Source organism: Ruegeria sp. BHSC223 (assembly GCF_059613025.1).
Map to the genome: position 1 here is coordinate 1 of NZ_JBXWRR010000022.1, position 47,987 is coordinate 47,987.

The following is a 47,987-nucleotide window of genomic DNA, read 5'->3' on the forward strand; positions in this document are numbered from 1 at the left end:
ACCGTCGGCGCCGGCGTCGTGTCGAAGATCATCGAGTAATCGGTGATCCCGAGACACGCCATCAGGAATGTGTCGAAGATCATCGAGTAATCGGTGATCCCGAGACACGCCATCAGGAATGTGTCGAAGATCATCGAGTAATCGGTGATCCCGAGATGCGCCTGGTTGCTCCAGGAGATTTTCCCCCGGAAAATCTGCCAAGTGTAACAAGGGCGACAAACAGAAAAGGCCGCTCCCCCGGAGCGGCCTTTTTCATGTCCTCAAACGATCCGATAACCGAGATTATTCGACGAATAATCTCGCAGGCCGCCACGCAGTGCGCCGTTTTCGATCGCGGTGAACTGGGTCACAGACAGAATCATTACGCTGGGTCAATCTGTCTGTGTCAGTCAAGACAGGGAGTGAGACAAATGCCGTTCCTTAGCAAAACCAATCCCGCCAGGATTATTGAAGCCGTTTACCGGTCGATCGCCCTTTGCGCGATGATGCAGAATCGTGTGAACAAGCTGCACTGATCCGTTGCTCCTTCGGCCGGATCGTTCTGGCCGTCGGAAACACGGGCCGAACCAGACAGTTCCAGGGTCACACTATGCTTGGGTCAGGTCGACGGAGACCACGGACTCCGCCCGACCATAAGGTCCGCTTCTTCCGTTATGTCGTTCATATGACGTTCAAGGCTCTGGCGCAGTGTCTCGATCTCTTCTTCCGATGCCTTGCGCGGCACCGGATCGTGCCATTCCCGACACAAGAACACACCGTCGTTGCGCCAGGGGCGCGGTAGCAGCAGCCGGTCCCAACTCCCCATCTCGCGTCCGTGCCGGACAGAATAGGTAATGCAGAACACCCGCTTTCCTGAACTGCGCGCCCAGATCAGCGGGACAGTGGACGAAACCCGTTCCGGCCCGCGCGGGCCGTCCGCTGCAATCCCGATGGAAATTCCGTCCTTCATCTTGCCCAGCACCTCGCGCGAGAGGGCCACATGGCGTTTGTGGCTGGACATGGCGATGGTATCCATGCCGAAGAGCTTCTGCACCCGGCCCACCATGCTGCCTGCACGCGCGGCAGAAGTAATCGAACAGATCCGCCCCTTGTCGAGCGGAAAGAAATAGGGCGATTGCGCCAGTCGCTGGTGCCATAGCACCACGATCACCGGTTCCCCCGCAGCCGCCAATTGATCCAGTTCCTCATAGCCGATCCGCTGCCATTTGGTGTTGCGATGTATCAGGCGGATATAGGATGCGATCCGTCGGGCGACCCAATTCAGCACTGCTTCGCTGTCGGCGATCTTCTTGCGCAGGCTCATGGCGCCTCCTTCGGTTTGGACCGCTTCTGTCATACCCGACGAGAGGCGCGGTGCAACGCCTTTCCCTGCTCTCTTTTTGCGCCTGCTTGGCGAAAAGGGGCTTGAGTCCGCCGCATCGGTGGCATATCTCCATCGCCACGATAGGGGTATAGCTCAGTTGGTAGAGCGACGGTCTCCAAAACCGTAGGTCGCGGGTTCGAACCCTGCTGCCCCTGCCATTTTCCGACTTGATCAGTATTCGGCGACCCAGCGGACCCGGTGTCACGCTGATTTCTCTGCTCGGCCCGTGCGCGCGGTCTGAAGAGGTATGCTGTTACGCTGGAACGTTTGTTCCGGCGTCGGTGGCAACCTTCCGTCGAGAGAATTGGAGTCTTGCGAAATTGCGCATGAATGGTTTCATAAATCGATAAACCGAAGAAATATGAAAGCAAAGTGAGTGACAGTTTTCTGAACCGGGTCTATAACCACGGATACAGGAGGCGCGAGTCATGGACGCGGAAGCACGACAGCACGAGATATTGCAGAAGCTGCGCCAGCAGGAGCGGGTTGGGGTCGACGAACTCACCCAGGATTTCGGGGTCAGCAGTCAGACGGTGCGGGCCGATCTGCGCGATCTGCACGACCGCGGACTGCTCAAGCGAACCCATGGCGGCGCGGTGCGGGTCGAGACGGTGTCGAACCGTGAATACGGTGCGCGCCGGCAGCTGCACCGTGGGCAAAAGGCGGCGATGGGGGCGCTGGCGGCAACGCTGATCCCCGATGACAGCTCGGTCACCCTGAATATCGGAACCTCGACGGAACAGGTCGCCCGCGCATTGACCGGGCATCGCGGGCTGACGGTTTTGTCCAACAATATCAACATCATCAACCTGTTGATCGGCACGCCGTCCAAGGAACTGGTGCTGGTCGGCGGTGCCGTCCGGCAAAGCGATGGCGCCATCGTGGGCGAGGATGCGGTCGAGTTCATCTCGCGCTACAAGGTGGATTTTGCGGTCATCGGCGCCTCGGCGATGGATGCCGACGGCGCGATCCTGGATTTCGACGCCCGCGAAGTGTCGGTGGCCCGCGCCATCCTGCGCAATGCGCGCAGCCGGATTCTGGTCTGTGACGGGTCCAAGTTCGATATCGCCGCCCCGGTGCGGATCTGCGATCTGGCCGAGCTTGATTACGTGGTGACCGACCGGGCACCACCGGCCGAGTTCCTGCGGCGTGCCGAAGCGGCAGAGACCGAAATTCTGATTGCGGAGTATACCGATGACTGAGACCGACAACCGGGTCTATGACCTTTTCGTCATTGGTGGCGGGATCAACGGCTGCGGCATCGCGCGCGATGCGGCGGGGCGGGGGCTGTCGGTGGCCCTGGCCGAGATGAAGGATCTGGCCTGGGCCACCTCATCGGCCTCGACCAAGTTGTTTCATGGCGGGCTGCGCTATCTGGAGTATTTCGAGTTCCGGCTGGTGCGCGAGGCGCTGATCGAGCGCGAGACGCTGCTGCGTGCGATGCCGCATATCAGCTGGCCGATGCGCTTTGTGCTGCCCTATCACCCGGACATGCGGTTCGAGAATGACACGCCCACCTCGCGGCTTTTGTCGACGGTCATGCCCTGGATGAAGGGACGCCGCCCGGCCTGGCTGATCCGGCTGGGCCTGTTCATGTATGACCACCTGGGCGGGCGCAAGATCCTGCCCGGCACCCGGACGCTGGACCTGAGCAGCGACCCGGCTGGGGCGCCCTTGCAAGAGCGGTTTCGCAAGGCCTACGAGTACTCCGACTGCTGGGTCGAGGATGCTCGCCTTGTCGTACTGAACGCACGCGACGCGGCGGCGCGCGGGGCGCGGATCATGACGCGGACACGGGTGGTTTCAGCCGCGCGCGGTGCCGATCAATGGACTGTCACGCTCGAGGATATGGTGACGGGAGAGACCCGCGAACTCTGCGCCCGGGTGTTGGTGAACGCCGGCGGTCCCTGGGTGGGAGAGCTGATCCACGGCGCGCTTCGGCTCAACTCTTCAGAGCGGGTGAGGCTGGTGCGGGGCAGCCATATCGTGACCCGGCGGCTGTTCGATCATGACCGCTGCTATTTCTTTCAGGGCACTGACGGGCGGATCATATTCGCGATCCCCTATGAGGGCGAGTTCACCCTGATCGGTACCACCGATCAGGAGCATACGGATCCGGGCACAAGCCCCACCTGCACCGAGGGTGAGCGGGATTATCTGCTGCGCTTCGCCTCGGACTATTTCAAGCAACAGCTGACGCCCGAGGATGTGGTCTGGACCTATTCCGGGGTACGCCCGCTTTATGATGACGGGGCCAGTTCGGCCACCGCGGCGACGCGCGACTATGTGCTCAAGGTCGATCAGGCGGGCGGGGCGCCGGTGCTGAACGTCTTTGGCGGCAAGATCACCACCTATCGGCGGCTGGCGGAATCGGCTTTGGACAAGATCGCACCTTTCTTTCCGGGCCTCTCCGGAAAATGGACGGCGGGTATTGCCCTGCCGGGTGGCGACTTTCCGGTCGACGGGGTGGCGACGCTGACCGGGGACCTGCTGCGCCAATACCCGTTCCTGACGCAGGCCTGGGCTGCACGTCTGGTGCGGGCCTATGGTACCGAGGCGGCTGAGATGCTGGGCAAGGCCGACAGCGCCGAGGCGCTGGGCGAGGATTTCGGCGCCACCATCACCGCATCCGAGCTGGATTGGGCCATGTCACGGGAATGGGTGCGCAGCGCCGAGGATTTTCTCTGGCGCCGCACCAAGCTGGGTTTGCGGCTCACCCCGGAACAGGTGGCGCGGGTCGAGGCCCATATCGCGGCGCGCGGCTGACCCCGCGCCCGCTTATCCGCGCAGGGTGGCGGGCACCCGCGTCGAGATCGACACGCCGCGAATGAACTCTTCGCATTGGTCAGGCGCGGTGATCGGCAGCATATGGCCGCGCCCGGGCAACAGTTCGCAACGCAGGCCGAATTTCTTCATCGGAACACCATGCTGGGTGGGGAGCAGCACCGCGTCCTCGGCCCCGAACAGGATGGCACCGGGGACATCGAGTTCGCGATAGCGCTGTGCCTGTGCCGCTATGCTGGCATCTGCGCCCACAACGTCCTCTGATGCGGTGACAAAGGCCTGTGGCCTGAGCCCCAGCGCACCACCGGCCCGGTCCAGGAAATCCTCGGGGAAATCCTCGGGGGCAAAGACCTGGGTCAGGGTCTGCTCTGCGGTCCAGTTCGCCATCGGCACTGCGATCGTATCCCCGATCAGGTGGCGCAGCCGGGTATTGCGGATTTCCAGCGGGCGGAACACGGCGGGCGGGCCTGCCATGTGATGGGTGAGCGGACAGATCAGCGCCAGCCCCGCCACCTTTCGCGGGCGGTCCAGTGCCATGGCCAGCGCGATCGCGCCGCCAAGCGAATGACCCACCAGTACCGGATCCTTGACCCCCTTGGCGTCCAGGAACTCTCCGATCATCCGGGCCTGTTCCGGCAGCTTGGCCAGCGAGGCCCCATTTCGGGTGGAATAGCCGCAGCCGGGCCGGTCCAGCGCGATGACGTGATGATCCTGTGCCAGCCGGTCAACCAGCGCATAGGTGAAATGCTGCAACTGTCCGGCCAGCCCGTGGATTAGCACCAGTGTCTGTTTGGCCGGATCGCCTGCCTCGACATAGTGGATAGTGCCGCCGGTCACCGGTTGCACCTCGCCCGCTTGCGGTACCAGCGCCGCGCCCCGCCGCGCCAGCGACCGCGTTCTGAGCCAGCCCAATCCCAGCATCACGCCAATTAGGGCAAAGGGCAGGCAGACGAGCAGAGGCAGGGTGGACATGGCAGCTCCGGGATCAGGTATGCGTCGGGGGCGAGGTTAGATATTGTTCCATCCCGGCGCCAGCCATGCGTTTGCGATATTCGCCAACCGTGCCAGGCCACAGCGTGGTATTGCGGCCGCTGCTGTCCTGATACCACGACGAGCAGCCACCCGCCTGCCAGACCGAGTCCGTCAGCCGCTCCTGCATTTCGGCCTCGAAGGCGGCCTGCGCCTGCGGCTTTGGCGAGATCGCGGCCAGATTCTGGTTCTGCATGGCGTCCAGCAGCCGCCCGATATGTTCGACCTGCGCCTCGATCATCAGCACGACCGAGTTATGGCCCAACCCGGTATGCGGCCCGAGCAGGACGAAGAAGTTGGGGAAGCCGGCGACCGAGGTTCCCAGATGCGCGGACATGCCGCCTGACCACGCCTCGCGAATGGTCAACCCGTCGGTGCCGGTGATGTCCAGCCGTTCGGCGGCGTCGGTGACGTGGAACCCGGTGCCCCAGATCAGAACGTCGGCCTGAACCCGGGTGCCGTCGCTGGCAACCAGCGCGTCGGCCTCGATCCGCGCCACGCCATGGGGGATCACCTCGACATTGTCACGGGCCAGGGTCGGGTACCAGTCGTTGGAACTGAGGATGCGCTTGCAGCCGATGCGATAGGGCGGGGTCAGCCGCGCCTGTTCCTCGGGGTCGGGGATGGCATCGGTCAGTGCCTTTTGCCACATGCGCATGGCGAAATCGACGGCCCTCGGCTTGCCGCGAAACACCGCGTGGCGGAACTCGAACACCGCATAGATCAGCGCGCGGCGGATACGTGGCAGCAGCGGCAGACGAGCATAAAGCCGCCGCACCCAGGGGGCAATTGGCCCATCAGGTCGGGGCAGGACATAGGGTGGTGTGCGCTGAAAGATGCTGACCTGGGCGGCCTTGGGCGCGATTTCGGGCACGAATTGCACCGCCGAGGCGCCGGTGCCCACGACCGCAATCCGTTTGCCCGCCAGATCGACGCCATGATCCCACCGGGCCGAGTGAAAAGCCGGGCCGGGAAAGCTGTCGGCGCCGGGCAGGTCGGGGATGTTCGGCACATGCAGCGCGCCGATGGCCGAGATCAGGAACCGCGCCGACCAATGCTGCCCCTCGTCGGTCTCGACCTGCCAGCGCGCGCCGTCCCAGCGGGCCGCGCGCAGGGTCTGGCCGAAATGGCAGAGGTCATAGAGCGTCTCGTCGCGGGCGACTTTTTGCAGATAGCATTGGATTTCGCCGCCACCCGCATAGGCCGTGGACCAGCCCGGATTCGGGTGACTGGCCAATGAATAGAGATGCGAGGGCACGTCGCAGGCAACACCGGGATAGGTGTTCTCGCGCCAGGTGCCGCCGATATCATCGGCCTTTTCCAGAATGTCGATCCGCGCAAGGCCGCGTTTGCGGGCCTCCATCGCCATGATCAGCCCGGAAAACCCTGCCCCCACGATGAGCATATCCGTTTCGCGTGTCGCCATTCTGTCCGGCCTCCGCTCCTTGCCATGATCAAGTCTAGCGGATCCGCGTCGCAGGGACACAGTCTTGTCGTGGGGTCAATCCGTGGTATTCAGATCGGCCAGTCTGGGCAGGGGCAACGTGTCAAGCAGGGCAAAGACCTGTTCGCGGCAGGCAGGCCCGGTCCAGCCCCTGGGCTGGAAGGCCAGGGGCAAATCCGGGTGGCGCAGCGCCACCCGCCGCCAGCGATGCACCAGCAATGTCCGCAGCGTCGCCACCTGAACCGGTGTCAGAAACGCCGGTATGCCCGCCGCCCGCAACGCGGCACAGTCCTGTTGCAGGCTGTGACAGGCCGCTCCCAGATCTTCGGGAAAGAGCCGGGTCTGAAGCCAGCCGGGAACGGCACGCGCGGTAACTTCGAACCCGGCCAGATCGTCGCAATCGCCCGGCACCGGCCCCGACCCCAGCGCCACGGTGCGGCCTAGCCCGGTATAGGTATCGGTCAGCAACAGGTCGTTGAGCGTGTTCAGGCTGCCGCCATCCTCGGCGATCAGGATATGCCAGGTCTCGGGCAACTCGGGTGCGCGGGTATAGATGCGCGGTGTCACCCGGTCCGATTGCGTGCGGCCAAACTCGGACAGGTAATGGACCGAGCTGCGCCCCTCGCGGCTGCTTTCGATCCAGCCGTCCTTGCGCAGCCGGTGCAGGGCCACGCGCATCGCTTCGGGCTTGATACCCATCGGCTGGGTGATGCGGGTCAGTGCGCTGCCCGAGATCCGGTCGCCCTTGCGCCGGGCCAGATCACCGAACAACGAGACGATGATCGACCAGACCCGCTGGTTTTGCGGGTCGGTCAGCCGGGTAACGGCAGTGTCAAACCAAGAGGTATTTCGTATCATGCAGACAGTCTAAGTCGCCCGGACATAAATGAGAATCGCTTTCTGGCCCCCGCCGCCATGACCGGGGGCCAGTGCATTCAATAGGCGTTCATGGTCAACAGCTCGTATTCCGCGACCATCTCGTCATCCTGGTTGGTCAGTGTCACATGCCAGCGGACCTCGCCGTATTCGTCGGTGCGGCGGGTCTTTTTCTTGACTGTCAGGCGCACCTTGATGCTGTCCCCGGCCGAAACCGGTTTCATGAAGCGCAGACCATCCAGCCCGGTATTGGCCAGCACCGGGCCTTCGTTCGGTTCGACGAACAGACCGGCGGCAAAGCTGAGCAACAGATAGCCATGCGCCACCCGGCCCGGGAAGAACGGATTCCGCTTGGCGGCGGCGTCATCCATATGTGCATAGAATGTGTCGCCGGTGAAATGGGCGAAATGTTCGATATCGTCCATGGTGACGGTACGCGAGGCGGTGTTCAGCGTCTCGCCAATCGACAGCTCGTTGTAGCGGCGGGTAAAGGGATGCGCGGGGCCTGCAACCTCGGTCGCGCCGGGCACCCATTTGCCGCCGATCCGGGCCAGCATCTCGGGCGATCCCTGCACGGCGGTGCGCTGCATGTAATGCTTCACGCCCCGCACGCCGCCCATTTCCTCGCCACCGCCGGCGCGACCCGGGCCGCCATGCACCATATGGGGCAGGGGAGAGCCGTGACCGGTCGATTCCTTCATCGAGTCGCGGTTGTTGATGTAGATGCGCCCGTGAAAGGCGCCTGCGCCCATCACCACATCGCGCGCCACATCGGCGTCATGGGTGATCAGCGAGGTTACCAGCGAGCCGCCGCCGCGATTGGCCAGCGCAACCGCATGATCCATGTCGCGATAACCCATGACGGTCGAGACCGGGCCGAAGGCTTCGGTATCGTGCACGCGCTGGGCGCGGTCGGGATCGGCGCAGTGGAACAGCATCGGCGGCACAAAGGCGCCGTTGGCTAGATCGCCCGACAGGCCGGGGTCCATGGTGAACACCTGCTCGGCCTCTTGCCCGATGATCGCGGCCTTGGCCAGCACATCGGCCTTTTGCCCGCCCGAGACCAGCGCGCCCATCCGGGTCGCCTCGTCGCGCGGGTCGCCGATCACGGTTTTGGACAGGCGCGCGCTCAGCGCCTCGATCACCGCCTCGACACGCGGCTGGGGCGCGATGATGCGGCGGATCGCGGTGCATTTCTGCCCCGCCTTGGTGGTCATCTCGCGCGCGACTTCCTTGATGAAGAGGTCGAATTCGGGCGTGCCGGGTTCCGCATCGGGGCCAAGGATCGAGGCGTTCAGACTGTCCTGTTCGGCCACGAAACGCACCGCGTTTTGCAGGATCACCGGGTTCGAGCGCAGTTTCAGCGCGGTATCGGCGGAGCCGGTGAAACTGACCACATCCTGGCAGTCCAGATGATCCAGCATGTTGCCAAGGCCGCCCGACACCAGTTGCAGGGCGCCCGCGGGCAGAATGTCGGCCTCCAGCATGATGCGCACGGCCAGTTCGGTGACATAGCAGCTGTTGGTCGCGGGCTTCACGATCGAGGGGACACCGGCCAGCAGAGTGGGGGCCAGCTTCTCCAGCATGCCCCAGACAGGGAAGTTGAAGGCGTTGATATGCACCGCGACCCCTTGCAGCGGGGTGCAGACGTGCTGGCCCAGGAAGGTGCCATTGCGGCTCAGCTGTTCCACCTCGCCGTCCAGATAGATCTGGCCGTCCGGCATCTCGCGCCGCCCCTTGGAGGCGAAGACGAACATGGTGCCGATGCCGCCGTCGATGTCGATCAGGTGGTCGGATTGGGTGGCGCCTGTGTCGAAGCTGGCGGCGTAAAGCTCTGCCTTGCGGGCGTTCAGCGCCTGACCCAGCGCCTTGATCATGCGGGCGCGGTCGTGGAACCCCAGCTTGCGCAGGGCGGGGCCGCCCGTGTTGCGGGCATGATCGAGCATCGCCAGAACATCGAGCGCGTCATTGCCCGCGCTGGCGATCGGCGCGCCGGTGATGGCCGAGGCGATGGTGCGGGCGCCGGCGCCGGGCGCAACCCACTGACCGGCGGCAAAGCTGGAAATCTGTTGAAGGGCCATGGCAGTCTCCTGTTCCTGTCGCCCGCCAGTCTAGCCGGTTCCGGGCGCGAATTGTGAGGGATGGTATTCGCGACCGAACGGTCGGTCAATAAAATTCCAACATAGTGGCGCGCGTAAACGAAAACCGCCGGACCTTGCGGCCCGGCGGATCAGGGGTCAGTGGCCCATCGCGCCCATCTGCTGGGGCAGGTAGAGCACCACCACCGGCACCAGCACGATCAGCGCCAGCCGGAAGATGTCGGCGATCCAGAAAGGGGTCACTCCGCGAAAGATCGTGCCGGTCGACACATCGCCCACCACGCCCTTGAGGATGAACACATTGAGGCCCACCGGTGGCGTGATAAGGCTGATCTCGGTCACCACCACCACGACAATGCCGAACCAGATCGGATCATAGCCGAGCGAGGTGACCAGCGGAAAGAAGATCGGCACGGTGAGCAACAGCATCGACAGCGATTCGAACACGCAGCCCAGGATGATGTAGATACCGAGGATCATCAGGATCACCACAAAGGGCGCCACATCATAGGCGGTGACCATGGCGATCAGCGCCTCGGGCAGGCCGGCGAGGTTGATGAAGTTGGAGAACACCTGCGCCCCGATCAGCACCGAAAACAGGGACGCGGCGGTAAAGCTGGTCTCTTTCAGCACCTCGAAGGTGGAGCCAACCGTCAATCCGCCCCGGAAAAGCGCGATCAGAAAGGCGCCTGCTGCACCCATGCCCGCCGCCTCGGTCGGCGAGAAGGTCAGGTTCAGCGGGTGAAAGTCGAAAGCACCATACAGCCCGCCGATCACCAGGAAGAACAGCAAGAGCACCGCCCAGACCGACCCCAGCGCGCGGAACCGCTCGCCCCATCCGGCGCGCTCGCCCGCCGGACCCGCCGCGGGATTGCGCCACACGGTCCAGCGCACGGCGAAGAGGTAGAACAGGATGCCCAGGACACCCGGAATGATCCCCGCCATGAACAGCTTGCCGATCGAGGTTTCGGTCAAGAGGCCATAGATCACCAGAATGACCGAAGGCGGGATCAGAATGCCCAGCGTGCCGCCCGCCGCGATGGAGGCGGTCGACAGCTCGTCAGTATAGCCGTATCGGCGCATTTCCGGCATCGCGACCTTGGACATGGTCGCGGCTGTGGCCAGCGAAGAGCCGCAGATGGCCGAGAAGCCACCACAGGCGGCAACCGTTGCCATGGCGATGCCACCCCGGAAATGACCAAGAAAGGCGTTCGACACCGCATAAAGCTCGCGCGCCATGCCGCCCTTGTTGACGAAAAGCCCCATCAGGATGAACAGCGGCACCACGCTGAGGCCATAATCCTGCGCGGTATCCATCACCTGGCGGCCCACCATGGACATCGCGGCCTTGAGCCCGCGTTCGTCCAGGATCGAGCCGCCGCGCTCGTAGGCAAAGCCCAGCGTGCCGACCAGACCCATGGCAAAGACGATGGGCAGGCGCAGCAGCACCAGTACCAGGACAAGTGCGAAACCGATCAGTGCGGCAGTCATTTCAGGGCCTCCGAAAGCAGGCGGGGAGCAAAGAGATGCAAGAGGCCGGTTACGATCAGCGCCACCGCGCTGATGCCCACCGAAATGGCGATGAACCAGCCCACGATATAGGTCGGGATCGCCAGATACTCGGTCACGTCGCCATAGTCGCGCGAGCGCTCGGCCAGGATCCAGACTCGGCTCATCGGCCAGTACAGCATGATGCCGCTGACCAGATGGATCACCCCGTCGCGGATCCGGTCCAGCCGCAGGCGGTGAAAGATTCCGTCGGTCAGGTCGACGGCGATCTGGCCGTTGTTGACCGAGATGATGGGAAGGACCGAGAACACCAGCACCGCCATCAGGATGCGGGTCAGTTCGGTCGCGGCCTCGATGGGCGCGTTCAGGACGGATCTGAGGATCACGTCGCAGAAGGTCATCACCATCAGGATGAAGAGGGCAAGGCAGGCCACCAGCACAGGCGCAAAGCTGGCGTGGCGGGCAAGCCGGATCAGGGACGCCATGGGTTCCTCCGGCGGGCTGTCTGGGGCGGCGAAAGACGCCGCCCCGGTGAAAAGGCTCAGTTGGCGGCCATTTCCGATTTGATCAGGTCATAAGCGGCCTGGGCGTCAACCCCGGCGGCGGCGACCTCGGCAATCACCTTTTCGCGCACATCGGCGGCGATGGTGGCGAATTTCTCAAGATCGGCGGCCGAGGCTGCATTGATCGCGTTGCCTGCGGTTGCTTCGGTCTCGGTCCGGCCGATGGCATCGATCTCGTCCCAGATCTTGCCGATCTCACGGCTCAGCGGCTCGCCGAACACCTTTTCCTCCAGCGCCTGCTGAACGTCCTCGGGCAGGTCGGCAAAGGTATCTTCGTTCATGATGAAGGCAAACGACCCACGATAGAGGCCACCGGGCATCTCATAGACGTTCTGGGCAACCTCGGTCAGCTTGAAACCCTTGCGCGATTCCATCGGCATCACCACGCCATCGGCGGCCTTGGAGGCGAGCGTTTCATAGACCTTGGGGGCCGGAACCTGGATGCCCGTGGCGCCCAGAGCGGTGCCCACATCGCCGCCGACACCGCCGGGGATGCGCACCTTGAGGCCCGCGATCTGCGCCATGTCGGTGACAGGCGCGGTCGAGTGCAGCTGTGCCGGGCCATGGGTGTGCAGCGCGATCAGCTTGACGCCGCGATGCTCGTCGGCCTTGCTCAGATACTGGTCATAGGCACGCCAATAGGCGACCGAAGCGGCCTCGGCCGAACCCTCATAGCCCGGCAGCTCGATCAGCTTGGTGGTGACAAAGCGGCCCGGCTGGTAGCCGTGGAAGATGATCGACAGATCGGCGGCACCGTCCTGGATCAGGTCCATCTGCGCGGGGGGCGGGGCGATGCCCAGTTTCAGTTCGGCGGTGACCTGACCGTCGGTGGCCTCTTCGACCATTTCGACGAATTTGGGCCACATCATCGCGTTGATGCCGTGGGTCGGGGGCGCCCAGCTGGAGATGGTCAGCGTATAGTCCGCCGCCATCGCGATGGTGCCGCTGACGGCCATCGCCGCCGAGGCCAGAAGGGTGCTGAGTTTGGTCAGTTTCATGGGTTTTACTCCTCCCTGAAAACGTGAGTCGAGAATGCGTTAATGGTCCTTTTTGTAACCATCAACGGCGGTTAGATTTCTGCTGGTGGGTTTCCCCGTGTCGCCAGAATCCACGAGCCGGGGCTTTCTGTGGCGACCAATATCATGATTTCCATGGTTTTTTCCCAACCTTGCGATTGGGCCAGATGCATCGGCCCGCCCCGGTGCCGGGGAAAGCCGTATCCGTGCAGTTGCACCATATCGACATCCTCGGCGCGCTCGGCGATGCCTTCGGAAACGATTCGCGCGCCCTCGTTGGCGAGCACCGCAAGCAGGCGCTGGGCGATCTCTTCGGCGCTGAACGGGCGCCGGGTGATGCCCCGTTTGGCCGAGTAGTCGACGATCAGCGCCTCGACCTCGGGGTCGCGTTCCGGGGAACGCGATCCCTCGGAGTAGCGGTACCAGCCCTTGCCGCTGCGTTGGCCCAGACGGTCCATCTCGCAGAGCGTATCGGCGATGCGCTCATAGCGTTCGGCGGGGTCGCGGGTGGCGGCCTGCCGCTTGCGGTTGGCCCAGGCAATTTGCAGCCCGGTCAGGTCCTGCAACTCGAACGGGCCCATCGGCAGCCCCTCGGCCCGCATCGCGGCGTCCACCTCATGCGGCAGCGCGCCGTCGGCCAGCAGGTATTCCGCCTCGCGCCGATAGGCGGCCAGCATCCGGTTGCCGATGAACCCGTCGCAGATGCCTGACAGGACCGAGACCTTGCGCAGTCGCTTGCCGAGCGCAAAGCCGGCGGCCAGCACCTCGGGCGCGGTATCGGGGGTTTTGACGATTTCGAGCAGCTTCATCACATGCGCCGGGCTGAAGAAATGCAGGCCCAGGCAGCGCGCCAGGTTGGGGATACCGGCAAAGATCAGCTGGGGATCGAGGTAAGAGGTATTGGTGGCCAGAATGGCATCGGGCCGCATCACGGCGGCCAGTTCAGCAAAGACCGCGCGCTTGACGTCCAGATCCTCGAACACCGCTTCGATGGCCAGATCAGCATCAGATGCACCGGCATAGGTGTCGGTGGTGCTGAGCCGCGCCAGCATGTCGGCCTCGGCGCTGGAGCTGATCTTGCCGCGCTTGACGCCCGCCGCGACCAGCCCGGCAACCCGTTCATGTGCCGCCTGTGCCGCCGCCGCGTCGCGTTCGATGACGGTGACGGACAGCCCGCCGCCAAGACAGGCCATGGCGATCCCGGCACCCATCAGCCCGCCGCCGACAATGGCAACGCGGGTCACCTCGCGCGGGGCGACCCCGGCGATGGCATCGGGCCGGGCGACAAGACGCTCGGCAAAGAAGGCATAGCGGAGGGAGCGGCTTTCGTCGGACTGGCGCAATTCCAGATGCAGGGCGCGTTCGCGTGGCTGGCCCTGGTCAAAAGGCAGGGCGGCCCATTGCAACGCGTCGAGGTTGTGCAGCGGCGCGGCGCGGCCCTTGGCAGCCTTGGTCAGGGCGTCTCTGGCATCGGCGAGCGCCTCGCTGTCCAGCGCCTGCACCTGCCGCAGCCGGGTCTTTTCCGGGCGCGGCGGCAGATCACCGACAAAGGCCTGTGCGGCGGCCCGCAAATCGCCCTCGGCAATCTGGTCGAGGCCCCCCAGCGCCAGCACCTGTTCGGCGCCCAGCATCTTGCCGGAACAGGCCAGGTCGATGGCCGCCTGCATGCCGATCAGGCGCGGCGCGCGTTGGGTGCCGCCCGCGCCGGGGATCAGGCCCACATTGACCTCGGGCAGGCCGAATTTGGTGCCCGGCGCGGCGATGCGCCAAGCGCAAGCCAGTGCGATCTCGAACCCGCCGCCCAGAACCGTGCCATGCATCGCCGCGACAAAGGGTGTTTCGCTGTCCTCGATCATCTGCACCACGTCGGGCAGATGCGGTTCCTCGGCGGGACGGTCGAACTCGGTCATGTCGCCACCGGCGACAAAGGTGCGGCCGGCGCAGGTCAGGATCGCGACGCGAGCGCCCTGCACCTCGGCCACCGCACGGGCCAGCCCGGCACGCACCGGGGTCGAGGTCGCGTTGACCGGCGGGCTGTCGATTTCGACCCAGGCGATATCGCCCTCGCGCCTTACCGTAACCACCTCGTTTTCGCCCATCTGCCCGCCTCCACCGGTCGAGAATCAATTGCGAAGAATTTATTGACCAACCGTTCGGTTTATGCAAGATGGTTGTTGAAACATTCGCAAAGCGGGGCGGAGATGAGCGATACGATTCTTGCGCAAGATCATGGGAACTGGGTGGAAATCACGCTGAACCGCCCGGATCGGCTGAACAGCTTCACCGACGAGATGCACCTGGCCCTGCGTGCCGCGCTTGAGGCCGCGCGCGACAATGGCGCCCGTGCGGTACTGCTGACCGGGGCAGGGCGCGGGTTCTGCGCCGGTCAGGACCTGGGCGACCGCGACCCGTCGAAAATGGATGGCCCACCCGATCTGGGCTATACCGTGCGCACCTTCTATGCGCCTTTGGTGCGGCTCATCCGATCGCTCGATTTCCCGGTGATCTGCGCTGTCAACGGCGTGGCCGCGGGCGCGGGCGCCAATATCGCGCTGGCCTGCGACATCGTGCTGGCGGGCGAAAGCGCCAAGTTCATCCAGTCCTTTGCCAAGGTGGGGCTGATCCCCGATACCGGCGGCTCGTGGCACCTGCCGCGCCTCTTGGGCGAGGCGCGCGCCAAGGGGCTGGCGCTGACCGCACAACCCTTGCCCGCGAAACAGGCCGAGGACTGGGGCCTGATCTGGAAGGCGCTGCCCGACGACCAGTTGATGACCGAGGCCCGCGCCATGGCCGAGCAATTCGCCAATGGCCCGACGCTGGGTTTTGGCCTGACCAAGCGCTGCATTCAGGCGGCCTGTGTCGACACGCTTGAAGATCATCTTGAACTCGAGGCGGATGCCATGAAAACCTGTGGTGAAAGCGCCGATTATGCCGAAGGCGTCAGCGCCTTTCTGGAAAAGCGCGCACCAAGGTTTCAGGGTAAGTGAGCATGACACCAAAAGAACGGGCGGAACGGTCGGCTGCGGCCATGTGGTCGGACGACAACGCCTCGAAATGGGCGGGGATGGAGATTGCCCGCGTCGACGAGGGGCTGGCGGTGCTGGAACTGACCGTCGCCGCGCATCACTGCAACGGGCATGGCATCTGTCATGGCGGCGTGACCTTCATGCTGGCCGACAGCGCCTTTGCCTTTGCCTGCAACAGCCGCAACCAGTCGACCGTCGCCCAGCATAACGTGATCAGCTATATCGCGCCGGGCCAATTGGGCGACCGGCTGACCGCCACCGCGACCGAGCTCAGCCTGACCGGGCGCAGCGGGATTTACGACGTGAAAGTGACCAATCAGGACGGCCGCACCATCGCCGAATTCCGGGGCATGTCCCGGGCGATCAAGGGCCACCTGTTCGACGAGGATTAAGGCGAGGAGGACGTCATGAAGGACCTGAGCCCCAAGAAAGAAGACCTGGATCCGATCGAGATTGCCTCGATCGACGAGATTCGCGCATTGCAGCTGGACCGCCTGAAATGGTCCTTGCGCCATGCTTATGACAACGTGCCGATGTACAAGAAGCGGTTCGACGAGGCGGGGGTGCACCCCGACGACCTGCAAACGCTGGCCGATTTGGCCAAGTTCCCGTTCACCTACAAGAACGATCTGCGCGACAACTATCCCTTTGGCCTCTTTGCCGTGCCGCGCGAACAGATCATCCGCCTGCATGCCTCTTCGGGCACCACGGGCAAGCCGACTGTGGTGGGTTATACAAAAGGTGACATCGACAATTGGGCCGATCTGGTAGCCCGCTCCTTGCGCGCGGCTGGCCTGCGCAAGGGCGACATGATCCACAACGCCTATGGTTACGGCCTGTTCACCGGGGGCCTTGGCGCCCATTACGGGATCGAGCGGCTGGGCGCCACCGTGGTGCCGATGTCGGGCGGCCAGACCGAGAAACAGGTGGGCCTGATCACCGATTTCAAACCCACCGGCATCATGGTGACCCCGTCCTATATGCTCAACATCCTTGAGCAGTATCACAAGGTCGGCATGGATCCGCGCGAAAGCTCGCTCCAGGTGGGTGTATTCGGTGCCGAACCCTGGACCGACGCCATGCGGCGCGAGGTCGAGGAGGCGTTCGACATGCACGCCGTCGATATCTATGGCCTCAGCGAGATCATGGGGCCGGGTGTGGCCAATGAATGCGTCGAGACCAAGGACGGCCCGGTGATCTGGGAGGATCACTTCCTGCCCGAGATCATCGACCCGGTCACCGGTGAGGTGCTGCCCGATGGCGAGATGGGCGAGCTGGTCTTTACCACGTTGACCAAGGAGGGCCTGCCGATGATCCGCTATCGTACCCGTGACCTGACCCGGCTGTTGCCGGGCACCGCGCGCTCGATGCGGCGGATGGAAAAGATCACCGGGCGCAGCGACGACATGATCATCCTGCGCGGTGTCAACGTCTTCCCCAGCCAGGTCGAGGAACAGGTGATGGCCACCGGCGGCATTGCCCCGCATTACCAGATCGAGCTTTACAAGGCCGGTCGCATGGATGCGATGCGCGTCTTTGTCGAAGCGCTGCCCAACAAGACCGACGAGCTGAGCAAGACCGCCGCCGCGCGGATGCTGACCAAGCGGATCAAGGACATCGTTGGCGTTTCGACCGAGATTGTTGTAGGCAATCCCGGAGATGTCGAACGCAGCCAGGGCAAGGCAAAGCGCGTCGTCGACAACCGCGACAAGGAGTAGGGTTTGGCCCGGACGATTGCCAAGGACCACGATCAGAAGCGCGCCCAGATATTGAAGTCTGCGGCGCGCGTCTTTGCACGCGAGGGGTTCGACCGCGCCTCGATGACCCAGCTTGCGCGCGAATGCGGGATATCAAAGGCCAATATCTATCATTATTACGACAGCAAGGATGCGATCCTGTTCGACATCCTCGAAACCTATCTGCACGATTTGCGCGACCGCATCTGCGGCATCGAGATCGACGGGCTGAGCGGGCCGCAGCGGCTGCATACGGTGGTGCGAGAGATTTTGCTCGCCTATCAGGGTGTGGATGACGAACACCGGGTGCAGACCAGCGGCATGTCGGCCCTGCCGGTCGAGCAGCAGAAACAGCTGCGCGGGTATCAGCGCGACATGATCGGGTTTCTCAGCGATATCCTGAACGGCATCGCGCCCGAAACCTTTGCCGGCAACCCCGGCAAGCTGCGCGGCGCCACCATGTCGGTCTTCGGCATGCTGAACTGGTATTACATGTGGAATTCCGGCGCCGACACCGCCGCGCGCGAGGACTATGCCCGCATGGTCAGCGACCTGACGCTGCACGGTCTTAAGGGGCTCTGATCCCGGGGAAGAGGCTGCCGGTACCGTTCTTCACATGCGCAAGTGTTGCCGCGTTGGTTTGATGCACTACATGGGGCCTCTCGCTTTGAAAGTCCGCAACTGGGACGAAGTTGTCTTTCGCTGCGTCTTCTCGAATGACTGCTTTTGTGTTCCGGTAGACTTGAATACTTCTCAAAACTGAGCGTCGACCAACCGACGCGGGATGCCAGAAGTACTGGGCGAAAACAAAAGGGCTTTCATGTCACGCATTCCAAAGGACATCACCCCAGTCATTCGCGAAATCGACGAAGAATTGAAAGCGGCAGGCGTGCCTCCGGTGGGGCGTCCAATGAATGCGATTATCAAGTTCGGACATCGTTTCAATATGTCGATGTTGCTCACGAAGCCTCTGCCTGGCGTCCCCGACCACCTGATTGGCAGTTGGAAGTACGCAGAGAAAATTCACGATTGGTATGAGCAGGTCTATGGAGACGGTATCAAACTCGATCCGTCTGCCAATGCAAAGGTCGCGGTGCAGGCTGATGGTGATCTATGGGTACTCAAGCTGCCAATCATCTTTGGGCTTTTCACGCCAGTAGTTGAACGAGAAATTTCTGATGAGGACGACGCTGTTGTTGGTGCTCCTAGATTGAACGCCTGTAAGCAGTTGTCGGGCATTACCCCCGCGCGCCTAAAACACTTCAGCGACAATGATCTCGCCGAGGTCTATGGTATGTTCATGATAGGCATGGACGTTCGACACGCATTCGACCGATTTTCCAAATACAGCCAGTTCTTCCGCGAAGCGCAGAGCGATTGGATGACTGCTGTAATGCACATGACTAGCCAGAACCCGAACCATGGGCAGGCAAGATGGGCATCACTCCAATTTGCTGAGAAATTCATGAAGGGGTTAATTGAGGTGATCGGTGATGTATCGACCATTCCTCAGACTCATAACCTGAAAAAGCTCCACGAAGCGCTGGCGCGTTCCATCATAGGGTTGGATTTGGACAACCTCCTAACTGACATCCAGTGCTCGGCTGCGGTGCGATACGGTGAGGAGGCTTCCACGCGCGAGCAGTCTTACTCAGCGCACAAATCCAGCCTCCTACTCGTTAGAGCGCTCGGCTGCGTGAGGAATGCCAACACTCCGAGTTGAACCCGGTCGGTCTTTTCGAGATCGTAGGAAGCTGACGTTCAAAATACTCGCAGCATTAGATGCTTCGAGCTCGGCCCCGCCATTCGCCCACTCAATAGTCGTGTATCCGTGTCCGAAGCCATGGCGTTGACCTGGAAAGCCAAGGGCGGAACCATTCGGCGCGCTCTGCGGTGCCATTCTCGCAGAGTCAGCGGGCAGCAAACCGGGTGGTCTGAGACCGGCCGACCGGGCCGGTCTCCGCGTGCCATACCGGGGCGCCCGGGGCGCCCCGGTGGCAATTCACGGGCGTTTCAGGCCCAGGCTGTCCAGCAGGTTGGCGGCTTCGGCCTCCCAGCGGGTGCGCATCTCGGCATTGCCGGTGCGGCGCAGGCCCATGGCGCGCAGCGCCTCGGTCCGCCCGGCGCTGCCGGTGCCAAAGCTGGCGGCGACACGCGGCCACCAGTAATCGGCAGAGGCTTGCAGGGCCGCGGCACCGCCGTCTTCGACCAGCTTTGCCGCGCCTTCCAGCGCCAGCTCGCCATGCCGGGTCTCGATCGGGGCGATGGCACGGAACGCCTCGGCCAGCGGCTGATACGAGATCATGGTGAAATCGGCCAACTGCACCACCACGGCGCGGGCCATCAGGAGGTTCATCATCACCGCGTCGGCCCAGCCCTGGATCGGGTAGTTGAACACCGCCAGCCGCATGTCCTGCTCGGTCCGGGCGGCGCCGATATCGGCGTCGCGCTCCAGCCGCGCGGTCCAGGGGTGGTGGTTGGCATAGCGCTGGGTATCGGCCCCGAACTCGCCCATGATCCGCAGCACGCGGTCGGCATTGTCGGTCTTTTCCAGCACGATCTTGGCGGCGGCGATCCGCTCCTTGATCCCCGGACCCTGGTTGATGATGTCAGCAAAGCCCGCCGCACCGGCCAGTTCGCTGTCCACGAAGGTGGCCATCAGCTTCATCAGCTCGGCGCGATAGCGCGCGGGCACGTTGGTTGGATTGGTCAGCATCCCGCCAGCGGCGAGATAGCTGTCGATCGTCATATCTTCGGCCATGTCTCTCTCCTCACTGGTCGTAGTCGACAACGACATTGTCGGTCAGCGGATAGGCCTGACAGCTGAGCACATAGCCCTTCTCGACCTCGTAATCCTCAAGCGCGTGGTTGGCGACCATTTCGACCTCGCCTTCCAGCACCCTACAGCGACATGTTGAACAAACTCCTGCCTTGCAGGCATAAGGCGCATCCAGGCTGTTTTGCAGGGCCGCATCCAGGATCGACAGGTCCTTGGGCATGTCGAAACTCTGGGTCGAACCGTCCAGCGTGACGGCGGCACGCGTCTGGTTGCCCCCCTTGGCCGCCTCGGCCGAGACCGCCTTGCGCTTGGCCCGGCCGGGCTGGGCGCTGGCGAACAGCTCGAACTTGATCTGCGCATCGCTCAGCCCGTGCGCGCGCAACGCGGCGGCGATGCCCAGCATCATCGGCTCAGGTCCGCAGATAAACGCGGTGTCGACATGCTGGATATCGATCCAGTGTTCGAACAGCTGGCCGCATTTCTCTTCGGTCACCAGGCCGGTGAACAGCTCGATCTCCTGCGCATCCGTCTCCAGGATATGCAGCACGTTGAACCGGCCCATGTAGAGGTTCTTCAGATCCTCCAGCTCCTCGCGGAACATGATCGTGTTCACGCCCTTGTTGGCATAGACCAAGGTGAACTCCGACCGGGGCTCGCGCGCCAGCGTGGTCTTGATGATCGACAGCACCGGGGTGATGCCCGAGCCACCGGCAAAGCCCAGATACTGTTTCTCGGCGCCGGGATCGAGCGGGGTGTGAAAGCCCCCCATCGGCGGCATCGCCTGAACTGTGTCGCCCACCTTCAACTCTTCGTTGGCCCAAGTCGAGAAGGCGCCGCCATCGACGCGCTTGATCCCGATCTGGAGCACGCCGTCATCCTTGCCCGAACAGATCGAGTAGGACCGGCGCAGCTCTTCGCCCTCGAATTCGCGGCGAAAGGTCAGGTATTGGCCTTGGGTGAAATCAAACTCGCTGGCCGCGCCGTTGACGGGTTTCAGCGTGACCACGACAGCGTCGCGGATCGTCTTGTGGATGTCGGTGACTTCCAGATCGTGAAAGCGTGCCATCCGGTCCTCCTCAGATACATTTGAAATAGTCGAAGGGTTCCAGGCAGTCGGTACAGCGCCAATGGGCCTTGCACGGGGTCGAGCCGAACTGGCTCACCTTTTCGACCGCCTTGCTGCCGCAGCGCGGACAGCGTTCGGGGCCGCCGGCAGGGCGGGGCGGGGCGATGCCGTATTCCTCCAGCTTCACCTTGCCCTTGTCGCTAAGCCAGTCGGTGGTCCAGGCGGGCGATATCTGGGTCTTGACCCGGATATCCCGGACCCCCCGGTTGCGCAGCGCGGTCTCGATATCCATCGAGATGATCGCGGTTGCGGGGCAGCCCGAATAAGTGGGGGTGACGGTCACGGTCAGTGTCTCCCCCTCCCAGGCGACATCGCGCACGATGCCCAGATCGACAACCGAGATCACGGGGATCTCGGGGTCTGGAACGGTGTCGAGCCAATCCCAGACCTGCTGTTCCGACGGCTGGTCCATGGGCTTACCAGCGTGCGCCGGGATAGGCGCGTTGCAGCCATTGCATGCTGGTCAGGAGATGGCCCAGATGCTCGGTATGCATGCGTCCGTCGCGGCCGCCCTTGTGGGCGAAACCCGATTTCGGGATGCTCAGCGTCGCCTCGGCCATGACCTCGGCCAGGATCGCGTCGTAATCGGCGCGCAGGCTGGCCGGATCGGGGGCAATGCCTGCCGCGACCATCTCGGCATCCACCGCGTCGCCGGTGAACAGCTCGCCCACGTAAGGCCAGAGGTAATCCAGCGCCTCTTGCATGCGCGCGTGGCTTTCCTCGGTGCCGTCGCCCAGGCCGATCACCGTGTCGCGCGACCGCTCGACGTGATAGGTGACCTCTTTCACCGCCTTTTCGGCGACGGCGGCGACGCGCTCGTCCGAAGAGCCCTTGAGCCGCTCAAGCATCAGCTTGTGCCAGCTGTCGAACAGGAACTGGCGCATCAGGGTGCGGCCAAAATCGCCGTTGGGCACCTCGACCAGCAGCGCGTTGCGGAAATCCCAGGCGTCGCGCAGAAAGGCCAGATCGTCGGCGCTCTTGCCGTCGCCCTGTACCTCGCCTGCGAGGGCCAGCCACATCTGCGTCTGGCCGATCAGGTCCAGCGCGGTATTGGCCAGCGCGATATCTTCTTCCAGCACCGGTGCGTGACCGCACCATTCGCTGACCCGGTGGCCAAGGACCAGGGTATTGTCCCCCATCCGCAGCAGGAATTGCAGGAATGCGTCGTCGCGGGTCATTACATGGCCCCCACTTCTTCGGGAATGTCGAAGAAGGTCGGGTGACGATAGACCTTGCTTTCGCTGGGCTCGTAGAGCGGGCCCTTGTCGCTGGGCGAACTGGCGGCGACATGCTGTGCCTCGACCACCCAGATGCTGACGCCTTCGTTGCGGCGGGTATAGACGTCGCGGGCGTTCTTGATCGCCATTGCCGCGTCGGGGGCGTGCAGGCTGCCCACATGGCGGTGGCTCATGCCGTGCTGGCCGCGGATAAAGATTTCCCACAGGGGCCATTCGTTTTTCATCAGTCGATCTCCTCCTGACTGGGCGCGGGGCAAGAACCCGGTGGCAATACCCCGGAGCCGCGCGCTGCGATGCTTTGCGTTTTGTGTCTTCGGTCTTACTCGGCCGCCATCCGGGCGGCCGCTTTCTTGCGGGAATGGGCCAGCAAACCGTCGCGCACCCATTGGCCGTCGTCCCAGGCCTTGCGGCGGGCTGCCAGGCGGTCGGTGTTGCAGGGGCCGTTGCCCTTGATCACGTTGAAGAATTCCGACCAGTCCGGGTCCGAGAAATCGTAATGGCCACGTTCCTCGTTCCACTGGATATTCGGGTCGGGCAGATCGAGGCCCAGATACAGGATCTGCGGCACCGTCTGGTCCACGAATTGCTGGCGAAGCTCGTCGTTGGTCTTGATCTTGATCTTCCAGGCCATCGACTGTTCCGAATGGACCGAGTCCTTGTCCGAGGGGCCGAACATCATCAGCGCCGGGAACCACAGCCGGTTGACCGCGTCCTGTGCCATCTTCTTCTGCTCCGGCGTACCAAACGCCATCGCCATGATCGCGTGATACCCTTGGCGGGCATGAAAGCTCTCTTCCTTGCAGATGCGGATCATCGCGCGGCTGTAGGGGCCGTAAGAGGTGCGCTGCAACGCCACCTGGTTGATGATTGCCGCCCCATCGACCAGCCAGCCGACCGCGCCGATATCGGCCCAGTTGAGGGTCGGGTAGTTGAAGATCGAAGAGTATTTCATCTTGCCCGACAGCAGCATCTCGACCAGTTCATCGCGGCTGACACCCAGGGTCTCGGCGGCAGAGTAGAGGTACAGTCCGTGGCCTGCCTCGTCCTGCACCTTGGCCAGCAGGATCGCCTTGCGTTCCAGCGTCGGCGCACGGGTGATCCAGTTGCCTTCGGGCAGCTGGCCCACGACCTCGGAATGGGCGTGCTGGCCGATCTGGCGGATCAATGTGCGGCGATAATCCTCTGGCATCCAGTCCTTGGGTTCGATCTTGATATCCGCGTCGATCTTGTCCTGGAACGTGCGTTCCTCGTCGGACATCTCATCGCGGGATTTAATGCCATCGCTGGCGGTCTTGATCATCTGCGCATACATTCGGGCTCTCCTCCCTTACACACGTTCCAGGATCAGGGCAGCGCCCTGACCAACTCCGACGCACATGGTGCAGAGCGCATAGCGCCCGCCGGTGCGTTTCAACTGATAGGCCGCGGTCATCACCAGACGCGCGCCCGACATGCCCAGCGGGTGGCCGATGGCGATGGCGCCGCCATTGGGGTTCACATGCGGCGCATCGTCGGCAACCCCCAGCGCCCGCAGAGTCGCCAGACCCTGCGAAGCGAAGGCTTCGTTCAACTCTATCACATCCATCTGCTCGATGGTGAGCCCCGCGCGTGCAAGTACCTTGCGGCTGGCGGGAACCGGGCCGATGCCCATCACGCGCGGCTCGACACCTGCGACAGACATGCCCACCACGCGGGCGATCGGGGTCAGGCCGTTTTTGGCGGCGCTGGCTTCGTTGGTCATCAGGATCGCGGCGGCGCCGTCATTGACACCCGAGGCATTGCCTGCGGTCACGCTCTTGTCGGGGCCGTTCACGCCCTTGAGCTTGCCCAGCTGCTCGGCGCTGGTGCCGGGGCGGGGGTGTTCGTCGGTATCCACCACGATGGCGTCGCCCTTGCGCTGGGGGATGGTCACGGGGGTAATCTCGTCGCCAAAGACGCCAGCCGCATGGGCAGCCGCCCAGCGGGCCTGGCTGCGCGCGGCGAATGCGTCCTGATCGGCGCGCGAGATGTCGTAGTCCTCGGCCACGTTGTCGGCGGTCTGCGGCATCGAGTCGGTGCCGTACATCTGGTGCATCTTCTTGTTGACGAAGCGCCAGCCGATGGTGGTGTCATAGACCGCGTTGGCGCGGGTAAAGGCGCTGGTGGCCTTGGGCATCACGAAGGGCGCCCTGCTCATACTCTCGACACCGCCTGCAATGGCCATGTCATAATCGCCGGCCTTGATGGCGCGGGCGGCCATGCCGACCGCATCCATGCCGCTGGCGCAGAGGCGGTTCACCGTGGTGCCCGGCACATCGACCGGCAGCCCGGCCAGCAGAGCGGCCATACGGGCAACGTTGCGGTTGCTTTCACCGGCCTGGTTGGCATCGCCATAGATCACATCGTCAAGGCTGGCCCAGTCGACCTGCGGGTTGCGCGCGACCAGAGCGGCCAGCGGCACGGCGGCCAGATCGTCAGTGCGGACCTGGCTCAGTGCGCCACCATAGCGTCCGATCGGGGTGCGCTGCGCGTCGCAGATGAATGCGTCCATGGTCATGTTCTCTCCGTCTCCTCCGCCACCATTAGGTGACCGCTTGGTCGGGTAATATGATGGAAAACGATTCGCGGCAAGTTAAATGTAACAGAGACAAGTCATGAATTGAAATTCGGTAACATGTTTGCTGGCGCGAAACCGCGAAACAGGTCGGACCAGAAAATTCGTCGAATTTTCTGGTCAAATTTTCGTTGAAAATTTGGTGCTCTTGTCCGGGGTCAGACGCGGTCGCTCATCACCCATCGGATAATGTCCGCCCGCCGCAAGCCGCGTGCGGCCAACTCCGTATCGGTCAGGGCGGACAGGGCATTGATACGGCGGATCCGGGCGTTTGCCTCGCCGATGCGGACCAGAGCGTCGAAGATGCCTGCCAAGATATCGCCCAGCACGTAGGGCAGGGTCGCAAGCGAGCGGAGGTGGAGGGTCGACTGGGCCATGGCGCGATCCTGATCTTTGGGTCATCCGAATTGCCCAACTGTATAGGCTGCTCGGTCCGGATGTGCCATGTCGCGGAAGGCATAGCTGACGTGCATCGCGCGCAAATCTGCGGCGAAAACCCTTCTTTTCGACGCGGCGCTCAGGCCTTGAAGAGATCGTCCACAGGCACCTGCAATCCCGTTACGATGCCGTTGGTCTGCATTGCCATGCCGATCACGGCCAACATCTCGCTATGTTGCGCAGGCGTCATGCCCTTGGCCCGCGCCGCCGCAGTATGGGAATGCACGCAGTATTCACAGCCATTGGCGGTCGAGACGGCGACATAGATCATTTCCTTGACAAGCGGGTCCAGCGCGCCGGGGCCCATAACCACCTTCAGACGTTCCCATGTGGCGCGCAACAACGCCGGGTCATGCGCCAGGGCCCGCCAGAAATTGTTGACGTAGTCGGTGCCGCGGGTGGCGCGGATGTCGTCGAAGACGGCCAGCGCCTCGGCGCTGGCCTCCTCGTCACTCAGCAGAGGGACAGTTGCCATGGTTCAGACCATGGCAAAGATGCGGGCAGGGCCACCCGAGCCGCCGCGATGATTGGGGGCGCCGACGATCAGGGTGGCGCCGCTGGCGGGTACCTTGTCGAGATTGGCGAGGTTCTCGATCCCATAGCGGTTGGTGGGCAGCCAGGCGTAGTGGGTGGCGAAATCGGCCGAGGGGCCGTGATCGAGCGACAGCGTGTCCACAGCCAAGGCCACGGCACCGGTTTCCTCGATCAGCATCTGCGCCGCCTCGACATGGAAGCCGGGGAAATGCATCTTGCCTTCGCTGTCGGCGTTGCGGAAGCCGGGCCCGCCTGTCTTGCCGCCCCATCCCGAGTGCATCGCCACACAGGCGCCGTCGGGGATCGGGCCATGGGCGCTGATCCAGGCCTTGAGGTCATCGGGGGTGACCTGCGCATCGGCATCCGCTGCCGCCTTTTCATGGATATGCACCACGCAGAGCGGGCAGATCAGGTTGCCAACGGGAATCTCGTCAACCGACTGGCCATCGGCCGAGAAATGCAACGGTGCGTCCACATGGGTGCCGGTATGTTCGTTCAGCGTGAGCGTGAACAGGTTGAAGCCGTGTTCCTTGAAATTGAAGTTCTGCGTGGCCTCAACGCCGGGTGCCCCGAAATAGGTGGGGAAATCGGCGTCATAGACATGAGTCATATCCGTCACTTCGCCGATGCCGGCCGCCATGGCCGGGGGTGCCGCCACGGTGCCAAGCGCCGCCCCTGCGGCAACCGCCGCGCCCGAGCGGAACAGGTCGCGGCGGCTCAGCATCCGGTCTTTCACTGCATTCATTACGCAAATATCACACATATGTGGTCTCCCTGTCTGGTGGTGATCCGGCGTCTGCTGCGCCCTGTAACCAAGGGGCAGCCTAGCACAGTTACTTCGGTTTCGGGTCAAGTCTTTGGTACTGGCCGCGCTGACGGTCACGTTTGTGTGCGCCCCCGCGTTGCACCCTGCGCGCGCCGGTCCTAGGGTTGGCACATCCAAGCAAGGTGAAGACGATGGCGGGACAGACCGAACAGGTTTTGAATGGGGTGCTCGAAGATATCGAGCATGGCCGCCTGGGGCCTGGCGATCTGCTGGAGGAGGCCGCGCTGACCGAGCGGCATGGCGTGTCGCGCACCCCGGTGCGCGAGGCGCTGATCCAGCTGGAAACCCAAGGTCTGATCCGCCGGCTGCCGCGCAAGGGCGCGGTCGTGTTCAAGCCGACCTTGGAAGAGTTCCTGGCCATTCTGGAGGTTCACGCCCGCTTGGAGGGGCAGGCGGCAGGGCTTGCCGCACGGCGCATGAACGCCGCGCAGGCGGCCGAACTGGAGGCGGTGGTGGCCGCCTGCGAGGCCCATGCCCGCGACAAGGGCGACGGGGATCCGTTCGGCTATTACCGGTTGAACCTGAAGTTTCACGAGACCGTCGCGCTGGGCGCGGGCAACCCCTATCTGGTCGAGATGATCAAGACCCATGCCCGCAAGCTGTTGGCCTATTACCGGGCGCGTTACAGCTATCCGGGGTCAATCCCGGCCTCGGCGCGGGAGCACCGCGAAATCGCCACGCTGATCTTTGACCGGCGGCGCGAAGAGGCCGAGGCGGCGATGATCCGCCATGTGCAGTTCGATCAGGTGACGGTGATGGACCTGCTGGCCGCGCTGGGGTGAGCCTGTCCTGGCCGTTGCGGCGGCCGAGGGGGCGGGATTTGAGTATTTTTGACCAGAAAGAAGCAGCAGGGCTGGTGTGCCCTATTCGGGGCGCGCCTGTTCGAAGAAGCGCGCGATGCTTTCGGCAAAGGCGTCCATATCCGAGGGGTGGGCAAGCGAGGCCAGGGCGCGGGCACAGATCTCTTCTCCCAGCTCCTCGGCCATTTCCTCGGTCAGCGCCTCGACGAAATCATGGGTCATCTCTGGGTGATGCTGGGTGGTATAGATATGCTGGCCAAGCACGAAGCCGGTGACCGGGCAATCCGGCCCTTCGGCAATCACGCGTGCGCCCTGTGGCAAGGCGGTCACCTGCTCCATGTGAGATCCATAAAGCCTGACCTCGTCCGGCAGGTCGCGCGTCCAGTCTGGGCGCTCCAGTATCCGGTTGCGGGTCAGCCCATGCACCCAGCCACCGGGATTGCGCCCGATGCTGCCCCCCAAAGCCAGCGCGATGGCCTGATGGCCGAAGCAGGCGCCAAAGACCGGCAGGCGGCGCGCGTGCATGTCCCGGATCAGGTCCAGCAGCCGCGCGATCCAGGGCGCGTCGTCCAATACCGAGGCGGGGCTGCCGGTGATCATCGCCCCGTCGACCCCGTCAAGCGTTTCCGGAAACTGCCCGTCCTTGACCACATAGGCCGTGGTGGTCCAGTCGGGGCGCGCCATCTGGATCAGCTCTGCGAATTTCTGCTCGTCCTTGGGGTGGCGTTGGGCGAAATCGCTTTCGTCCGTATTTGTCATCAGGATCGCCAAGTGCATGATTTTCCCCAAGAGATTTTCGTTTACATATTTAGGACCTCTTATAATATACATATGTTCGCGACATGAGGGAAGGTGAAAAACATGACGGTCTGGACCCCCACCGATGACGGCCATGCCGATCTGACCAGCCATGACGCTTTTGCCGGAGGCGCGCCGCACAACACCTTTGCCCGGCTGCGTCGCGAGGATCCGCTGCACTGGACCGAATATGCCGATGGGCAGGATTTCTGGTCGGTCACCCGCCATGCCGACATTGCCGAGATGAACAAGAACACCGCGGTGTTTTCCTCGGCCCGCGGCATCCGGATGGAGGATCAGAGCTATGAAGAATACCTGGCGCGCCGCACCTTTCAGGAGACCGACCCGCCCGAGCACAGCCAGACCCGGATGAAGCTGATGAAGGCGTTCTCGCGCACCACCATGGCGCAGTATGAGGACGACATCCGGGCGATCTGCGTCGATATCCTGGACGAGGTGCTGGACAAGGGCACGTTCGACGCCACCAAGGAAATCGCGCGCCAGCTGCCGATGCGCATGCTGGGCCGCATCGTCGGCCTGCCCGATGCCGATCTGCCCTGGCTGGTGGAAAAGGGCGACGCGCTGATCGCCAATACCGATCCCGATTTCACCACCCATGTGCTCGACAAGCTCGACACCGACGAATATCGGATGATGCCCTTCAACTCGCCCGCTGGGGCCGAGCTGTACCTCTATGCCAAGGACCTGATGGAGCAGAAGGAGAAGGCCGGCGATACCTCGGGCGTGCTGCACATGATCCTGCAACCGTCCAAGGACGGCTCGGTCATCAGCGATACCGAGTTCCGCAACTTCTTTTGCCTCGTGGTGGCGGCAGGCAACGACACCACGCGCTATTCCATCGCCGCCGGGATCCAGGCCATGTGCCACCAGCCCGAGCTGCTGGAACAGATGCAGGCGGGCGGCGACATCTGGGAGACCGCGCCGGACGAGATCATCCGCTGGGCGACGCCCGCGCTCTATTTCCGGCGTACCGCGCTTCAGGATCACGAGATGCATGGCAAGACGATCCGGGCAGGCGACAAGGTGCTGTACTGGTGGTCCTCGGCCAATCGCGACGAGACGGTGTTCGACGACCCGTTCCGGGTCGATCTCTACCGCAACCCGAACCGGCATCTGAGTTTCGGCCAGGGTGGACCGCATGTCTGCCTGGGCATGTGGCTGGCCCGGCTCGAGGTCAAAGTGCTGTTCCAGGAGCTGGCCAAGCGGTTAAGCTCGATCGAACCGGCTGGGCCGCACAAGTTCCTGCGCTCGAATTTCGTGGGCGGGATCAAGGAACTGCCGGTCAGCGTCCGCCGCGCCTGACCCGGCATCAGAACAGGCTCAACAGGGAGGAGCCCCGACATGAAAGACAGATTGCGCGCGATGTTCTGCGACCATCTCAGCGTGATGCGGGGCAAATACCTGCCCAACTCCAAGATCGCCGACAGTTCCACCCGGTTCTGCCGCTCGACCTTTGGTGTGCATTACGACCGCGACCTGCTGGATGCGCCCGGCGCGATGATGAAGCAGGGCCTGCCGGATATGGAACTGAAATGGGTCCATGACGATATCCGCGACAGCTGGCACACCGGCACCAAGGTGGTTCTGGGCGATCTCTATGACGACCAGGACCAGCCGCTGCCGCTCTGCCCGCGCGGCGCGCTGAAACGGGCGGTGGCCGATTGGCAGGCGCATGGTCTCAGCCCCAAGGTTGGGATCGAACTGGAATGTTTCGCGCTTCAGGCCGACGACAATGGGCGGCTGGTGCCCTATGACGCGCCGGGCGGCGTGGTCTATGGCACCGGTCCCTTTGCCGATCCGCTGCGGTTCAACGACCGGATCTGGGCGATGGCCGAGGAGATGGGTTTCTCCCTCGACATGATCACCGCCGAGTTCGACAGCCCGCAGTTCGAATACACGCTGACCTTTGACGATGCGCTCAAGGCGGTGGACGATATCGTGCTGTTCCGCCTGATGGCGCGCGAGATCGCGCTGGAATACGGCATCGTGCTGACCTTCATGCCGAAACCGATCGCCGAGGCGGGCGGCTCTGGCATGCATATCAACTTCTCCTTCCAGGATGCGACCGGCGCCAATGCGCTGTCCTCCGGCCCGCGCGGCGGGCCCGAGCATATGAACGATCTGGCGCGTGGGTGCCTGGCGGGGCTCTTGCACCACCACAAGGGGCTGGCGGGGCTGATTGCGCCCACCGCCAATTCCTACATGCGGCTGCAACCGGGTTCGCTGTCGGGGTACTGGCAGAACTGGGGCGGCGATCACCGCAACGTCACCACCCGCATCAGCTCCGAAGGCGGCGCCAAGGCGCGGCTGGAACACCGGATGGCCGATGCCTCATCGAACCCCCATACCGCCGTTGCCGCCGTGTTGCAGGCGGCAAGGCTGGGGGTCGAGAACGGTCATGCGCTGCCGCCGATGGAGACCGGCGACGGGTTCGACAGTACCGATGCCAAGGAGGGCACCGCCATCGACCTGGCCGGAGCGGTGCGCGATCTGGAGCGTGACACCGTGCTGGCCCAGGCGGTGGGCGCCGAGCTGGTCGCCAACCATGTGTTCATGAAGGCCAAGGAAGTGCGCAAGACCCGCGATCTCGAAGGCGATGCGCTGCGCGATTTCTATGTCTACTTCATCTGAGGAGCTTGCCATGCGCGTGATCTGGAAACTGGCCGACGGCCGCGAGATTGCGGCCGAGGTCGCCCCTGGCCTGTCGCTGATGGAGGCGGCGCAGGCCAACAACGTTCCCGGCGTGATCGGCGAATGCGGCGGCTGTCTCAGCTGTGCCACCTGCCACGTGGTGGTGGATCCGGACTGGGCCGACCGGACCGGCGCACCCGGTGAGTTCGAGGACGCCATGCTCGACATCACCGCCGCCGAGCGTCAGCCGCGAAGCCGCCTCAGTTGCCAGATCGAGGCGCATCCAGATCTCGACGGGCTGGTTTTGCACGTGCCCGAGGCCTGACAACTGCCGACACCTGTTCAGCGCACGGCTCTGCCCCTTTCACTTTGCTGAAAATACTCCCGCCGGAGGCATCCCAAACCAGCGGCAGACGCCTCATTTTCCAAGGCGAACACCGCATAAGGCTTGCCTTTTCGCCCCTTGAAACACAGGATGCGCGCAAGACAAGCATAAGGTGAGGCAAGGCAGTGCCCGAAACGAATTCCGTCGCCGCCGAGTGTCTGGGCGTCAAGGTCCCGGCCTCGCGGTTTCTCAACGAGACCCGGATCGAACGCATCAACACCGCCCGCTATGAGGGGCAGGAAATCGCGGGCGCGCTGCATGTCATCGGCCCCAAGGACGTGGTGCTGGAAATCGGCGCCGGGCTTGGCATCGTCGGCGCGGTGGTGGCCAGGAACGCCAAGCCGAAATCGGTGACCTCGTTCGAGGCCAACCCCGAACTGGTGCCAGAGATCGAGGCGCTTTATGCGCTCAACCGGCTGGGCAAGAAGATCAGTCTGCGCAACCAGATCCTGATCAGCGCGCCGGACCGGCCCGAAACCATCCCCTTTCACATCCGCAGCAGCTATCTCGGCTCGTCGCTTCTCAACCCGGCCGAGCGGCCCTCGACCGTGGTCGAGGTGCCCACCGCCGATTTCGCCGAGGTCTGCGCCGAAACCGGCGCCAACGTTCTGATCATGGATATCGAGGGCGGCGAACTGGAGCTGCTGCGCCATGCCGATCTAAGCCAGTTCCGTGCCATCGTGCTGGAATTCCACCCCGAGGCCTATGAGATCGCAGGCATGCGCGAATGCAAGAGTATCCTGACCCAGGCAGGGTTCGAGAAGGTGAACGAGAAATCCACCCGCACGGTCTGGACCTGTCTGCGCCCCGAGACCTGAGCCGGGGCCGCGCGGCCTAACTGCCGCCGGGATAGCCCGGCGGGCAGAACCCGCCTGTGCGCTGGGTCAGGTCAAGCGCGGCCGCCTTGAGTGCGGTGCGTACCCGGGATTTCAGCTCGACCGTCATCCGCGAGACCGGCGCCGCCACCGCCAGCGCCCCGATCGGGCGCTGATCGGCGCCAAAGATCGGCGCCGCGTGGGAATGCACATCCGCCTCGAACCCGCCCACCGATTCCGCAACGCCGCTTCGCTGTGCTTCGGCCAGCGCCTGGCGCAGGCGCTCGGGGTCGGTTTCGGTCTGGGGCGTGTGTTTGACCAGCGGCGCAGACAGAGCGTGTTCCACCACCTCTTCGGGTGAGAAGGCGAGGAAGGCCAGGCCCGACCCGGTGGCATGCAGCGACAGTATCTCGGCATCCTCCATCGCCACGCGGGTGCCGTGGTGGCTGCTATAGGCATGGGTCAGCGTGGTCAGCTGCCCATTGCGCTGGATCGACATATGCGAGGTCTCTCCGGTCTCGTCGCACAGGCGCCGCAGCACGTCGCGCGACACCGACAGCAGCGGCACCGCTGCCTCGCGCAAAGCGGCCAGCCGCAGCACCTCGGGACCCAGCCGATAGGCCCGGTCGCCGTTCATCTGTTCGACGAATCCCGCCGCCTGAAGCTCGGTCATCATCCGATAGACCGTTGCCTTGTTCATGCCCGAAAGGCGCGTCAGCTCGCTCAGGCCCATTTCGAGCCGCCCGTGGTTGAACAATGCCAGCAGGGACAATGCCTTGGAAACCGTTCCCATCCTGCCTTTCCGTCACCGATCTGTGCGAAACAGGGGCGTTTCGCGATTTCAGGGCGCCTTTTGGCAGAAATAGTTGACAGATGGTAGTCTCGCCTGTCAATCTGTAATTAAACCGCAGGTTCAAATAATGAACCGATTTGCGGAAGAAAACCGAACTGGGAGGACAACATGACCATCAAGACCAAGATCGCGGGCGCCCTTGCGACCGCAGCGATTGCGCTGAGCGCAGGCATGGCCGCAGCCGAATACCCCGAGAAGCCGGTGAATTTCATCGTGCCGTGGCCGCCGGGCGACCTGGAGGACGTGCTGACCCGCATGATCGCCGATGATTTCCAGGAGAAATACGGTGTCGCGGCAGCCGTGGTGAACAAGCCCGGCGGTGGAGGTGGCCCCTTCCCGGGTGCCATCGAGGTCGCAAATGCGCCCGCCGACGGCTATACTATCGGCTCTTTCGTGATCGGGGTGCCGGTGATGGGCCACCAGATCGACATCGCGCCGCTGACGCCCGCGAAATTCGACCCGCTGGGGATTTTCCTGACCTATCCCTTTGTCATCGCCACCTCGGGCGACGCGCCCTATAGCAGCATGGCGGAACTGGCCGAATACGCCAAATCCAACGACGTGGCGCTGGGCCATTTTGGCGACGTTCTGACCCCGACTCAGGTGACGAAGGCGTTCGCCAAGAATGCCGGTTTCGAATGGGGATCGGACGCGGCCTTTGACGCGCTCGACTGCAACACGCTTGCCTCGGGCGATGCGGATGTAATCAACACCACGCTGCAACTGATCCTGCCCTGTCTGGACAGCGTCAAGGTGCTGACCTCGATCACCGACGAGCGTATCCCGCTGGTGCCGGATGCGCCCGCCATCGGCGAGCTGGATGCCGATCTGAACATCGCGCTGTGGAACGGCCTCTTCGTGACCAAGGACACGCCGCAGGACGTGCGCGACAAGATCGTTGCCGTCGCCAAGGAATCGATGATGAGCGATCGCGCCCAGGCGGTGGCCAAGGAGACCGGCGCGCTGGTCTATTGGCAGGACGCGGCCGAAAGCACCGCGCGCATCGAGAATGACATCGCCACCATGGCCCGTATCGGCGGCCTGCTGGAATAACCCTGACCGGGCCGGGGCCATGCGCCCCGGCCTCTTTCTCTGCCGGAACCCTGCCACATGCCCACTGAACGCGAGCGCCGCTTTGTCGGTCCCCGGCGCGGCCAGCTGATCTTTGCCCTGTTCTTTGTCGCGGTGTCGATCCTGCTGCTCGGCCAGATCGGGACCGAGACCCGCTGGGTCGCCAAGACCAAGCTGTTCGCCCAGCCCCGGTTCTGGCCCGCCGTTGGATTGGGCGGCATGGTGCTGCTGGGTGGGGTTCACCTCTATCTGCTGCCCTGGCGCCGGGCGACCCGCTATGACTGGTGGGAGCTGCGCAAATGGGCGCAGGTGCTGGAATTCGCGATCTGGTTCCTGGCCTATGTGCTGCTGGTGCCGCTGATCGGCTATCTGCCGGTGACGCTGGTCTTTGTGCCGCTGCTGGCCTGGCGCATGGGCTATCGGGACCGGCGGATGCTGGGCCTGTCGATCCTGTTCGCGGTGGCGGTGGTGGTTCTGTTCAAGGGGCTGTTGGGGGTCAAGATCCCCGGCGGCGCGATCTACGAATACCTTCCCGGCGCGTTGCGCAGCTTCTTTATCCTGTATCTCTGATGGACCTGCTTCTTTCCGCTCTCGACATCCTGATGCGCTGGGACGTGGCGCTGGCGCTGCTGACCGGCTCGGTCGGCGGCGTGCTGATCGGCGCCATTCCCGGTGTCGGCCCCGCCGTGGCCATCGCCATCCTGTTGCCGGCCACCTTTTCGATGGACCCGATCGTGGGGCTGACCGTGCTGTTGGGGATCTATGGCAGTTCCATGTATGGCGGCGCCATTCCCGCCATCCTGATCAACACGCCGGGCACCGCGGTGAATGCGCTGACCACCTATGACGGCTATCCGATGACCGCGCGGGGAGAGCCGCGCCGCGCGCTGAGCCTGGCCTATTCCGCCAGCTTCTTCGGCGGCATCTTCTCGGTGATCTGCCTGATCCTGTTCGCGCCGGTACTGGCGCGGGTGGCGCCCTATTTCGGCAGTCGCGAGATCTTTCTTGCCGCCCTGCTGGGCATCATCCTGATGGTGGTGGCCCACCGCGGCCAGACCCTGATCGCGGGCGCGTTGGCGGCCTTTGGCATCTTCATCCAGTCGATCGGGCTGGAGCCGGTGAAATACACGTCGCGCTATACGTTCGACCAGCCGTTCCTGTCGGGGGGCATCAACCTGATCGTGGTGGTGCTGGGCCTGTTCGCGCTCAGCCAGGCCTTTGTCCTGCTCACCTCGGAGGACGAGAAAATTCGCATGACCCGCCTGAGGGGCGGCATGTTCCAGGGCCTGCGCGAGCTGGCGCGCCACCCGCGCGTGGCGACGGTATCGGCCAGTTTCGGCGTGGTGATGGGGATGATCCCCGGCGTCGGCGAGTTCACTGCGCAGTTCATGTCCTATACCTATGCGCAACGCTCGTCGAAGCGGCCGCAGGATTTCGGCAATGGCTCTTCCGAAGGGCTGATCGCCGCCGAGACCGCCAACAACGCGGTGCCCGCCGCCGCCATGGTGCCGCTCTTGGCACTGGGCATTCCGGGCGAGGCGCTGACCGCGATGATGCTGAGCGTGTTCTACGTGCATAACGTGGTTCCCGGCCCGGGCCTGTTCCAGAACCAGATGGATTTCGTGGTGGCGCTCTACCTCGCGCTCCTCATCCTCAACGTGCTGGTTCTGGTGTTCCTGCTGTTCGCCACTCGGTCGCTGATCCAGGTGGTCCGGATCCCCAACCGCTTTCTGGGGGTCTGTATCCTGACGCTCAGCTTTGTCGGGGTCTATTCGCTGCGCAATTCGGCCACCGATTGCGTGATGGCCGCGCTGTTCGGGGTGCTGGGCTATATCCTCAAACGCCTGTCGATGCCCTCGGTGCCGATCATCCTGGGCATGGTCCTGGGCGGTATCATGGAGGTGAAGCTGCGCGCTGGCATGGCCCGCGTCAAGGAGCCGCTCGATTTCATCGACCGTCCGGTCGCATTCCTGCTGTTCCTTGCCATCGTGCTGGTGCTGATCGGCCATTTCCGCCGGGTTCTGCGCGAACGGGCCGAGATCAAGGCCGCCGAACGGGGCGCGCTGAAATCGGGGCACCGGTTCGGCCAGATGCTGGGACGGCGGCGCGGGCGCTTCGTCAAGGACCGGTTCAAGCTGGTGCGCGCCCGCCATGCCAAGCGGCTGCGCGCGCTCAAGGACCTGTTCTAGGCCGCCGCCCGGCGCCCGGGCGGACTCCAACCGGACCCTACGTCGCTTTGGCCATTCCCCCTTGATCTCGGATGCGCGGCGGATCACCCTGCCAGCGCGCGGAACGCCATTTCGCAGATTGAAACAGGGAGGAGAGGCCCCATGCCCGAGGCCATCGGATACGAACGCGTTGGAGATATCGTCATTCTGGCGGCCGACAATCCGCCGGTCAATGCGCTGGGCCACGCGGTGCGTCAGGGGCTGGCCGACGGGCTTGACCGGGCCGAGGCCGAGGGTGCGCGCGGGGTACTGATCTATGGCACCGGGCGGACCTTTTTTGCCGGGGCCGATATTCGTGAATTCGGCAAGCCGCCCAAGGAACCGCACCTGCCCGAGCTGTGCAACCGGATCGAGGCCTCGCCGCTGCTTGTCGTATCGGCGCTGCACGGCACCGCGCTGGGCGGCGGGCTCGAGGTGGCGCTGTCCACCCATTACCGGATCGCGGTGCCGCAAGCCAAGGTCGGGTTGCCCGAGGTGCATCTGGGCATCCTGCCGGGCGCCGGTGGCACCCAGCGCCTGCCGCGAGTGGCGGGGGTCGAGGCGGCGCTCGATATGATCACCACCGGTCGCCATGTGCGCGCCGACGAGGCGCTGCGCCTGGGGGTGATCGACCGCGTCGCCGAGGGTGAGCCGCGCGAGATCGGCCTAAGCTACCTGCGCGAACTGCTGGACGAGGGTGCCTCGCGCCGCCCGGTCGGTGAAATGCCCGCGCCCGCGCCGGTCGATTTCGACGCGGTCTATGCCGCCGTGCTGAAAAGGGGCCGGGGCCAGCTGTCGCCCGCAACTGCCGTGCGGGCGGTGCAGGCGGCGTGCGAGGCCGAGAGCTTTGCCGCCGGGCTGAAGCGCGAGCGCGAGTTATTCATGGAGCTCATGAACTCGGACCAGCGCGAGGGGCTGATCCATGCGTTTTTCGCCGACCGCGCGGTGGGTAAGCTGCCGGAACTGGAAGGTGTGGCGCCGCGCCCGCTGGCCGCGATCGGCGTCATCGGCGGCGGCACCATGGGGGCGGGCATCGCCACCGCCGCGCTTTTGTCGGGGTTGAGTGTCACCATGCTGGAGATGACGCCCGAGGCCGCCGAAGCCGCAAAAGGCCGGATCGAGGGCAATCTGTCGGGTGCGCTGAAACGCGGCAAGCTGACATCGCAGCAGTTCGACAACCTGACCACCAAGGCGCTGACGCTGGCCACCGATTACGCGGCCATTTCCGAGGCCGATCTGGTGATCGAGGCGGTGTTCGAGGACATGGAGGTCAAGAAGCAGGTGTTCACCAAGCTTGACGCCGTGTGCAAGCCGGGTGCGGTGCTGGCTTCGAACACCTCGTATCTCGATATCAACCAGATCGCGGCTGTGACGAGCCGGCCGCAGGATGTGCTGGGCCTGCATTTCTTCTCGCCCGCCCATGTGATGAAGCTTTTGGAGGTCGTGATTGCCGACCAGACCGCGCCCGATGTGGCGGCCACCGGCTTTGCGCTGGGCAAGCGGCTGGGCAAGGTCTCGGTCCGGGCCGGGGTCTGTGACGGGTTCATCGGCAACCGCATCCTGTCGGTCTATCGTACCTGCGCCGATCACATGATCCTGGACGGGGCATCGCCCTATGAGATCGACGAAGCGCTGGAAGAGTTCGGATTTGCAATGGGGCCGTTCGCAGTGGCCGATTTGGCCGGGCTGGATATCGGCTGGGCGGTGCGCAAGCGCAAGCGGGCCGAGGGGCTGGACCCGCGCGCCCGTGACAGTGCCTATGCCGACAAGCTGTGCGAGGCGGGTCATTTTGGCCAGAAGACCGGCAAGGGCTATTACGACTATGCCGCCGGTGCCAAGGCACGCGTGCCGAACCCCGAGGTGATGCCGCTGATCGAGGGTGAGCGCGCCGCGCAGGGGATCACCCCGCGTACGTTCAGCAAGGACGAGATCGTGCGCCGCTACATGGCGGCGATGGTCAACGAGGCGGCCAAGGTGGTGGGCGAGGGCATCGCGCGCCGTCCGCTCGATGTGGATGTGACCCTGCTCTACGGTTACGGCTTTCCGCGCTATCGCGGCGGGCCGCTGAAATGGGCCGATATGCAGGGCCTGCCGGAACTGCTGGCCGATATCAAACGCTGGGCGGCGGAGGATGCCAATTTCTGGCAACCCGCGCCGCTCTTGGAAAAACTGGTGGCCGAGGGCCGCTCTTTCGACGATCTGAACAAGGAAGCCGTGTCATGAAACAAGCCGTTATCGTATCCACCGCCCGGACCGGGCTGGCGAAGTCCTTTCGCGGGTCGTTCAACGTGACCCACGGGGCCACCATGGGTGGCCATGCGGTTCAGGCGGCGGTGTCGCGCGCGGGGCTGGATGGCTCGGAGATTGAGGATTGCATCATCGGCTGCGGGTTCCCCGAGGGTGAGACCGGAAGCAATATCGGCCGCCAGATCGCCATTCGCGCAGGCCTGCCGATCACCGCATCGGGCATGACGGTGAACCGGTTCTGCTCGTCTGGCCTGCAAACCGTGGCCCTGGCGGCGCAGGCGATCACCGAGGGCGGGTCGGGTCCGATGGTGGCAGGCGGGGTCGAGAGCATCTCGATGGTGCAGCCCAAGACGCGCCCGGCGCCCGAGGCCTGGATCCAGGAGCACAAGCCCGCCATCTACATGGCGATGATCGAGACGGCGGATATCGTGGCGCAGCGCTATGGCCTCAGCCGCGAGTATCAGGACGAATACTCGCTGCGCAGCCAGCAGCGCATCGCGGCGGCGCAGGCCGAGGGCAAGTTCGCCGACGAGATCGTGCCGATGCAAACCAAGATGGCGGTGAAGGACAAGGAAAGCGGCGAAATCTCGATGCACGAGGTCACCGTGGACCGCGACGAATGCAACCGCCCCTCGACCACGCTGGAGGGTCTGGCGGGGCTGGAGCCGGTGCGGGGCGCGGGCAATTTCGTGACCGCCGGCAATGCCTCGCAACTGTCGGACGGTGCCGCGGCGCTGGTGCTGATGGAGGCGAAAGAGGCCGAGCGTCGCGGGCTGGAACCGCTGGGTGCGTTCAAGGGGTTCTGTGTCGCCGGTTGCGAACCGGACGAGATGGGCATCGGGCCGGTGTTCGCGGTGCCGCGCCTGCTGGAGCGGCATGGGCTGAAGGTCGACGATATCGACCTGTGGGAATTGAACGAGGCCTTTGCCAGCCAGTGCCTCTATAGCCGCGACCAGCTGGGCATCGACCCGGAGAAGTACAACGTGAACGGCGGCTCGATCGCAATCGGTCACCCGTTCGGCATGACGGGCGCGCGGATGACCGGGCATCTGATGCTGGAAGGCAAGCGGCGCGGCGCCAAGCTGGGCGTGGTCAGCATGTGCATCGGCGGCGGCATGGGCGCGGCCGGGCTGTTCGAGATCTTCTGAGCAGGGGAATGCGTCCGCGCGGGCCATCGAGGCCCGCCCGGACGCGGCCCGGCGCGGGGCGTCGGGCAAAGCCGCCCGAAACGGGCGGCAAGGGAGGAAAGCGGATATGGACCTGAATTACAGCGACGAGGAACAGGCGTTTCGCGCCGAGGTACGCGCCTTTCTGGCCGAGAACCTGCCGGCGGAGGTGTCCGACAAGGTGCGGCGTGGCATCAGCCTGGGCAAGGAAGGCCATGAGAAATGGCATGCCACGCTGAATGCGCGCGGATGGCTGGCCTATAACTGGCCGCGTGAATTTGGCGGGGCCGAGTGGAACGCGGTGCAGCGGCATATCTTTGAAGAGGAATGCGCCGCCGCCTATGCGCCCCGCATCGTGCCCTTTGGCCTGTCGATGCTGGCGCCGGTGTTGCAGAAATTCGGTACCAAGGAACAGCAGGACCATTACCTGCCGCGCATCCTGTCGGGCGAGGACTGGTGGTGTCAGGGCTATTCCGAGCCCGGAGCGGGATCGGATCTGGCCTCGCTCAAGACCCGCGCGGTTCGGGACGGTGACCACTATGTCGTCAACGGGCAGAAGACATGGACGACGCTGGGCCAATACGCCAACTGGATCTTTTGCCTGGTCCGCACCGACCCCGAGGCCAAGCAGCAGGAAGGCATCAGTTTCCTGCTGATCGACATGACCACGCCGGGCATCACCGTGCGCCCCATCGTGCTGCTGGATGGTACGCCCGAGGTGAACGAGGTGTTCTTTGACGACGTGCGGGTGCCGGTCGAGAACCTGGTGGGCGAGGAGAACAAGGGCTGGACCTATGCCAAGTACCTGCTGACCCATGAACGGACCAATATCGCGGGCGTGGGTTTCAGCCAGGCGGGGCTGGACGCGGTCAAGCGCATCGCCCGGATCGAGACGGCCAACGGTCGTCCGCTGATCGAGAACCCGCATTTCGCCGCCCGTCTGGCCCAGATCGAGATCGACCTGATGGCGATGGCCACCACCAACATGCGCATCATCAGCCAGGCCGCCAGCGGCCAGGCGCCGGGCGTCGAAAGCTCGATGCTCAAGGTCAAGGGCACCATCATCCGGCAAGAGATCAACGACCTGACCCGCCGCGCGGTGGGGCCCTATGCGATGCCCTTCGCCTCGGAAGCGGTCGAGGGCGACAATGCGCCCATTGGCCCCGACTATGCCGGGCCGGTGGCGGCGCATTATTTCAACAACCGCAAACTGTCGATCTTTGGCGGGTCGAACGAGATCCAGCGCGGGATCATCGCCAAGGTCAAGATGGGGGGCTGAGGGATATGGATTTCAACCTGACCGAAGAACGCCAGATGTTGCAGGACACCCTGCGCCGCTATCTGGCCGATCGTTACACAACATCCGTCCGCAACACGATCCTGGACAGCGATACCGGCATGAGCGCCGAGATCTGGGCCGGGCTGGCGGAACTGGGCGTGATCGGGGCGCTGTTTTCTGAAGAGGACGGCGGGTTTGGCGGCGCCGGTTTCGACATCGCCACCGTGTTCGAGGAGCTGGGCCGCGCCGGTGTGGTCGAGCCGATGCTGGACAGTGCCATTCTGGGCGGGCGGCTGATCGCGGCGCTGGGCGACGATACTCAGCGCGGGCTGCTGGAGGAGATCATCGGCGGGGCTGCGCATCTGGCGCTGGCCCATGGCGAACCGGCCAGCCGCTATGACCTGACACGGGTGGAGACCACCGCGCGCGTTGACGGTGACGACATCGTGTTGAACGGGCGCAAGGCTGTGGTGGTAAATGCCGAAGCAGCCGGCCACCTGATCGTCTCGGCCCGCGAAAGCGGCGGGATCTTTGACCTGGACGGTATCTCGCTGTTCCTTGTGCCCGCAGGCACGCCGGGCGTGACGCTGCATGGCTATCCGATGCTGGCAGGAGGACGCGCCGCCGAGGTGACGCTGGACAATGTCCACCTGCCGCAGTCGGCGCGGCTGGGCGCGACGGGGGCCGGGCTGGCGCCGCTGATGGATGCGATTGCCGCCGCCAATGTGGCGCTTTGTGCCGAATGCGTGGGCGCGATGCAAAGCGCGGTGGAACTGACGCGCGGCTATCTGATGACGCGCAAGCAGTTTGGCCGCCCCATCGGCACGTTTCAGGCGCTGCAACACCGGTTCGCCGACATGCTGATCGAGCTGGAACAGGCGCGCTCGGCCCTGATCAACGCCGCCGGTCATCTGGACAGCGCCGACCGAGACCGCCAGATCGCCGCCGCCCGCAACCTGATCGCGCGGGTGGGCCGGTTGGTGGCCGAAGAGGCGATCCAGATGCATGGCGGCATCGCCATGACGCAGGAATACGAACTGGCCCATATCGCCAAGCGCATCGTGATGGCCGATCACAGGTTCGGCGATGCCGATTACCATCTGGAGCGGTTCATTGCCCTCAGCGCCGCCTGACCTGCCCGCATCCTGGACCCGCGAGAAATCCGGCTGCCAGTCGATGGTGGGTTACGAATTGGACCATGACCGGACCGGCGTCAGCCGGGCCTGTCACCTGGATCTTGGGCCACAGCACCTGAACTATCACGGCATCCTGCATGGCGGGCTTGTGTCGATGCTGCTGGACGTGGCCTGTGGCCAAACCGCATCGGCGATGTTCCGGCCCGAGGATCCGATCCCGGTGGTGACCGTTTCGCTCAACGTGCAGTTCGTGGCGGCCGCGCGGGGCGGCCGGGTGACGGCGGTGGGCATCCCGTCGGGCAATGGCCGCACGCTGGCCTATGTGAACGGCGAGTTGCGCGACGAGGACGGCCGCCTGCTGGCCACGGCGGCGGGCGTGTTCAAACGCGGCAGCCTGAGGAAGAAGACATGACGCTGGCGCGCGTGGATTACCGGGGCGACCGGCTGGTCGTGGTCAACATGAACAGCGCCCGGCGCGGCGCGCTGTCGCCCGATCTTTATGCGGCGATTGCCGAGGCAATGGAACAGGCGGCGGAACCGCGTATTCGCGCGGTGATCCTGTCGTCCGAAGGCGGGTTCTTTTGTGCGGGCGGCGACCTGAACGTGCTGATCGAGCGGCGCAAGCTGAGCGAGCCGGAGCGGCGCGGCAAGGTCGATCTGTTGCACGACCTGATCCGCGCCATCCGCGCCTGCCCGGTACCGGTGATCGCAGCGGTCGAAGGCGGTGCCGCGGGCGCCGGCGCCTCGCTGGCGCTGGCCTGCGACCTGTTGGTCGCGGCCGAGGGTGCGAAATTCACCGCCGCCTATGTCAAGGCGGGGCTGGTGCCCGATGCTGGCCTCACCTCGGCGCTGGCGCGGATGCTACCCCGGCAACTGGCGATGGAGATGTGCCTGCTGGCCCGACCGGTCACAGCTGAGCGCATGGCCGAACTGGGGGTGGTCAATCAACTGGCGTCGCCGGGTGAGGCCGAGACGCAGGCCCATGCGCTGGCCGATGCGCTGGCGCAGGGGCCGCGCGACGCGCAGGGCGTGATCCGGCGGCTGGTGGCGGAAGCTTATGAAGCGAGCGAGGCACAGCAATTGGATGCCGAGCGCGACGCCATGGCGCGCGCGGCTGGCGGGGACGAGGCTGCCGAAGGGATCGCGGCCTTTCTGGACAAGCGCAAGCCCCGGTTCTGACCGGGCAACAGGGGATCAGGCGATGGAGAAATGGCACGACTACCCCGGCGCACAGATCGCCAGCCGCCCCGATGCGCCCGCGTTTTCCGACAGCGGCGGCGCGGACTGGAGCTATGGCGATCTGGACCGGGCCATTTCGGCGCTGGTGGATGTGCTTGCCACCAAGGGCGTGCAGGCGAACGACCGGGTGATGATCCTGGCCGAGAACTGCTGTGCGGTGGTGGCCGCGCTCTTTGCCGTCTCGCGGCTGGGGGCCTGCGCGGTGCCGATCAACGCGCGCCAGACCGGGCCCGAGGTCGACAAGATCGTCGCCCATACCGAACCCGCCGCGATCCTCTGCGCCTCGGACATATCGACGGATGCCGCCGCCCATGCCGTGCGTCTGGGCGCGCATCCGATCGAGGGCGCCTTTGGCCGGATGCATCTGGCCACACCATGCCCCAGCAATCCCGACCCGGTGCTGAGCGATGTGGCGGTGATGCTGTTCACCACCGGCACCACTGGAACACCCAAGGGGGTGATGCTGACCCATGGCAACCTGCGCTTCGGCGGCCGCAGTTCGGCGGAACTGCGCGGCATGACGCCGGACGACGTGATCTATGGCGTGCTGCCGGTCACCCATGTGTTTGGCCTCGCCTCGGTGGTGACGGCGGCCACCTGTATCGGCGCTCCGGTGCGGCTCGATGCGCGGTTCACCGCCGCGCGCAGCTATGCGGCGCTGACCTCTGGCGTGACACTGTTCTCCGCCGTGCCGCAGATGCATGCGCTGTTGATGCAATACGCCCGCGAACAGGGATATGATCATCTACCGGGCGGCACGCTGCGCTATACCTCCTCGGGTGCGGCGCCGCTCGACCCTGCGTGGAAACGCAAGGCCGAGGCGTTCTATGGCGTCGCCCTGCAAAACGGCTATGGCCTGACCGAGACCACCGCCGGCGTCTCGGCCACGCGCAACCGGATCGGCCTGCCGGATATCTCGGTCGGTAAGCCCCTGCCGCAGGTCGAGGTCCGGCTGGACGAGGCGGTTACTGGCGGTGGCGATGGCGTGGGCGAGGTGCTGACCCGCGGCCCGCATGTGATGAAGGGCTATTACCGCAACCCGCAGGCGACCGAGGCCGCACTGCAAGACGGATGGTTCCGCACCGGCGACCTGGGCCGCCATGATGCCGATGGCAACCTGCATATCGCGGGGCGCAGCAAGGAGCTGATCATCCACGGCGGTTTCAACGTCTATCCGCCCGAGGTCGAGGCGGCGCTGAACGACCACCCGCAGGTGATCCAGGCGGCGGTGGTGGGGCGCATGGTTGCGGGCGATGAAAAAGTGGTCGCCTTTGTTCAGGTTGCACTTGGCGCCACCCCCGACCCTGACGAGTTGCGGGCCTTCGCCGCCGCGCGGCTAGCGGGCTACAAACGCCCCAGCCAGATCGTCGTCGCCACGGCGTTGCCAGCCGCACCCACCGGCAAGATCCTCAAACACAAACTGCTCGACCATTTCGCCGATCAACTCGATTGATCACGACCAAGGGCCCAAATGGGCGCCCCAAATGGGGCCGCCCATGCCTCCGGCGGGAGTATTGTGGACCAGAAAGAAGCGCCAAAGGGCCCGCTCCTCCTTCATTTCGCTGCAAAATACTCCGGGGGAGGCACGGCTGGCCGTGCCGGGGGCAGCGCCCCCATCGCCGCGCATCACGCGGCGCCCGGCCCAACGGGAGGCGGTGTTTTCGTCAGAAAACGCCAACGACGGGCGGGAGCGCGCCGCTTGCCGAGGCGTCAGGCCCAGACGCCTTCGGCGGCGGCGCGGATCTCGGCAATGTTCTGGCCATAAACGCCCGGATTGTCGACCGAGCCGCCCCGGAACACCGCCGAACCCGCGACCAGCACATCAGCCCCGGCCTGCGCCACCAGCGGCGCGGTCTTCGGGTCAACGCCGCCGTCGATCTCGATATGCACGGGCCGGTCGCCGATCATCTCGCGCAGGCGGGCGATCTTGGCAGTCATGTCGATGAATTTCTGGCCGCCAAAGCCCGGGTTCACCGTCATCACGCAGATCAGATCCGTCAGCTCCAGCAGATGCGCCACCGCCTCGGCCGGGGTGCCGGGGTTCAGCGCCACGCCCGCCTTCATCCCCGCGCCCCGGATCGCTTGCAGCGTGCGGTGGATATGCGGGCCGGCCTCGACATGCGCGGTCAGCACATCGGCACCCGCGTCGGCATAGGCGTCGATATAGGGATCGACCGGCGCGATCATCAGATGCACATCCATCACCGTCTTCACATGCGGACGGAACGCCTTTACCGCCATCGGGCCAAAGGTCAGGTTCGGCACGAAATGGCCGTCCATTACGTCCACATGCACCCAATCGGCGCCCTCGGCCTCGATGGCGCGGATCTCGGCGCCGAAATTGGCGAAATCGGCGGACAGGATCGACGGGGCGATCTTGATCTTGCGGTCAAAGCTCATGGCGGCCTCACGGTGGAAACAGAGTCGCCCGCCCTATACAGGCTCTCGTCGCCGATGGGTAGGGTCAGCTCAGACCCGCCTCGGCCCGGCCTTCATCCGTCTTCAGCGAGAAATCGGCCCCCCGATGCGCTTCGCCCCCCGGACCGCAGAGATAGGCCAGCGCGCGCGCGACCCAATCGGCCGGTATATGCGCCGAAGGGTCCAGCCGGCTGACCGGGTTGATCCCCGAGGCGCGGATCTGCACCTGCATCCCGGTCGCAACTGTCCCGGGGCTCAGCCCGATCACCCGGATGCCCTGATCGCGATACTCACGGTCGGCGCAGCGGGTCAGGGCCAGCACCGCCGCCTTGGTGGCGCAATAGTGGCTCCATCCCTCCAGTGCCGAGGTGGCCGCGCCCGAGGACAGGTTCAGCACCGTGCCGCCCCCGGTGGCCAGCATCCCCGGCAGCACCGCGCGCAGTCCGTGATAGACACCCTTGAGGTTCACATCCACCACCCGGCCCCAGTCCTCCGGGTCGCTGTCGGCCAGTCGGGCGATCGGCTCGATCAGCCCGGCATTGTTGATCAACACATCGACGCGGCCAAACCGCGCCTCAGTTGCCGCAACGGCCGCCGTGACCGCCGCCCAGTCGCCCATGTCACAGGGCAGGGCCATCGCCTGATCGCCAATATCGCCCACCAGCGCTCCCAGCGCCGCGCCATCGCGCGCCAGCAGGGCCACCCGCGCCCCGAGGCCCGCGAAATGGCGCGCTGAGGCGGCGCCGATACCCCGGCTTGCCCCGGTGATCACCACGGTCTGTCCTGTCAGATCGGTCATGTTTGCTCTCCTGCTATGATGGGCAGACACTAGGCGGACAAAAGATGCGGAAAAACGCTGTCTTTCCCATCATACTCATGCAAAATCTGCATGAATGGACACGGAAACCCTAAGAACCCTCCTGTTGATCGCCCGGCAAGGCAGCCTTGCCGGTGCGGCCCGCGTGCTCGACACTGATCCGTCGGCGCTCTCACGCCTGCTTTCCGGGGCCGAGGACCGGCTGGGCTTTCGCCTGTTCCATCGCAGCACAAGGCGGCTGTCGGTCACCGAGGCAGGGCAGGATTACCTGACCCGGATCGAACCGCTGGTCGAGGCGCTGGAGGCCGCCCGCGACACCGCCGCAGGGGCCGACCGCGTGCTGCGCGGTCCTGTGCGGCTCACCACTTCCACCGCTTTCGGACAGGTCTGCGTGCTGCCGCATCTGCCCGCCTTGCGCCGGGCCTGTCCCGAGATCACGCTGGAGCTTCTGCTTGACGACGCGCCCCGCGATCTGGTGGCCGAGCGTATCGACCTGGCCCTGCGCCTCGCGCCTGCGCCACGCGGCGACCTGATCTCGACCCGGCTGATGCGGACCCGCTACCATGTCTGCGCGACCCCCGGCTATCTGGCGCAACACGGCACCCCGGACCATCCCACGGGCCTCTCCCGGCACAACTGTCTGCGCATGGCCTTGCCCGAGTTCCGTACCCGCTGGCTGTTCCGCGACTCCCGGGGAGAGACCGAAGAGGTGCCCATCGACGGCACCCTGATCCTCTCCGGCGCGCTGGCGCTGCGCGAGGCGGCGCTCCTCGGTCTCGGGCCCGCGCTCTTGGCCGACTGGCTGGCGGCCGAGGCGCTGGCAAGCGGCGCGCTGGTCGATCTCTTTCCCGACCATCAGGTCAGCGCGACGGGTTTCGACACCGGGGTCTGGGCGCTTTACCCCGACCGGGCACATCTGCCCGCCCGCACCCGCGCGGTGCTGGATGTCCTGCGCCGGAACCTTGGGCGCGGGCCGGGGCGCGTTACAAAACTTTCACCCCCCTGACATATCGGCTTCGTCTGGCAGGCTTAGCACCCCCCTCGACAAGACCGGGGGAAACACGTGCTGCGGATCGACAAACTGACCAAACGGTTCGGCGACAATATCGCGGTGAATGCCGCGAC

Annotated in this window: 46 protein-coding genes and 1 tRNA gene; 24 read left to right on the forward strand and 23 right to left on the reverse strand. The window is 64.5% G+C overall.

Going from position 1 to position 47,987, the window contains the following annotated elements; all coding sequences use genetic code 11:
* Positions 1-598 precede the first annotated feature (598 nt).
* Positions 599-1,303 carry a DUF374 domain-containing protein gene (locus AC2FNY_RS19370; RefSeq protein ID WP_234140113.1) on the reverse strand — a complete coding sequence of 235 codons (705 nt, stop codon included), beginning with the start codon at positions 1,301-1,303 and terminating at the stop codon, positions 599-601.
* Positions 1,304-1,445: 142 nt separating this feature from the next.
* On the opposite strand from AC2FNY_RS19370, the gene AC2FNY_RS19375 reads away from it, so the two are divergent.
* From AC2FNY_RS19375 to glpD, 3 genes are all read left to right on the forward strand, one after another.
* Positions 1,446-1,521 (forward strand) — tRNA-Trp (locus AC2FNY_RS19375).
* A 270-nt stretch (positions 1,522-1,791) separates the two neighbouring features.
* Positions 1,792-2,565 carry a DeoR/GlpR family DNA-binding transcription regulator gene (locus AC2FNY_RS19380; RefSeq protein ID WP_496803465.1) on the forward strand — a complete coding sequence of 258 codons (774 nt, stop codon included), beginning with the start codon at positions 1,792-1,794 and terminating at the stop codon, positions 2,563-2,565.
* Positions 2,558-4,129, forward strand: a complete 1,572-nt coding sequence (glpD, locus tag AC2FNY_RS19385) for a glycerol-3-phosphate dehydrogenase (RefSeq protein ID WP_496803466.1) — start codon at positions 2,558-2,560, stop codon at positions 4,127-4,129. The genes AC2FNY_RS19380 and glpD overlap by 8 nt, the downstream gene beginning before the upstream one ends.
* Before the next feature lie 12 nt (positions 4,130-4,141).
* On the opposite strand, the gene AC2FNY_RS19390 is transcribed toward glpD, so the two are convergent.
* The 8 genes from AC2FNY_RS19390 to AC2FNY_RS19425 all read right to left on the reverse strand — a co-directional run bounded on the left by AC2FNY_RS19390 (position 4,142) and on the right by AC2FNY_RS19425 (position 14,782).
* On the reverse strand, positions 4,142-5,119 hold the full coding sequence (locus AC2FNY_RS19390; protein ID WP_496803467.1) for an alpha/beta hydrolase: 978 nt from the start codon (positions 5,117-5,119) through the stop codon (positions 4,142-4,144).
* Positions 5,120-5,132: 13 nt separating this feature from the next.
* Positions 5,133-6,602: a flavin-containing monooxygenase gene (locus AC2FNY_RS19395; protein ID WP_496803468.1), complete on the reverse strand. Its 1,470-nt coding sequence runs from the start codon at positions 6,600-6,602 to the stop codon at positions 5,133-5,135.
* A gap of 75 nt (positions 6,603-6,677) precedes the next feature.
* Entirely contained in the window at positions 6,678-7,478 is an 801-nt protein-coding gene (locus tag AC2FNY_RS19400; protein ID WP_496803469.1) for a PaaX family transcriptional regulator C-terminal domain-containing protein, read from the reverse strand.
* A gap of 77 nt (positions 7,479-7,555) precedes the next feature.
* Positions 7,556-9,577, reverse strand: a complete 2,022-nt coding sequence (paaZ, locus tag AC2FNY_RS19405) for a phenylacetic acid degradation bifunctional protein PaaZ (protein WP_496803470.1) — start codon at positions 9,575-9,577, stop codon at positions 7,556-7,558.
* A gap of 156 nt (positions 9,578-9,733) precedes the next feature.
* The gene (locus AC2FNY_RS19410; protein WP_234140106.1) at positions 9,734-11,086 is read right to left on the reverse strand and encodes a TRAP transporter large permease; all 1,353 of its coding nucleotides are present in this window, start codon (positions 11,084-11,086) and stop codon (positions 9,734-9,736) included.
* Complete coding sequence (locus tag AC2FNY_RS19415; protein ID WP_496803471.1) at positions 11,083-11,589, reverse strand: TRAP transporter small permease; 507 nt, start codon at positions 11,587-11,589, stop codon at positions 11,083-11,085. The genes AC2FNY_RS19410 and AC2FNY_RS19415 overlap by 4 nt, the downstream gene beginning before the upstream one ends.
* A gap of 56 nt (positions 11,590-11,645) precedes the next feature.
* The gene (locus tag AC2FNY_RS19420; protein ID WP_234171302.1) at positions 11,646-12,665 is read right to left on the reverse strand and encodes a TRAP transporter substrate-binding protein; all 1,020 of its coding nucleotides are present in this window, start codon (positions 12,663-12,665) and stop codon (positions 11,646-11,648) included.
* A gap of 71 nt (positions 12,666-12,736) precedes the next feature.
* Positions 12,737-14,782 carry an FAD-dependent oxidoreductase gene (locus AC2FNY_RS19425; RefSeq protein ID WP_496803472.1) on the reverse strand — a complete coding sequence of 682 codons (2,046 nt, stop codon included), beginning with the start codon at positions 14,780-14,782 and terminating at the stop codon, positions 12,737-12,739.
* 102 nt (positions 14,783-14,884) lie between these two features.
* Between AC2FNY_RS19425 and paaG the strand changes: the two genes are divergently transcribed.
* From paaG to AC2FNY_RS19450, 5 genes are all read left to right on the forward strand, one after another.
* Positions 14,885-15,670, forward strand: coding sequence for a 2-(1,2-epoxy-1,2-dihydrophenyl)acetyl-CoA isomerase PaaG (gene paaG / locus AC2FNY_RS19430; RefSeq protein ID WP_234164040.1), 786 nt, complete (start codon positions 14,885-14,887; stop codon positions 15,668-15,670).
* 2 nt (positions 15,671-15,672) lie between these two features.
* Complete coding sequence (paaI, locus tag AC2FNY_RS19435) at positions 15,673-16,101, forward strand: hydroxyphenylacetyl-CoA thioesterase PaaI (protein WP_234177991.1); 429 nt, start codon at positions 15,673-15,675, stop codon at positions 16,099-16,101.
* Between the two features lie 15 nt (positions 16,102-16,116).
* Positions 16,117-17,427, forward strand: a complete 1,311-nt coding sequence (paaK, locus tag AC2FNY_RS19440) for a phenylacetate--CoA ligase PaaK (RefSeq protein ID WP_496803473.1) — start codon at positions 16,117-16,119, stop codon at positions 17,425-17,427.
* A 3-nt stretch (positions 17,428-17,430) separates the two neighbouring features.
* Complete coding sequence (locus tag AC2FNY_RS19445; RefSeq protein WP_234164031.1) at positions 17,431-18,027, forward strand: TetR/AcrR family transcriptional regulator; 597 nt, start codon at positions 17,431-17,433, stop codon at positions 18,025-18,027.
* Between the two features lie 202 nt (positions 18,028-18,229).
* On the forward strand, positions 18,230-19,168 hold the full coding sequence (locus AC2FNY_RS19450) for a HEPN domain-containing protein (protein ID WP_496803474.1): 939 nt from the start codon (positions 18,230-18,232) through the stop codon (positions 19,166-19,168).
* Between the two features lie 279 nt (positions 19,169-19,447).
* Here AC2FNY_RS19450 and AC2FNY_RS19455 read toward each other — a convergent pair whose 3' ends face one another.
* The 10 genes from AC2FNY_RS19455 to AC2FNY_RS19500 form a co-directional block, all read right to left on the reverse strand.
* Complete coding sequence (locus tag AC2FNY_RS19455) at positions 19,448-20,206, reverse strand: Phenylacetic acid catabolic protein (protein WP_496803475.1); 759 nt, start codon at positions 20,204-20,206, stop codon at positions 19,448-19,450.
* Between the two features lie 10 nt (positions 20,207-20,216).
* The gene (gene paaE, locus AC2FNY_RS19460; RefSeq protein ID WP_234182855.1) at positions 20,217-21,290 is read right to left on the reverse strand and encodes a 1,2-phenylacetyl-CoA epoxidase subunit PaaE; all 1,074 of its coding nucleotides are present in this window, start codon (positions 21,288-21,290) and stop codon (positions 20,217-20,219) included.
* Positions 21,291-21,300: 10 nt separating this feature from the next.
* Positions 21,301-21,762 carry a 1,2-phenylacetyl-CoA epoxidase subunit PaaD gene (gene paaD / locus AC2FNY_RS19465; RefSeq protein WP_234177986.1) on the reverse strand — a complete coding sequence of 154 codons (462 nt, stop codon included), beginning with the start codon at positions 21,760-21,762 and terminating at the stop codon, positions 21,301-21,303.
* 4 nt (positions 21,763-21,766) lie between these two features.
* Complete coding sequence (gene paaC / locus AC2FNY_RS19470) at positions 21,767-22,528, reverse strand: 1,2-phenylacetyl-CoA epoxidase subunit PaaC (RefSeq protein ID WP_496803476.1); 762 nt, start codon at positions 22,526-22,528, stop codon at positions 21,767-21,769.
* Positions 22,528-22,812, reverse strand: a complete 285-nt coding sequence (gene paaB / locus AC2FNY_RS19475) for a 1,2-phenylacetyl-CoA epoxidase subunit PaaB (protein WP_011046505.1) — start codon at positions 22,810-22,812, stop codon at positions 22,528-22,530. The genes paaC and paaB overlap by 1 nt, the downstream gene beginning before the upstream one ends.
* A 95-nt stretch (positions 22,813-22,907) precedes the next feature.
* Complete coding sequence (gene paaA, locus AC2FNY_RS19480; protein ID WP_234140093.1) at positions 22,908-23,900, reverse strand: 1,2-phenylacetyl-CoA epoxidase subunit PaaA; 993 nt, start codon at positions 23,898-23,900, stop codon at positions 22,908-22,910.
* Positions 23,901-23,915: 15 nt separating this feature from the next.
* Positions 23,916-25,118, reverse strand: a complete 1,203-nt coding sequence (gene pcaF, locus AC2FNY_RS19485; RefSeq protein ID WP_496803491.1) for a 3-oxoadipyl-CoA thiolase — start codon at positions 25,116-25,118, stop codon at positions 23,916-23,918.
* A gap of 221 nt (positions 25,119-25,339) precedes the next feature.
* Positions 25,340-25,558 carry a DUF1127 domain-containing protein gene (locus AC2FNY_RS19490; protein ID WP_496803477.1) on the reverse strand — a complete coding sequence of 73 codons (219 nt, stop codon included), beginning with the start codon at positions 25,556-25,558 and terminating at the stop codon, positions 25,340-25,342.
* A 140-nt stretch (positions 25,559-25,698) separates the two neighbouring features.
* A complete protein-coding gene (locus AC2FNY_RS19495; RefSeq protein ID WP_234143045.1) occupies positions 25,699-26,094 on the reverse strand; it encodes a carboxymuconolactone decarboxylase family protein in 396 nt (131 codons plus the stop codon).
* A gap of 3 nt (positions 26,095-26,097) precedes the next feature.
* Positions 26,098-26,916 (reverse strand): cyclase family protein, encoded by an 819-nt coding sequence (locus tag AC2FNY_RS19500; protein ID WP_496803478.1) that lies wholly within the window; start codon positions 26,914-26,916, stop codon positions 26,098-26,100.
* A 194-nt stretch (positions 26,917-27,110) separates the two neighbouring features.
* Here AC2FNY_RS19500 and AC2FNY_RS19505 point away from each other — a divergent pair, with 194 nt between their 5' ends.
* Positions 27,111-27,761 (forward strand): GntR family transcriptional regulator, encoded by a 651-nt coding sequence (locus tag AC2FNY_RS19505; protein ID WP_234140089.1) that lies wholly within the window; start codon positions 27,111-27,113, stop codon positions 27,759-27,761.
* A gap of 81 nt (positions 27,762-27,842) precedes the next feature.
* Here the strand turns inward: AC2FNY_RS19505 and AC2FNY_RS19510 are convergent, their stop codons facing one another.
* The gene (locus AC2FNY_RS19510) at positions 27,843-28,556 is read right to left on the reverse strand and encodes a type 1 glutamine amidotransferase (protein WP_234167311.1); all 714 of its coding nucleotides are present in this window, start codon (positions 28,554-28,556) and stop codon (positions 27,843-27,845) included.
* 84 nt (positions 28,557-28,640) lie between these two features.
* Here AC2FNY_RS19510 and AC2FNY_RS19515 point away from each other — a divergent pair, with 84 nt between their 5' ends.
* The 4 genes from AC2FNY_RS19515 (at position 28,641) to AC2FNY_RS19530 (ending at position 32,432) form a co-directional block, all read left to right on the forward strand.
* Positions 28,641-29,900 carry a cytochrome P450 gene (locus AC2FNY_RS19515; RefSeq protein WP_496803479.1) on the forward strand — a complete coding sequence of 420 codons (1,260 nt, stop codon included), beginning with the start codon at positions 28,641-28,643 and terminating at the stop codon, positions 29,898-29,900.
* 39 nt (positions 29,901-29,939) lie between these two features.
* Positions 29,940-31,229 (forward strand): type I glutamate--ammonia ligase, encoded by a 1,290-nt coding sequence (locus AC2FNY_RS19520; protein ID WP_496803480.1) that lies wholly within the window; start codon positions 29,940-29,942, stop codon positions 31,227-31,229.
* A 10-nt stretch (positions 31,230-31,239) separates the two neighbouring features.
* Positions 31,240-31,554, forward strand: a complete 315-nt coding sequence (locus AC2FNY_RS19525; protein WP_234143050.1) for a 2Fe-2S iron-sulfur cluster-binding protein — start codon at positions 31,240-31,242, stop codon at positions 31,552-31,554.
* Between the two features lie 185 nt (positions 31,555-31,739).
* On the forward strand, positions 31,740-32,432 hold the full coding sequence (locus tag AC2FNY_RS19530) for an FkbM family methyltransferase (protein ID WP_496803481.1): 693 nt from the start codon (positions 31,740-31,742) through the stop codon (positions 32,430-32,432).
* A gap of 16 nt (positions 32,433-32,448) precedes the next feature.
* On the opposite strand, the gene AC2FNY_RS19535 is transcribed toward AC2FNY_RS19530, so the two are convergent.
* Positions 32,449-33,222, reverse strand: a complete 774-nt coding sequence (locus AC2FNY_RS19535) for an IclR family transcriptional regulator (protein ID WP_496803482.1) — start codon at positions 33,220-33,222, stop codon at positions 32,449-32,451.
* A 168-nt stretch (positions 33,223-33,390) separates the two neighbouring features.
* Between AC2FNY_RS19535 and AC2FNY_RS19540 the strand changes: the two genes are divergently transcribed.
* The 10 genes from AC2FNY_RS19540 (at position 33,391) to AC2FNY_RS19585 (ending at position 45,080) form a co-directional block, all read left to right on the forward strand.
* Complete coding sequence (locus AC2FNY_RS19540; protein ID WP_496803483.1) at positions 33,391-34,335, forward strand: tripartite tricarboxylate transporter substrate binding protein; 945 nt, start codon at positions 33,391-33,393, stop codon at positions 34,333-34,335.
* Between the two features lie 57 nt (positions 34,336-34,392).
* Positions 34,393-34,923 carry a tripartite tricarboxylate transporter TctB family protein gene (locus tag AC2FNY_RS19545; protein WP_234140081.1) on the forward strand — a complete coding sequence of 177 codons (531 nt, stop codon included), beginning with the start codon at positions 34,393-34,395 and terminating at the stop codon, positions 34,921-34,923.
* Complete coding sequence (locus AC2FNY_RS19550; protein WP_496803484.1) at positions 34,923-36,542, forward strand: tripartite tricarboxylate transporter permease; 1,620 nt, start codon at positions 34,923-34,925, stop codon at positions 36,540-36,542. The genes AC2FNY_RS19545 and AC2FNY_RS19550 overlap by 1 nt, the downstream gene beginning before the upstream one ends.
* Before the next feature lie 141 nt (positions 36,543-36,683).
* Positions 36,684-38,783, forward strand: coding sequence for a 3-hydroxyacyl-CoA dehydrogenase NAD-binding domain-containing protein (locus AC2FNY_RS19555; protein WP_496803485.1), 2,100 nt, complete (start codon positions 36,684-36,686; stop codon positions 38,781-38,783).
* Positions 38,780-39,955, forward strand: coding sequence for an acetyl-CoA C-acyltransferase (locus AC2FNY_RS19560; RefSeq protein WP_234171270.1), 1,176 nt, complete (start codon positions 38,780-38,782; stop codon positions 39,953-39,955). The genes AC2FNY_RS19555 and AC2FNY_RS19560 overlap by 4 nt, the downstream gene beginning before the upstream one ends.
* Positions 39,956-40,061: 106 nt before the next feature.
* The gene (locus AC2FNY_RS19565; protein WP_234217131.1) at positions 40,062-41,252 is read left to right on the forward strand and encodes an acyl-CoA dehydrogenase family protein; all 1,191 of its coding nucleotides are present in this window, start codon (positions 40,062-40,064) and stop codon (positions 41,250-41,252) included.
* Positions 41,253-41,257: 5 nt separating this feature from the next.
* Positions 41,258-42,385 carry an acyl-CoA dehydrogenase family protein gene (locus AC2FNY_RS19570; protein ID WP_496803486.1) on the forward strand — a complete coding sequence of 376 codons (1,128 nt, stop codon included), beginning with the start codon at positions 41,258-41,260 and terminating at the stop codon, positions 42,383-42,385.
* Complete coding sequence (locus tag AC2FNY_RS19575; protein WP_234163646.1) at positions 42,366-42,800, forward strand: PaaI family thioesterase; 435 nt, start codon at positions 42,366-42,368, stop codon at positions 42,798-42,800. The genes AC2FNY_RS19570 and AC2FNY_RS19575 overlap by 20 nt, the downstream gene beginning before the upstream one ends.
* Entirely contained in the window at positions 42,797-43,567 is a 771-nt protein-coding gene (locus tag AC2FNY_RS19580) for an oxepin-CoA hydrolase, alternative type (RefSeq protein ID WP_496803487.1), read from the forward strand. Before AC2FNY_RS19575 ends, AC2FNY_RS19580 begins: the two co-directional genes overlap by 4 nt.
* Before the next feature lie 22 nt (positions 43,568-43,589).
* Positions 43,590-45,080, forward strand: coding sequence for a class I adenylate-forming enzyme family protein (locus tag AC2FNY_RS19585; protein ID WP_496803488.1), 1,491 nt, complete (start codon positions 43,590-43,592; stop codon positions 45,078-45,080).
* A gap of 257 nt (positions 45,081-45,337) precedes the next feature.
* Here the strand turns inward: AC2FNY_RS19585 and rpe are convergent, their stop codons facing one another.
* Positions 45,338-46,027 carry a ribulose-phosphate 3-epimerase gene (gene rpe / locus AC2FNY_RS19590; protein ID WP_234143062.1) on the reverse strand — a complete coding sequence of 230 codons (690 nt, stop codon included), beginning with the start codon at positions 46,025-46,027 and terminating at the stop codon, positions 45,338-45,340.
* Between the two features lie 64 nt (positions 46,028-46,091).
* Complete coding sequence (locus tag AC2FNY_RS19595; protein ID WP_496803489.1) at positions 46,092-46,844, reverse strand: SDR family oxidoreductase; 753 nt, start codon at positions 46,842-46,844, stop codon at positions 46,092-46,094.
* A gap of 94 nt (positions 46,845-46,938) precedes the next feature.
* Between AC2FNY_RS19595 and AC2FNY_RS19600 the strand changes: the two genes are divergently transcribed.
* Positions 46,939-47,868 (forward strand): LysR family transcriptional regulator, encoded by a 930-nt coding sequence (locus AC2FNY_RS19600; RefSeq protein ID WP_496803490.1) that lies wholly within the window; start codon positions 46,939-46,941, stop codon positions 47,866-47,868.
* The last annotated feature ends 119 nt before the right edge of the window (positions 47,869-47,987 follow it).

Coding starts and splice junctions, on each gene's coding strand:
- AC2FNY_RS19600 (WP_496803490.1), top strand. CDS start 46,939: ATGGACACGGAAACCCTAAGAACCCTCCTGTTGATCGCCCGGCAAGGC.
- AC2FNY_RS19510 (WP_234167311.1), bottom strand. CDS start 28,556: ATGCACTTGGCGATCCTGATGACAAATACGGACGAAAGCGATTTCGCC.
- AC2FNY_RS19395 (WP_496803468.1), bottom strand. CDS start 6,602: ATGGCGACACGCGAAACGGATATGCTCATCGTGGGGGCAGGGTTTTCC.
- AC2FNY_RS19570 (WP_496803486.1), top strand. CDS start 41,258: ATGGATTTCAACCTGACCGAAGAACGCCAGATGTTGCAGGACACCCTG.
- paaE (WP_234182855.1), bottom strand. CDS start 21,290: ATGGCACGCTTTCACGATCTGGAAGTCACCGACATCCACAAGACGATC.
- paaG (WP_234164040.1), top strand. CDS start 14,885: ATGAGCGATACGATTCTTGCGCAAGATCATGGGAACTGGGTGGAAATC.
- paaZ (WP_496803470.1), bottom strand. CDS start 9,577: ATGGCCCTTCAACAGATTTCCAGCTTTGCCGCCGGTCAGTGGGTTGCG.
- rpe (WP_234143062.1), bottom strand. CDS start 46,027: ATGAGCTTTGACCGCAAGATCAAGATCGCCCCGTCGATCCTGTCCGCC.
- pcaF (WP_496803491.1), bottom strand. CDS start 25,118: ATGGACGCATTCATCTGCGACGCGCAGCGCACCCCGATCGGACGCTAT.
- paaA (WP_234140093.1), bottom strand. CDS start 23,900: ATGTATGCGCAGATGATCAAGACCGCCAGCGATGGCATTAAATCCCGC.
- AC2FNY_RS19415 (WP_496803471.1), bottom strand. CDS start 11,589: ATGGCGTCCCTGATCCGGCTTGCCCGCCACGCCAGCTTTGCGCCTGTG.
- paaB (WP_011046505.1), bottom strand. CDS start 22,812: ATGAAAAACGAATGGCCCCTGTGGGAAATCTTTATCCGCGGCCAGCAC.
- AC2FNY_RS19540 (WP_496803483.1), top strand. CDS start 33,391: ATGACCATCAAGACCAAGATCGCGGGCGCCCTTGCGACCGCAGCGATT.
- AC2FNY_RS19515 (WP_496803479.1), top strand. CDS start 28,641: ATGACGGTCTGGACCCCCACCGATGACGGCCATGCCGATCTGACCAGC.
- AC2FNY_RS19390 (WP_496803467.1), bottom strand. CDS start 5,119: ATGTCCACCCTGCCTCTGCTCGTCTGCCTGCCCTTTGCCCTAATTGGC.
- AC2FNY_RS19370 (WP_234140113.1), bottom strand. CDS start 1,303: ATGAGCCTGCGCAAGAAGATCGCCGACAGCGAAGCAGTGCTGAATTGG.
- AC2FNY_RS19535 (WP_496803482.1), bottom strand. CDS start 33,222: ATGGGAACGGTTTCCAAGGCATTGTCCCTGCTGGCATTGTTCAACCAC.
- glpD (WP_496803466.1), top strand. CDS start 2,558: ATGACTGAGACCGACAACCGGGTCTATGACCTTTTCGTCATTGGTGGC.
- paaK (WP_496803473.1), top strand. CDS start 16,117: ATGAAGGACCTGAGCCCCAAGAAAGAAGACCTGGATCCGATCGAGATT.
- AC2FNY_RS19555 (WP_496803485.1), top strand. CDS start 36,684: ATGCCCGAGGCCATCGGATACGAACGCGTTGGAGATATCGTCATTCTG.
- AC2FNY_RS19400 (WP_496803469.1), bottom strand. CDS start 7,478: ATGATACGAAATACCTCTTGGTTTGACACTGCCGTTACCCGGCTGACC.
- AC2FNY_RS19410 (WP_234140106.1), bottom strand. CDS start 11,086: ATGACTGCCGCACTGATCGGTTTCGCACTTGTCCTGGTACTGGTGCTG.
- paaC (WP_496803476.1), bottom strand. CDS start 22,528: ATGACCCGCGACGACGCATTCCTGCAATTCCTGCTGCGGATGGGGGAC.
- AC2FNY_RS19525 (WP_234143050.1), top strand. CDS start 31,240: ATGCGCGTGATCTGGAAACTGGCCGACGGCCGCGAGATTGCGGCCGAG.
- AC2FNY_RS19495 (WP_234143045.1), bottom strand. CDS start 26,094: ATGGCAACTGTCCCTCTGCTGAGTGACGAGGAGGCCAGCGCCGAGGCG.
- paaD (WP_234177986.1), bottom strand. CDS start 21,762: ATGGACCAGCCGTCGGAACAGCAGGTCTGGGATTGGCTCGACACCGTT.
- AC2FNY_RS19490 (WP_496803477.1), bottom strand. CDS start 25,558: ATGGCCCAGTCGACCCTCCACCTCCGCTCGCTTGCGACCCTGCCCTAC.
- AC2FNY_RS19500 (WP_496803478.1), bottom strand. CDS start 26,916: ATGTGTGATATTTGCGTAATGAATGCAGTGAAAGACCGGATGCTGAGC.
- AC2FNY_RS19550 (WP_496803484.1), top strand. CDS start 34,923: ATGGACCTGCTTCTTTCCGCTCTCGACATCCTGATGCGCTGGGACGTG.
- AC2FNY_RS19505 (WP_234140089.1), top strand. CDS start 27,111: ATGGCGGGACAGACCGAACAGGTTTTGAATGGGGTGCTCGAAGATATC.
- AC2FNY_RS19520 (WP_496803480.1), top strand. CDS start 29,940: ATGAAAGACAGATTGCGCGCGATGTTCTGCGACCATCTCAGCGTGATG.
- AC2FNY_RS19450 (WP_496803474.1), top strand. CDS start 18,230: ATGCCAGAAGTACTGGGCGAAAACAAAAGGGCTTTCATGTCACGCATT.
- AC2FNY_RS19420 (WP_234171302.1), bottom strand. CDS start 12,665: ATGAAACTGACCAAACTCAGCACCCTTCTGGCCTCGGCGGCGATGGCC.
- AC2FNY_RS19595 (WP_496803489.1), bottom strand. CDS start 46,844: ATGACCGATCTGACAGGACAGACCGTGGTGATCACCGGGGCAAGCCGG.
- AC2FNY_RS19545 (WP_234140081.1), top strand. CDS start 34,393: ATGCCCACTGAACGCGAGCGCCGCTTTGTCGGTCCCCGGCGCGGCCAG.
- AC2FNY_RS19580 (WP_496803487.1), top strand. CDS start 42,797: ATGACGCTGGCGCGCGTGGATTACCGGGGCGACCGGCTGGTCGTGGTC.
- AC2FNY_RS19585 (WP_496803488.1), top strand. CDS start 43,590: ATGGAGAAATGGCACGACTACCCCGGCGCACAGATCGCCAGCCGCCCC.
- paaI (WP_234177991.1), top strand. CDS start 15,673: ATGACACCAAAAGAACGGGCGGAACGGTCGGCTGCGGCCATGTGGTCG.
- AC2FNY_RS19455 (WP_496803475.1), bottom strand. CDS start 20,206: ATGGCCGAAGATATGACGATCGACAGCTATCTCGCCGCTGGCGGGATG.
- AC2FNY_RS19560 (WP_234171270.1), top strand. CDS start 38,780: ATGAAACAAGCCGTTATCGTATCCACCGCCCGGACCGGGCTGGCGAAG.
- AC2FNY_RS19380 (WP_496803465.1), top strand. CDS start 1,792: ATGGACGCGGAAGCACGACAGCACGAGATATTGCAGAAGCTGCGCCAG.
- AC2FNY_RS19425 (WP_496803472.1), bottom strand. CDS start 14,782: ATGGGCGAAAACGAGGTGGTTACGGTAAGGCGCGAGGGCGATATCGCC.
- AC2FNY_RS19565 (WP_234217131.1), top strand. CDS start 40,062: ATGGACCTGAATTACAGCGACGAGGAACAGGCGTTTCGCGCCGAGGTA.